The organism is Oceanobacillus alkalisoli, from assembly GCF_022213125.1.
Taxonomy (GTDB): Bacteria; Bacillota; Bacilli; order Bacillales; family Amphibacillaceae; genus Oceanobacillus; species Oceanobacillus alkalisoli.
This window is the reverse complement of the sequence record NZ_JAKNRA010000010.1, coordinates 53,782-111,452: the sequence shown is the minus strand read 5'-3', so window position 1 is coordinate 111,452 and position 57,671 is coordinate 53,782. Positions and strand designations below refer to the sequence as shown.

The 57,671-nt window shown below is 39.3% G+C and carries 61 protein-coding genes and 1 other RNA gene (2 of these 62 only partly in view); 10 read left to right on the top strand and 52 right to left on the bottom strand.

The window, feature by feature from the left end; translation table 11 throughout:
- Nucleotides 1–549 carry the end of a multicopper oxidase family protein gene (locus L3V42_RS13085; protein WP_238472180.1) on the top strand. It extends 939 nt beyond the left edge of the window, so the window shows 549 of its 1,488 coding nt (coding positions 940–1,488); its start codon lies off the left edge, out of view; it ends in the stop codon at nucleotides 547–549.
- A gap of 122 nt (nucleotides 550–671) precedes the next feature.
- Here L3V42_RS13085 and L3V42_RS13080 read toward each other — a convergent pair whose 3' ends face one another.
- From L3V42_RS13080 to L3V42_RS13055, 6 genes are all read right to left on the bottom strand, one after another.
- Nucleotides 672–962 carry a M23 family metallopeptidase gene (locus L3V42_RS13080; protein ID WP_310739773.1) on the bottom strand — a complete coding sequence of 97 codons (291 nt, stop codon included), beginning with the start codon at nucleotides 960–962 and terminating at the stop codon, nucleotides 672–674.
- Nucleotides 963–1,246: 284 nt separating this feature from the next.
- Entirely contained in the window at nucleotides 1,247–1,390 is a 144-nt protein-coding gene (locus L3V42_RS13075; protein ID WP_235761407.1) for a hypothetical protein, read from the bottom strand.
- 239 nt (nucleotides 1,391–1,629) lie between these two features.
- Entirely contained in the window at nucleotides 1,630–4,041 is a 2,412-nt protein-coding gene (locus L3V42_RS13070; RefSeq protein WP_235761406.1) for a heavy metal translocating P-type ATPase, read from the bottom strand.
- On the bottom strand, nucleotides 4,034–4,399 hold the full coding sequence (locus tag L3V42_RS13065) for an ArsR/SmtB family transcription factor (protein WP_235761405.1): 366 nt from the start codon (nucleotides 4,397–4,399) through the stop codon (nucleotides 4,034–4,036). Before L3V42_RS13065 ends, L3V42_RS13070 begins: the two co-directional genes overlap by 8 nt.
- A 133-nt stretch (nucleotides 4,400–4,532) precedes the next feature.
- Entirely contained in the window at nucleotides 4,533–4,949 is a 417-nt protein-coding gene (locus L3V42_RS13060; protein WP_235761404.1) for a cytochrome P450 family protein, read from the bottom strand.
- Between the two features lie 50 nt (nucleotides 4,950–4,999).
- Nucleotides 5,000–5,338, bottom strand: a complete 339-nt coding sequence (locus L3V42_RS13055; protein WP_235761403.1) for a cytochrome P450 family protein — start codon at nucleotides 5,336–5,338, stop codon at nucleotides 5,000–5,002.
- A 445-nt stretch (nucleotides 5,339–5,783) separates the two neighbouring features.
- On the opposite strand from L3V42_RS13055, the gene L3V42_RS13050 reads away from it, so the two are divergent.
- Nucleotides 5,784–6,035, top strand: coding sequence for an SHOCT domain-containing protein (locus tag L3V42_RS13050; protein WP_235761402.1), 252 nt, complete (start codon nucleotides 5,784–5,786; stop codon nucleotides 6,033–6,035).
- A 393-nt stretch (nucleotides 6,036–6,428) separates the two neighbouring features.
- Here the strand turns inward: L3V42_RS13050 and merA are convergent, their stop codons facing one another.
- The 8 genes from merA to L3V42_RS13005 all read right to left on the bottom strand — a co-directional run bounded on the left by merA (nucleotide 6,429) and on the right by L3V42_RS13005 (nucleotide 15,438).
- The gene (gene merA / locus L3V42_RS13040) at nucleotides 6,429–8,075 is read right to left on the bottom strand and encodes a mercury(II) reductase (RefSeq protein WP_235761401.1); all 1,647 of its coding nucleotides are present in this window, start codon (nucleotides 8,073–8,075) and stop codon (nucleotides 6,429–6,431) included.
- A gap of 36 nt (nucleotides 8,076–8,111) precedes the next feature.
- Nucleotides 8,112–8,510, bottom strand: coding sequence for a mercury resistance transcriptional regulator MerR (gene merR, locus L3V42_RS13035; RefSeq protein ID WP_238472179.1), 399 nt, complete (start codon nucleotides 8,508–8,510; stop codon nucleotides 8,112–8,114).
- 220 nt (nucleotides 8,511–8,730) lie between these two features.
- Nucleotides 8,731–9,951 (bottom strand): murein hydrolase activator EnvC family protein, encoded by a 1,221-nt coding sequence (locus L3V42_RS13030; protein ID WP_235761399.1) that lies wholly within the window; start codon nucleotides 9,949–9,951, stop codon nucleotides 8,731–8,733.
- A gap of 423 nt (nucleotides 9,952–10,374) precedes the next feature.
- Nucleotides 10,375–11,106: a twin-arginine translocase subunit TatC gene (tatC, locus tag L3V42_RS13025; RefSeq protein WP_235761398.1), complete on the bottom strand. Its 732-nt coding sequence runs from the start codon at nucleotides 11,104–11,106 to the stop codon at nucleotides 10,375–10,377.
- Between the two features lie 103 nt (nucleotides 11,107–11,209).
- A complete protein-coding gene (ccsB, locus tag L3V42_RS13020; RefSeq protein WP_235761397.1) occupies nucleotides 11,210–12,400 on the bottom strand; it encodes a c-type cytochrome biogenesis protein CcsB in 1,191 nt (396 codons plus the stop codon).
- A gap of 45 nt (nucleotides 12,401–12,445) precedes the next feature.
- The gene (gene resB, locus L3V42_RS13015; RefSeq protein ID WP_235761396.1) at nucleotides 12,446–14,086 is read right to left on the bottom strand and encodes a cytochrome c biogenesis protein ResB; all 1,641 of its coding nucleotides are present in this window, start codon (nucleotides 14,084–14,086) and stop codon (nucleotides 12,446–12,448) included.
- Nucleotides 14,087–14,117: 31 nt separating this feature from the next.
- Nucleotides 14,118–14,693, bottom strand: a complete 576-nt coding sequence (resA, locus tag L3V42_RS13010) for a thiol-disulfide oxidoreductase ResA (protein ID WP_235761395.1) — start codon at nucleotides 14,691–14,693, stop codon at nucleotides 14,118–14,120.
- A 37-nt stretch (nucleotides 14,694–14,730) separates the two neighbouring features.
- Nucleotides 14,731–15,438 (bottom strand): cytochrome c biogenesis CcdA family protein, encoded by a 708-nt coding sequence (locus tag L3V42_RS13005; RefSeq protein ID WP_235761394.1) that lies wholly within the window; start codon nucleotides 15,436–15,438, stop codon nucleotides 14,731–14,733.
- A 287-nt stretch (nucleotides 15,439–15,725) separates the two neighbouring features.
- Here L3V42_RS13005 and L3V42_RS13000 point away from each other — a divergent pair, with 287 nt between their 5' ends.
- Complete coding sequence (locus L3V42_RS13000) at nucleotides 15,726–16,040, top strand: AbrB/MazE/SpoVT family DNA-binding domain-containing protein (protein WP_235761393.1); 315 nt, start codon at nucleotides 15,726–15,728, stop codon at nucleotides 16,038–16,040.
- A 213-nt stretch (nucleotides 16,041–16,253) separates the two neighbouring features.
- On the opposite strand, the gene L3V42_RS18335 is transcribed toward L3V42_RS13000, so the two are convergent.
- From L3V42_RS18335 to secG, 8 genes are all read right to left on the bottom strand, one after another.
- Entirely contained in the window at nucleotides 16,254–16,379 is a 126-nt protein-coding gene (locus L3V42_RS18335; RefSeq protein WP_255770462.1) for a hypothetical protein, read from the bottom strand.
- A 177-nt stretch (nucleotides 16,380–16,556) separates the two neighbouring features.
- Nucleotides 16,557–17,585 carry a flavin-containing monooxygenase gene (locus L3V42_RS12995; RefSeq protein ID WP_235761392.1) on the bottom strand — a complete coding sequence of 343 codons (1,029 nt, stop codon included), beginning with the start codon at nucleotides 17,583–17,585 and terminating at the stop codon, nucleotides 16,557–16,559.
- 1,262 nt (nucleotides 17,586–18,847) lie between these two features.
- Nucleotides 18,848–19,184: a transfer-messenger RNA gene (gene ssrA, locus L3V42_RS12990) on the bottom strand.
- A gap of 103 nt (nucleotides 19,185–19,287) precedes the next feature.
- Nucleotides 19,288–19,752: an SsrA-binding protein SmpB gene (smpB, locus tag L3V42_RS12985; RefSeq protein ID WP_235761391.1), complete on the bottom strand. Its 465-nt coding sequence runs from the start codon at nucleotides 19,750–19,752 to the stop codon at nucleotides 19,288–19,290.
- Between the two features lie 74 nt (nucleotides 19,753–19,826).
- Nucleotides 19,827–20,633, bottom strand: coding sequence for a zinc transporter ZupT (gene zupT / locus L3V42_RS12980; protein ID WP_235761390.1), 807 nt, complete (start codon nucleotides 20,631–20,633; stop codon nucleotides 19,827–19,829).
- A gap of 173 nt (nucleotides 20,634–20,806) precedes the next feature.
- Nucleotides 20,807–23,038, bottom strand: a complete 2,232-nt coding sequence (rnr, locus tag L3V42_RS12975; protein ID WP_238472178.1) for a ribonuclease R — start codon at nucleotides 23,036–23,038, stop codon at nucleotides 20,807–20,809.
- A gap of 49 nt (nucleotides 23,039–23,087) precedes the next feature.
- Nucleotides 23,088–23,834 carry an alpha/beta hydrolase gene (locus tag L3V42_RS12970; RefSeq protein WP_238472177.1) on the bottom strand — a complete coding sequence of 249 codons (747 nt, stop codon included), beginning with the start codon at nucleotides 23,832–23,834 and terminating at the stop codon, nucleotides 23,088–23,090.
- Between the two features lie 74 nt (nucleotides 23,835–23,908).
- Nucleotides 23,909–24,139 (bottom strand): preprotein translocase subunit SecG, encoded by a 231-nt coding sequence (gene secG / locus L3V42_RS12965; protein ID WP_235761387.1) that lies wholly within the window; start codon nucleotides 24,137–24,139, stop codon nucleotides 23,909–23,911.
- A gap of 143 nt (nucleotides 24,140–24,282) precedes the next feature.
- On the opposite strand from secG, the gene L3V42_RS12960 reads away from it, so the two are divergent.
- Nucleotides 24,283–25,194: an alpha/beta hydrolase gene (locus L3V42_RS12960; RefSeq protein ID WP_235761386.1), complete on the top strand. Its 912-nt coding sequence runs from the start codon at nucleotides 24,283–24,285 to the stop codon at nucleotides 25,192–25,194.
- Between the two features lie 83 nt (nucleotides 25,195–25,277).
- Here the strand turns inward: L3V42_RS12960 and L3V42_RS12955 are convergent, their stop codons facing one another.
- The 14 genes from L3V42_RS12955 to L3V42_RS12890 all read right to left on the bottom strand — a co-directional run bounded on the left by L3V42_RS12955 (nucleotide 25,278) and on the right by L3V42_RS12890 (nucleotide 41,139).
- Nucleotides 25,278–25,853 carry a nitroreductase family protein gene (locus L3V42_RS12955; RefSeq protein ID WP_238472176.1) on the bottom strand — a complete coding sequence of 192 codons (576 nt, stop codon included), beginning with the start codon at nucleotides 25,851–25,853 and terminating at the stop codon, nucleotides 25,278–25,280.
- A gap of 105 nt (nucleotides 25,854–25,958) precedes the next feature.
- Nucleotides 25,959–27,245, bottom strand: coding sequence for a phosphopyruvate hydratase (eno, locus tag L3V42_RS12950; protein ID WP_235761384.1), 1,287 nt, complete (start codon nucleotides 27,243–27,245; stop codon nucleotides 25,959–25,961).
- Between the two features lie 36 nt (nucleotides 27,246–27,281).
- A complete protein-coding gene (gene gpmI, locus L3V42_RS12945) occupies nucleotides 27,282–28,820 on the bottom strand; it encodes a 2,3-bisphosphoglycerate-independent phosphoglycerate mutase (RefSeq protein ID WP_235761383.1) in 1,539 nt (512 codons plus the stop codon).
- Nucleotides 28,813–29,574, bottom strand: a complete 762-nt coding sequence (tpiA, locus tag L3V42_RS12940; protein ID WP_235761382.1) for a triose-phosphate isomerase — start codon at nucleotides 29,572–29,574, stop codon at nucleotides 28,813–28,815. The genes gpmI and tpiA overlap by 8 nt, the downstream gene beginning before the upstream one ends.
- A 17-nt stretch (nucleotides 29,575–29,591) precedes the next feature.
- On the bottom strand, nucleotides 29,592–30,758 hold the full coding sequence (locus L3V42_RS12935; protein ID WP_238472184.1) for a phosphoglycerate kinase: 1,167 nt from the start codon (nucleotides 30,756–30,758) through the stop codon (nucleotides 29,592–29,594).
- A 261-nt stretch (nucleotides 30,759–31,019) separates the two neighbouring features.
- Nucleotides 31,020–32,030, bottom strand: a complete 1,011-nt coding sequence (gene gap, locus L3V42_RS12930) for a type I glyceraldehyde-3-phosphate dehydrogenase (RefSeq protein WP_235761380.1) — start codon at nucleotides 32,028–32,030, stop codon at nucleotides 31,020–31,022.
- A gap of 61 nt (nucleotides 32,031–32,091) precedes the next feature.
- Entirely contained in the window at nucleotides 32,092–33,111 is a 1,020-nt protein-coding gene (locus L3V42_RS12925; protein ID WP_235761379.1) for a sugar-binding transcriptional regulator, read from the bottom strand.
- Between the two features lie 130 nt (nucleotides 33,112–33,241).
- Nucleotides 33,242–33,490 carry a glutaredoxin family protein gene (locus L3V42_RS12920; protein ID WP_235761378.1) on the bottom strand — a complete coding sequence of 83 codons (249 nt, stop codon included), beginning with the start codon at nucleotides 33,488–33,490 and terminating at the stop codon, nucleotides 33,242–33,244.
- Nucleotides 33,491–33,497: 7 nt separating this feature from the next.
- The gene (gene rpoN, locus L3V42_RS12915; protein WP_238472175.1) at nucleotides 33,498–34,775 is read right to left on the bottom strand and encodes an RNA polymerase factor sigma-54; all 1,278 of its coding nucleotides are present in this window, start codon (nucleotides 34,773–34,775) and stop codon (nucleotides 33,498–33,500) included.
- Nucleotides 34,776–35,414: 639 nt separating this feature from the next.
- Complete coding sequence (gene nikC, locus L3V42_RS12910) at nucleotides 35,415–36,293, bottom strand: nickel transporter permease (RefSeq protein WP_235761435.1); 879 nt, start codon at nucleotides 36,291–36,293, stop codon at nucleotides 35,415–35,417.
- 60 nt (nucleotides 36,294–36,353) lie between these two features.
- On the bottom strand, nucleotides 36,354–37,355 hold the full coding sequence (locus L3V42_RS12905) for an ABC transporter permease (RefSeq protein WP_235761376.1): 1,002 nt from the start codon (nucleotides 37,353–37,355) through the stop codon (nucleotides 36,354–36,356).
- Nucleotides 37,356–37,457: 102 nt separating this feature from the next.
- Nucleotides 37,458–39,140 carry an ABC transporter substrate-binding protein gene (locus tag L3V42_RS12900; protein ID WP_238472174.1) on the bottom strand — a complete coding sequence of 561 codons (1,683 nt, stop codon included), beginning with the start codon at nucleotides 39,138–39,140 and terminating at the stop codon, nucleotides 37,458–37,460.
- A gap of 30 nt (nucleotides 39,141–39,170) precedes the next feature.
- Entirely contained in the window at nucleotides 39,171–40,148 is a 978-nt protein-coding gene (locus L3V42_RS12895) for an ABC transporter ATP-binding protein (RefSeq protein WP_238472173.1), read from the bottom strand.
- Nucleotides 40,129–41,139, bottom strand: coding sequence for an ABC transporter ATP-binding protein (locus L3V42_RS12890; RefSeq protein WP_235761373.1), 1,011 nt, complete (start codon nucleotides 41,137–41,139; stop codon nucleotides 40,129–40,131). Before L3V42_RS12890 ends, L3V42_RS12895 begins: the two co-directional genes overlap by 20 nt.
- A 214-nt stretch (nucleotides 41,140–41,353) precedes the next feature.
- Between L3V42_RS12890 and L3V42_RS12885 the strand changes: the two genes are divergently transcribed.
- Together L3V42_RS12885 and L3V42_RS12880 are read left to right on the top strand one after the other, a co-directional pair.
- Nucleotides 41,354–41,746: a ribonuclease HI family protein gene (locus L3V42_RS12885; protein WP_235761372.1), complete on the top strand. Its 393-nt coding sequence runs from the start codon at nucleotides 41,354–41,356 to the stop codon at nucleotides 41,744–41,746.
- A 23-nt stretch (nucleotides 41,747–41,769) separates the two neighbouring features.
- Nucleotides 41,770–42,291, top strand: a complete 522-nt coding sequence (locus L3V42_RS12880) for a shikimate kinase (RefSeq protein ID WP_238472172.1) — start codon at nucleotides 41,770–41,772, stop codon at nucleotides 42,289–42,291.
- A 257-nt stretch (nucleotides 42,292–42,548) separates the two neighbouring features.
- Here L3V42_RS12880 and L3V42_RS12875 read toward each other — a convergent pair whose 3' ends face one another.
- Nucleotides 42,549–42,860, bottom strand: a complete 312-nt coding sequence (locus L3V42_RS12875) for a YolD-like family protein (RefSeq protein ID WP_238472171.1) — start codon at nucleotides 42,858–42,860, stop codon at nucleotides 42,549–42,551.
- Nucleotides 42,860–43,072: a hypothetical protein gene (locus tag L3V42_RS12870; protein WP_238472170.1), complete on the bottom strand. Its 213-nt coding sequence runs from the start codon at nucleotides 43,070–43,072 to the stop codon at nucleotides 42,860–42,862. Before L3V42_RS12870 ends, L3V42_RS12875 begins: the two co-directional genes overlap by 1 nt.
- A gap of 181 nt (nucleotides 43,073–43,253) precedes the next feature.
- Between L3V42_RS12870 and L3V42_RS12865 the strand changes: the two genes are divergently transcribed.
- The 4 genes from L3V42_RS12865 to L3V42_RS12850 all read left to right on the top strand — a co-directional run bounded on the left by L3V42_RS12865 (nucleotide 43,254) and on the right by L3V42_RS12850 (nucleotide 44,554).
- Nucleotides 43,254–43,589, top strand: a complete 336-nt coding sequence (locus L3V42_RS12865) for a hypothetical protein (RefSeq protein ID WP_238472169.1) — start codon at nucleotides 43,254–43,256, stop codon at nucleotides 43,587–43,589.
- The gene (locus L3V42_RS12860; RefSeq protein WP_238472168.1) at nucleotides 43,589–44,053 is read left to right on the top strand and encodes a hypothetical protein; all 465 of its coding nucleotides are present in this window, start codon (nucleotides 43,589–43,591) and stop codon (nucleotides 44,051–44,053) included. The genes L3V42_RS12865 and L3V42_RS12860 overlap by 1 nt, the downstream gene beginning before the upstream one ends.
- 4 nt (nucleotides 44,054–44,057) lie before the next feature.
- Complete coding sequence (locus tag L3V42_RS12855) at nucleotides 44,058–44,297, top strand: helix-turn-helix domain-containing protein (protein WP_238472167.1); 240 nt, start codon at nucleotides 44,058–44,060, stop codon at nucleotides 44,295–44,297.
- Between the two features lie 107 nt (nucleotides 44,298–44,404).
- Nucleotides 44,405–44,554 (top strand): hypothetical protein, encoded by a 150-nt coding sequence (locus L3V42_RS12850; protein ID WP_235761363.1) that lies wholly within the window; start codon nucleotides 44,405–44,407, stop codon nucleotides 44,552–44,554.
- 115 nt (nucleotides 44,555–44,669) lie between these two features.
- On the opposite strand, the gene L3V42_RS12845 is transcribed toward L3V42_RS12850, so the two are convergent.
- The 14 genes from L3V42_RS12845 to L3V42_RS12780 form a co-directional block, all read right to left on the bottom strand.
- Nucleotides 44,670–45,512, bottom strand: coding sequence for an N-acetylmuramoyl-L-alanine amidase family protein (locus L3V42_RS12845; protein ID WP_238472166.1), 843 nt, complete (start codon nucleotides 45,510–45,512; stop codon nucleotides 44,670–44,672).
- Between the two features lie 58 nt (nucleotides 45,513–45,570).
- Nucleotides 45,571–45,999, bottom strand: coding sequence for a phage holin family protein (locus tag L3V42_RS12840; protein ID WP_238472183.1), 429 nt, complete (start codon nucleotides 45,997–45,999; stop codon nucleotides 45,571–45,573).
- 291 nt (nucleotides 46,000–46,290) lie between these two features.
- The gene (gene gvpU, locus L3V42_RS12835; protein ID WP_238472165.1) at nucleotides 46,291–46,710 is read right to left on the bottom strand and encodes a gas vesicle accessory protein GvpU; all 420 of its coding nucleotides are present in this window, start codon (nucleotides 46,708–46,710) and stop codon (nucleotides 46,291–46,293) included.
- 57 nt (nucleotides 46,711–46,767) lie between these two features.
- Nucleotides 46,768–47,292 carry a hypothetical protein gene (locus L3V42_RS12830; RefSeq protein WP_238472164.1) on the bottom strand — a complete coding sequence of 175 codons (525 nt, stop codon included), beginning with the start codon at nucleotides 47,290–47,292 and terminating at the stop codon, nucleotides 46,768–46,770.
- A 33-nt stretch (nucleotides 47,293–47,325) separates the two neighbouring features.
- On the bottom strand, nucleotides 47,326–47,547 hold the full coding sequence (locus L3V42_RS12825; protein WP_238472163.1) for a hypothetical protein: 222 nt from the start codon (nucleotides 47,545–47,547) through the stop codon (nucleotides 47,326–47,328).
- Nucleotides 47,547–49,592, bottom strand: coding sequence for a phage tail spike protein (locus L3V42_RS12820; RefSeq protein ID WP_238472162.1), 2,046 nt, complete (start codon nucleotides 49,590–49,592; stop codon nucleotides 47,547–47,549). Before L3V42_RS12820 ends, L3V42_RS12825 begins: the two co-directional genes overlap by 1 nt.
- Nucleotides 49,561–50,067 (bottom strand): hypothetical protein, encoded by a 507-nt coding sequence (locus tag L3V42_RS12815; RefSeq protein ID WP_238472161.1) that lies wholly within the window; start codon nucleotides 50,065–50,067, stop codon nucleotides 49,561–49,563. The genes L3V42_RS12820 and L3V42_RS12815 overlap by 32 nt, the downstream gene beginning before the upstream one ends.
- A 49-nt stretch (nucleotides 50,068–50,116) precedes the next feature.
- Nucleotides 50,117–52,099, bottom strand: coding sequence for a M14 family zinc carboxypeptidase (locus L3V42_RS12810; protein WP_238472160.1), 1,983 nt, complete (start codon nucleotides 52,097–52,099; stop codon nucleotides 50,117–50,119).
- Between the two features lies 1 nt (nucleotide 52,100).
- Nucleotides 52,101–52,325: a hypothetical protein gene (locus L3V42_RS12805; protein WP_238472159.1), complete on the bottom strand. Its 225-nt coding sequence runs from the start codon at nucleotides 52,323–52,325 to the stop codon at nucleotides 52,101–52,103.
- A 9-nt stretch (nucleotides 52,326–52,334) separates the two neighbouring features.
- Nucleotides 52,335–53,144 carry a phage tail domain-containing protein gene (locus tag L3V42_RS12800; RefSeq protein WP_238472158.1) on the bottom strand — a complete coding sequence of 270 codons (810 nt, stop codon included), beginning with the start codon at nucleotides 53,142–53,144 and terminating at the stop codon, nucleotides 52,335–52,337.
- Nucleotides 53,141–56,515: a tape measure protein gene (locus L3V42_RS12795; RefSeq protein ID WP_238472157.1), complete on the bottom strand. Its 3,375-nt coding sequence runs from the start codon at nucleotides 56,513–56,515 to the stop codon at nucleotides 53,141–53,143. Before L3V42_RS12795 ends, L3V42_RS12800 begins: the two co-directional genes overlap by 4 nt.
- A gap of 1 nt (nucleotide 56,516) precedes the next feature.
- Nucleotides 56,517–57,077: a Gp15 family bacteriophage protein gene (locus L3V42_RS12790; protein WP_235761351.1), complete on the bottom strand. Its 561-nt coding sequence runs from the start codon at nucleotides 57,075–57,077 to the stop codon at nucleotides 56,517–56,519.
- Nucleotides 57,078–57,085: 8 nt separating this feature from the next.
- Entirely contained in the window at nucleotides 57,086–57,526 is a 441-nt protein-coding gene (locus tag L3V42_RS12785; RefSeq protein WP_238472156.1) for a hypothetical protein, read from the bottom strand.
- Nucleotides 57,527–57,571: 45 nt separating this feature from the next.
- Nucleotides 57,572–57,671: the 3' portion of a phage tail tube protein gene (locus tag L3V42_RS12780; protein WP_235761349.1), read on the bottom strand. It continues 440 nt past the right edge of the window; only the last 100 of its 540 coding nucleotides appear in the window; the start codon falls outside the window, past its right edge; the stop codon is at nucleotides 57,572–57,574.

Here is a 57,671-nt window from a genome sequence, read left to right as displayed (position 1 = left end):
CGGGCGGAAATCATTATTGATTTCTCACAGCTCGACACGGAGAATGACTTGACGTTAGTAAATGAAGATGGCTCTATCCTTCTTCCCTTTAATGTTTCTGAAGAAGGTGGAGAAGAAAGCAGTATTCCTGAGAAGATGAATGATGTTTCAGTATCAGAAGAAGAGCTAAGCATGCCAGTTACAAAGCAAGTGGAACTCTTCGGAATGATGGATCAGGTTACGATTAATGGGAAGAAATTTGATCCAGAACGAATTGATTTCACGCAAGAACAAGGTGTTACTGAAGTATGGGAAATTTACAATAAGCCAGACGAGATGGGTGGGATGATCCATCCATTCCACATACACGGGGCCCAATTTAAAATACTATCCAGAGATGGAGAAGAACCCCCGGAGAATGAGCGAGGATGGAAAGACAGTATTTCTGTTCAACCAGATGAAACGGTAAAAATAGCAATACAATTTAAGCACAAGGGTATATATATGTTCCATTGTCATATTCTTGAACATGAGGACAACGGCATGATGGGACAGGTAAAGGTAGAATAGGATCAGTAAAATAAAAAAATGGTTCCAACCCCCTATTTCAGATGGTTGGAACCATTTTTATGTCTAGTTGTCTAAGCCCTCTAAATTGATATCTAGCATATAATCTCGACAATAAACATCATTTAATTTAGGTAGTCCATCGGATTCTGCAAAGCACCATTCTTATATACTTCAAAATGTAAATGGATCCCTGTATAATTTCCAGTATTATCCATTATCCCGATTACCGTGCCTGTACTAACTTCTTGTCCAACCGTTACATTAATTGACGATAAATGCGCATAAAGCGTTTTTAAGCCATTACTATGTTCAATCTCTATTCTGTTCCCAAAGCCACCAGTATGACCCGCTTTCGTCACTACTCCATCTGCAGCAGCTAAAATATTATAATTGCTTGAGCGCGCGATATCAATTCCGTTATGCTGTCTTCCCCAGCGTGGTCCAACATAACTGGAATTATACCCACCTACCGCTGGCTAGGCAAGATAGCCACCGCTTGATTGGTTACTTAGCGTTGAAAGATCGCCATTTGAGCCAGCACTAGCGGATGCAATTTGAGTAGCCCGGGCTGGCTGAGTTAACGCTGTCATATTACCCTTAACTTTCTTCTCAAGTGCCGCCAGTTTACTGTCTTCAAGTTTTAACCCTTCCACCTTAGCAACAAGCTTTTCTTCTTTTTCCTTTAAACTAGCTTACTTTATCTTCGTTTCTTTTTTTGATCCTCGATTAATGCTTGCATTCCTTCTAGTTCTAGTCTCAAATCTTTTAATTCCGCAAGTTTAATAACGACCTCTTCCTGCTTCTCTTCCACTTTTACTTTATCTGCTTCAATTTGTTCCATCAAATCGCCATTATTTACCAGCTTAAAATCGATTTCTTAACTTTTTCCTTACCAAAAAAAAGATAGACCTTTTAGTAAATTGTCTATATTTCATTAGTATTATAAATTAACTTTATGTAGAAATTGTGAAGTTTGAATACGTCAAATAAAGCAAAAAATACTAGATTTCTTATTTCATCTTCTAAAAAATCCCAAGAGCTAGATGTAACGTTAGCTCTTGGGGAGTTTGGTAAAATCCATTATTCTTTTACTCTCATGAGTCGCAAACTATTCAATGCTACGAGAATAGTAGCTCCCATATCTGAAAGAATAGCAATCCAAAGGGTTAGCCAACCCGGAATAACTAATAGTAAGGCAATCAACTTAATTCCAATCGCAAAAGTAATATTCGCTTTAATAATATTCAATGTTTTTCGACTCAACCTCACTGCAAATGGCAGCTTTGTTAAGTCACCTCCCATTAAAGCAATATCTGCTGTTTCGATGGCCGTATCCGTCCCAGCCCCACCCATTGCTACTCCAACAGTAGATGCAGCTAAAGCCGGGGCATCATTGACGCCATCGCCGATCATGGCTACCTTGCCATAATCTGATTTCATTTTTTTGATGTATTCCAACTTATCCTGGGGCATTAACTCGGCTTGAATATCGGTTACGCCTACATGTGTACCTATGGCACTTGCAGTACCTTTATTATCACCTGTCAGCATCGTTGTTTGCTTAATCCCTAACTGGTGAATTTTTTGAACCACGTCTTTACTTGTTTCACGGACTTCATCCGCAACAGCTATCACGCCAAGGATCGTTTGTTCCGTCCCAATGATCATGGCCGTTTTACCTTCATTTTGTAAGGCTTTTACCTCGTTTTCAAACTCCAGACTCAAGTCGGATACATTCAATTCCTTGAAAAGCCTTGGGCTGCCAATATAATAGGTCGTTCCGTTTACAATCCCTTTAATCCCACGCCCCGTAATGGAAGTGAAATCCTCCACTTGAATATCTTTAAAAGCGATATTTTCTTGTTCTGCCTTCTTCGTAATTGCTGAAGCAAGTGGATGTTGTGAACGGTATTCTAATGCTGTAATGATGGAAAGTAGCTCTTTTTCTTTAATCTGTTCATTTCGTACTTTATAATCCGTTACTACCGGTACACCTTTTGTTAGTGTTCCGGTCTTATCAAAGGCAATTGCCTTGATCGTACCCAATTCTTCTAAATAAACACCACCTTTGATTAAGACACCTTTTTTGGCAGCATTTCCGATTGCGGAAACAATCGAGATTGGTGTGGAAATAACTAATGCACAAGGACAACCGACCACAAGTACCGCTAATCCCTGGTATACCCATGTTCCCCAGTTTCCTCCAAAGAATAGTGGTGGAACAATGGCAACTAGGGCTGCAATAATCATAATAATGGGCGTATAATATTTTGCGAATTTATCTACAAACGCTTGAGCTGGAGCACGTTCCCCTTGCGCTTCTTCAACTAAGTGAATAATCTTAGCAATTGTTGTATCTTCTACATATTTAGTGATTTTTACTTCAAGTAATCCCTCTTCGTTAAGTGTACCTGCAAATACTTCATCATTTACCGTTTTGGCAACAGGGACAGATTCTCCTGTTATAGCTGCCTGGTTGACAGCTGAGAAGCCATTCACAACTAGCCCATCCATGGCGATTTTTTCTCCTGGTTTGACAATCATAATATCACCTACAGCGATATCATCCACATGGATCATTATTTCCTGACCATTCCGTCTAACAAGGGCTTCTTTTGGAGCAATATCCATCAATGAACGAATGGATTGTCTTGCTCTATCCATAGAGAAACGTTCAAGTGCTTCACTGATTGCAAAGAGAATGACAACAATAGACGCCTCTGCCCATTCACCGATGATGGCGGCTCCAATAACGGCAACTGTCATCAGGGTTTTCATGTCGAAATCGAAGCGTATCAAATTTTGAAAACCAACTTTAAATAGTGAATATCCTCCAATTACAATTGAACCTATAAATAACATTGAAGTTACCAGGTTATCTTCTCCATTTACAAAGTGAGAAAGGTAACCAAAGGCAATTAGTAATGAGGCAAATAGTAATGTACTGTGTTTTTTATAAAATGGCATTTTCTCTTCTTTATAAGCCTTATTATCTTCTTTAACTTCTCGTATCGATTGATTCGCTAGTTTTTCAGGAAATACTTTAAGATTCTCGAAGGCACCTGCTTTTTCAAGTTCATCGATTGTTGTGCTTCCATACACATTAATTTTAGAAGCTCCAAAATTTACTTTTGCATCTTGAATTCCCGGTATTTCTTTTACATTCTTTTCAAATTTCCCGGCACAGTTTGCACAGGAAAAGCCTTCAACACGGTATACATTTTTTTCTTCAATTACGACCGGCTCGACCCGTCTTCTTGTTTTCTCTGGTGCCACTTTAAGATTCTCGAAAGCACCAGCCTTTTCTAGCTCTTCAAGGCTTGCATTACCGATTACATCAATTTTAGAAGCTCCAAAATTGACCTTAGCATCCTGTACTCCTGGTAGTTGTTTTACATTTTTTTCGAACTTCCCTGCACAACTTGCACATGAGAAACCCTCAACACGATAAACATTTTTATCTTCTGTTAAGGTTTTTGCTGTATTATCCAACTTTCATAGCCTCCCTCTGATGCACGAAGGCTTTTTCCACGAGCTGTTTAACATGCTCATCATCTAGTGAATAATAGACTAACTTTCCTTCTTTGCGATATGTTGCTATCCCTAAATTTTTCAATAATCTTAAATGATGGGATGCTGTAGCAGTTGAAGATTCAATAATGTTCGCCACATCACAAACACACAACTCCCCCTCTAGGGACAAAACATAAGCAATTTTAATTCTTGTATCATCTGACAGAGCCTTAAAAACCTTAGCTACTTCCATAGGATTTTGTTTAGCAAGGTCATTTTTAGCTCTGTTTACTTTATCCTCGTGAATACAGGTAACTTCACAAATATCTTTTGTCATAATATTCCCCCCACATTCAAATAGTTGTTTGGATATTAAATATACTTTTATTATATTCAATTATAAACTAATAGTCAAATGAACATTTGAATATATATCATTTTTAAAAAATGAGATTTTCCTTCTCAACTATTCAGTAATATGAATGGGCTGCCTTCCCATTTGGCAAACCGATCAGGACTGAACACATAGCGATAGCCACAATAGGTCTCAAGATATTGATCACTTCCACAGCAGCAGTCTTGGAATCCAGAAGATTCCCTTCCAAATCGCGATGCCAGGCAAATCTATGTAAGGTTGTATCTTCTTGAGGATTTATTCCCCCATTACGCACCTTATCAACCAACTCACCAATCCAATTTTCTACTTTATTCCGTGCATTTCTCCCTAGCCAATCGTTTGGACCAACTGCAGCTGGAGACTCGAACATCGCTGCCAAGTCTTTTGTCAATTCCTTAACATCGTCTTCTTCCAACGGGACGCCTGCCCACTGGCAGGCTGTTCTACACAGGACTTCTTTTACTTCTTCATAAAGAACAACTTCATCCATCTGTTCCCATTTATTTAGCGCTGTTTTCCACTGTTTTTTTGTAATATCTGTTAGTTTTTGAAGCCCTTGGGAGACATGATGGACATAAACATTTCCTTCCGATGTTTGTGATCTTGTCCATCCAACGCCTGAACACCATTCTTCCCGAACAATGTTTGAACCGCCCGGTTCGGTGCTGCATCTTTCCTTTTGAATTTCTCAGTGTTATAAAAAACTTCGGCAGCTTCCTTTCCTACCATGCAGATCGCTTTCTTCCCAAGCAATCTGGTCTCAAATATATTAGAATTAAAACTGTGACGTCTGTTCAAAATGTACATATAACCTTCTCTCATAAGACTCAAGCCATGATCTATTCCTTCTTCCCGAGGCATTTGATTTGTATCTGACATATCATTCACCTCCATTTTCATTAGTGATAATTTTATGTTACTTTTCCCTATTTCCTCTTCCTTTAGTCATTGTTATGACGTTTGTCTAAAAGAAGTATAAGAAGAAATTGAATTTAAAATACATTTTTCTTTGACTTAGGTAAATAATAGGACGGATTAGGTTATTCTAATAGATACCTTTCGGCCTTGATGTTTTAAGTATCGATAAATTGCTAAAGCAATCATTAAGTTTCTTGCTGAGACTTGTCTTCAATGTGCTACTGACTGAATGTCAAAATAGCAAGTTAATTATTTAAAGGTATATACGGATAAACAGGAGCCCGTTCAGGAAAACTCCAGTTTTCATTGATTATTTAATTCCATAACTTAAAAATATTCGTTATTGGCATAAACGGGTATATTGGGAAACAAAAATAAAAAAACTATGAAGTAAGAGGTAAAATGAATGATGAATTATATGATGACGGATAATATGATGAATGGTTCAATGATAATAATGTGCATCATTATGGTGATTGGGTTAATTATCTTTGTAATGATTATAGGAGCTACGATTTACGTTGTTGCACGGTTACTAATGAGGAAAAGCAAAATTGAAGATCGACCGTTAATGATGTTAAAAGAACGTTATGTTAAAGGCGAAATTAATGATGATGAATATAAGCAAAAGAGAAAATTAATCAATGAATTGATATAGGGGTAGTGACACAGGAAACCTGCTACTACCCTATAAATTGGCTTTCAAAAATATCGGGAAGCCAAAAGTTTATTTGCTCGTTGTTACTTTTGCAGTCTATGACACGAACCCTATCACTAGGTCCACTAGAATGAAAAAACGTAAATATTGTTTAATTTCCAAATGCGTGGTCTAACTCCACCGTCTTTAGACGGTATCCGCTTTTAGCCTTATCTTTTGATTTGCATACTAAAGACAAGAGGTGAAAAGTATGGACGGATATAAGAAGAATAGCCATGCAGTATATGATATCAAGTACCATGTAACCTGGGTAACAAAATATCGATATAAAGTATTACATGGTTGTTTTGATGATTAGATGCAACATTTTCACCTCACCGTAATTATTTTTCTTTACCCTGCACAACAAGATAATTTCGAAACATCTTTATCAAATGTAAGAGCAGCTAACCTTAGACCTTCAGCCATTGTTAAATATGGTGCAAGGCTATCTTTTAAATCGTCCACGGTTAAGTCATGCTTTACTACTAGCGAAGCTGCATAAATTACATCTCCTGCATTTTCAGATACAATATGAACCCCAAGAACTTTTAATGTTTTAGCATCAGCAACAATCTTAAATACACCAATCGTTTCATGATTTACTAATGCCCTTGGAACGGCGTCTAAAGATAATACCGATGTTTTTACTTCATAGCCTTTTTCATTTGCTTGTTCTTCAGTTAACCCAACTGTTGCAATCGATGGATTTATAAACGTGACAGCTGGTATAACCGATAAATTTAATCTTTTATTTAACCCACCTATCGCATTATCACCAACAATTCCACCTTCATAGGCTGCTACATAGACAATTTGAGGTCCCAAAGTTACATCTCCTGCTGCATAAATCTTCTCATTACTTGTTCTAGCATAATCATCTATCAGGATTTCGTTTCGTTTTCCAACTTCAACCCCTGCTGCACTTAAATTTAAAGAATCCGTATTTGGCTTTCTTCCTGTTGCAACAAGTAAATGCTCTGATTCCACGACTTTTTTCTTACCTTCTACCGTTATATAAACCTTTTTTAGCTCTCCAATTTGTTCTACACGCTCATAAGTTGCCTCTTTAATAAGGTTTATACCCTGTTCGATTAAGACTCTTTCTACAGCTTCTGAAATTTCTAGGTCATACTCTTTTAAAAGGCGATCACTTCTTTGAATGAGCGTGACTTCTGCACCTAAATTATGAAACAGTTGCCCCAGTTCCAATCCGATATAGCCTGTACCAATAACTGTTAATCGTCTAGGCACCTTTTTTAATGCAAGTAGTGTTGTACTTGTTAGATAATCCACTTCTTCAAGTCCTGAAATCGTTGGTATAGATGGCGAAGCACCTGTTGCAATTAAAAATCGTTTTGCAGAAAGTTTCTCCCCATTTACTTCAACTGTATTTTCATCAACAAACTTAGCTTTACCCTTTATTAAATCAATGCCATATTCATCTATTAAATCTATATATTTTTGGTTTCGAAGTTCGCTAACTAATTCATCCTTTTGATTCACCAAAGAGGCTAAATCGACTACCCCAGTGGATGTTTGTAAACCTGTGAACGGATTTGCTTTTGCTAAATGATTGATTTCTCCTGCTCTAAGAAGTGTTTTCGATGGAACACAGCCAATATTTACACAAGTGCCTCCCACTATCCCACGTTCAATCATTCCAACTTTTGCACCGTATTCAATTGATTTAATAGCTGCAGAAAAAGCTGCCCCTCCTGAACCAATGATGAGTAAATCGTAATCACTTTTATTATCTATTTCGATATTTTTCAGCTTCTGTACTGAAATTTCTTCTATGTCTTCTATTTGATAATTAGCTTGTTTAATTGCCTGCCCTAAATTTTCAGCATTAACATCCTCTGGTATTTCAAATACCGATTCACCACGTTGAAAACTGGTTTCGATATTTGTAGCACCTATACGAGTTAATGCAGCATCAATATGTTGTTCACACCCCGTACAGGTCATTCCGTTGATTTTAACACGATATTTTCTCATCATTTAATTCTCCTTCATTTGAAATGGATAATATATTTAATCAATTACTAACCATTCAATAATTGGACATTGATTTATTGCTTTTTGATCAGGACATCGTTTTTTTAAATCTTGTAGCATGGACTCTGTCCTTATTAAATCTGCAATTTGCTTCTGAATCTCTTTTTCCTTATTAGATACAAATTCATACATACCTTGGCAACGCACATTATCATTATCAACAACACCAAGTAATTTATAAATTTCACTCAATGAAAATCCCAGATCTTGCAATCTTTTTATAAATTTTACACGTTTAACATCATCATCCGAATATATCCTATAACCTGCATCCGTTCGATTAGGCTCTTTTAATAATGTTTTCTTTTCGTAGAACCTTATTGTTTCTTTATTTACACCACATTTTTCAGCAAATACGCTAATTTGATAGCTCAAATTAATTCACCTCTATAAACATAATAAACCATGTACCAAGGTACATGGTCAAGTATAATATTTAATACACAATAAAGTTTGAAGTCCTCTAACAATAAAAATGGTTCCAAGCATCGTATTTCTGATGTTCAAAACCATTTTTGATTTATTATGACCGATTATTTCAAGCCCTTTATATTCTAATTGATAATAAGTATACAATCGATAATAAATAATCTATTTAATTCAGATAGTACATAGGATCTTGTAAAGCTCCATTCTTATATACCTCAAAATGTAAATGGATCCCTGTAGAATTTCCAGTATTCCCCATTATCCCGATTACCGTGCCTGTACTAACTTCTTGTCCAACCGTTACATTAATTGACGATAAATGCGCATAAAGCGTTTTTAAGCCATTACTATGTTCAATCTCTATTCTGTTCCCAAAGCCACCAGTATGACCCGCTTTCGTCACTACTCCATCTGCAGCAGCTAAAATATTATAATTGCTTGGGCGCGCGATATCAATTCCGTTATGCTGTCTTCCCCAGCGTGGTCCAACATAACTGGAAATATACCCACCTACCGCTGGCCAGGCAAGATAGCCACCGCTTGATTGGTTACTTAGCGTTGAAAGATCGCCATTTGAGCCAGCACTAGCGGATGCAATTTGAGTAGCCGGGGCTGGCTGAGTTAACGCTGTCATATTACCCTTCACTTTCTTCTCAAGTGCCGCCAGTTTACTGTCTTCAAGTTTTAACTCTTCCACCTTAGCAACAAGCTTTTCTTCTTTTTCCTTTAAACTAGCTTGCTTTATCTTCGTTTCTTTTTTTTGATCCTCGATTAATGCTTGCATTCCTTCTAGTTCTAGTCTCAAATCTTTTAATTCCGCAAGTTTAATAACGACATCTTCCTGCTTCTCTTCCACTTTTACTTTATCTGCTTCAATTTGTTCCATCAATGCAGCATCAGAGTTTGTAATCTTATTTATTACACTAACACGGCTGATGAAATCCCCGAAGCTTTGAGATCCAAATAATACTTCTATGTAAGAGATATTTCCGCCACTTTTCTGATAAGCAACTGCTCGTTCTTTTAAGATTTCAAAGCGTTTTTCAATTGCTTCTTCAAGCTCAACAATTTCATCTTCTAGTAAGTCTATCTCCATTTGTCTATGAGATATATCTTCCTCATTCTTCTTCAACGATGCTTTGTTTTCTTCAAGTGCTTTCGTAATTCGGCTAATTTCAACATTAATTTCTTCTAACTCAATCAGAATATCAGCAATCTCTGACTCTGCATTAGAAAGGTTTGCCTTTACGTCTTTTCTATCCTGTTGAATTTGAGTCTCTTCGCTTTTTAGGTCCTCTAATGAATCTGCAGATGCTGGAGTATTGAACAATACGCTACCTAAACCAACCACTGCTACCATGGTAATTGTTATTATTTTTTTCCTCAATTTCTCGTTCCTCATTTCCATCACAATTATTGCTGCACAAACTATGTATTAAAATCCCTCTATGTAAAATGCAATATCGTGAAAATTTATATGTTTACTTTTTATAATACATGGGTATAATAGCACCCTTAATTTTCATCCACGTTATCGTAATATTACAGTAGTGTATCGAATTTCGACATTATATTTCTTTGTTTGTGAAAAACTTATCAGCCTCCTTTAAGAAAACCCTGTGTTAAGCTTTATCTTCCCAATTCAAGATATATTACTTAAGTAATTTTGTAATATTTCATTGAAAAAGATCACATTTTAAAAATTGACGATAAAGTGCCTGTTCCACTAGCATTGAATAATTATATCAACGGTTAAAAAGTTTTAAACGGTTATTTAGGCTTCAGAAGAAGGATTTTTCACCATATACTCCTAATGTTTCCGTAATTTCTTGCGATAAACGATTTTCGATAATTGAAGGCTAATCTCATATATGAGAAGAAGTGGAACTACTACGACGAGTTGTAAAATAAAGTCTGGTGGTGTAGTTAAGACCCCAACTATAACAAGACCAAAATACGCATATTTTCTATTTTTAATCATAAAACCAGGTGTAAGTACGCCGAGACTTGTTAAAAACATGACAATAATCGGCAATTCAAAAAGAAAAGCAATTGGTATGGTCACACGAAATAGAAATTTAAAATAATGGTCAACGGTAAACATAATATTAAACATGCCATCGTTTAAGGATAAAATAAATGGCATAATCAGTTTAACAAAAAGAAAATAGCCAAATACTAACCCTGCAATAAAAAGCAGAAAAACGCTAGGTATATATCCGATTGTTGCTCTTCTTTCATGTGGCAATAAACCAGGCTTTACAAAAGCCCATATTTGATAAGCTAGAATTGGAATAGTTCCGACTATCGCAACTAAGCCTGCCATCGAAAAATATATCCAAATAATTTCAGCAGGACTAATAGCCGTTAACTCAATAGCGATATCGTTAACGAAAAACCAATAAATATCTTTGATATACATAAAACCAACAATGAAGAAACCAATAAAGAAAAGAACAGTCACAACCAAACGGTTTCGTAGCTCAGTTAGATGGTCAACAAGATTCATCTTTTTTCTTTCACTTTGATTCTTTTCACTCATAAATGACGCTCCTCAACGTTAAAAACAAAAGAAGGAGATGTAAATTAAAAATAAAACTTACATCTCTTTCCACTCAAATTGTTTCAATGTTCATACATCAATTTTAAGCGTAAGAATGTAGTCCAGCAATAACTAAGTTAACCACGATTAGATTAAACAAAATAATACCAAAGCCAATGACGGCGAGCCAGCCAGACTTTTCCCCATGCCAGCCTCTTGATAAGCGTAAATGTAAGAAGGCAGCATAGAAGAACCAAGTAATCAGCGCCCATACTTCTTTCGGATCCCATCCCCAGAATCTACCCCAGGCTATTTGGGCCCAGATAGATGCGAATATCAATCCGCCTAGCGTAAAAATTGGGAAGCCGATCGTAACTGCCCGATACATAATTTCGTCTAAAAGTTCGGCTTTAACTCCGCGTAATAAGGGCTGTAAGGCTGCTCCCACTCGTTTTCGTAAAATGAGCACGGTTAGTCCATAAAGAATCGTGCCTGTGATCACAGACCATATTACTGTATTAAACTTTCTACCAGCATCGGCCCCCTGCATCCATCCTGGCGCTTCAAACCAAGGCTCCATTACATTCTCCGTAAGTAACACCCCATTATTCGGAGCTGCAATTGCAGGCAAACGATATTCCGTTTCAATAATTTGAGTTCCATCCTGATATTCAAAGGTTGCATCGTAATCCATGATACTGAATGTTGTGGTACTCACGATAAAACCAACGAACAGAAAAATCATGTACAGAATCAATTCAAGTCCAATATTCTTCTTCGTTCGCTTTTTTTGATCAATTTTCTTAATGAGATACATGAGCCCTGCAACAAAACTAATAAATAAAATCCCTTGTCCTACCGCTACGGTGGAAACATGGATATACAGCCAACTTGTATTTAATGTTGGAACAAGCGGTGCTAATTGAGTAGGGAACATACTTGCATAAGCGATGATTATCATGGCTAACGGTAAGGCAAATAGTCCTAAAAAACCGATTCGATACATAAAATAAATAATAATGAATCCTAGCACCATTGCCATTCCCAGGAATGTTACAAATTCAAACATATTTCCGAGTGGTGCATGTCCACTAGCCATCCATCTTGTAATGAAATAACCTAATTGTGCTAAAAATCCGAGTATTGTTATCGTAATTGCGATATTTCCTGAAATTCCTTTTTTACTCTTTGTACTGCGCTTGTCGCGAATCGTCGCTCCAAAAAAAAGCGTCGCAATTAAATATAAAATAAAAGCAGCATAGAGCAAATTACCGCTAAGATTAACTAAATCCAATCAAAACACCCTCCTAAGAAGTTAGTAGGCTAGACAATTAAAAGTCTACTTGTCTAGCTCTTGCCTAGCTTCCACCATCTTTATATTTGTTTTTTCAATCGCTTTCTCTATATCTCTTGCAAGGCCAAACCAGTTCTTATTTGTATGTGCTGCAAGCAACAATCCATTATTCTTCGGATGAATCCAGACTCTTCGGTGCTGCCAATACATTCCTTGGATGACACCGATCATAAAGATTGCTGCACCAAGTCCGAAGAAAATTAGTGTACGATCCACTCGTAACGTCATCCCACTGACAAAATGGGTTTCAAAGTCCTGGATTGCAACTTTATATTCATTTTCTCCTGTAGCATCAATATTTCTCCCAATTCCTATGAAACTAACTTCGGGTAAGGACGTTTCCGGTGGGTACACCGCGAGAACAAAGGCTGGGTTTCTTGGATAATTCGTTTCCGAAGCAGGAATACCATCATCATCCAAGTAATAATCAGGATAATACTGATCAATCACTGCCCGAAAACCGTTATCCAATATGTACTCTGATTCCGGTTCAAATAAATTAATCGTAAAAGAATCTATTGCCGTTGCATCTTCATCATCCGTTTCATGAATTTTAAAGGTCATGCTACTAAACTCATTCGGCTGATAACCAGATTGGTATAATGTATATCCGTTGAATTTAGCAGGTTTATTCATTTGAATCGACTCGGTTAAGATTGGCTCAAGTTCTGGTTTAGCACCTGGAACATCGTTATTCGTTGCTTTATAAATGACAACATCTGTTTGAAAATTACTCGCAACCGCTCCCGAAATTTCAAGTGCATCTTTAAATCGTTCATCTTCTGGATCATGTGTATCTAATATAAATTGCTTATTTTCAACATAATAATCTCCTTTTGTACCAGGAATGACGGTTGTTTCCCCATCTCTAACCCATACATATTCATCGGTAAACATAATTGGTGTTGATCGCAAAATCGCTGCTAAGAGGATAATAATCAGACCAATATGGTTAACGTATGGACCCCATCTGGAAAATCTTCCTTTTTCAGCAAGAATATGACCGTTTTGCTCTGTAACTTTATAGCGTTGTTTTCTTAATTTCTCTTTTACTTGTCCAATATCCGCTTTGGATACTTCTTCTGTTTCACTGAAGAAGCGCTGTCTGTTAAGAAATGTTTCATGTCTTCTAGGCTTTTGAATTTTTAACGCCTTATATAATGGGACAAAGCGATCAAGACTACAAATAACCAAGGAAACACCGATTAAGCCTAATAAGATTAAATACCACCAGGAGCTATACATTTCATGAAATCCAAGTTGATAGTAAATTTTCCCGACCATACCAAATTGGGCTTCATAATAAACTGCCGGATCCCTTGATTCAGCGTTCGGGGGTATAAATTGCTGTTGTGGGAAAAGTGTACCAATCATGGAAGCAACAAGCGCTAATACGATAAGCCAAACTCCTACCTTAACAGAAGAGAAAAAGCTCCAAACTTTGTCCACAAATGATTTCCGGTAGGTTTGCGAACGTCGCGCAGATCCTTCATATCGCATATTCAATAATAGTTTCTTATCATTTCCATCGATGTGCTGATTACCCTCAATCGGTTTCCCGCACGCCTCACAAAGGACTGTACCCTCCGGATTAATATGACCACATTCACATTTAATTTTATTCATACCATTACCTCACGATCAGACAAATTCTATTTCATTTCTGCGGCAAAATATCCCGCAAATATCCTTCAAGTCTTTCGAGTGACAATTCCCCACTCACATACTCCACAATCTCACCCTCAGGGCTTATAAAAAACGTGCTTGGAATAGGTCCAACTTTATATAAATCTCTCACCTCTCCCGATTTGTCGTGAGGTGTTGGAAATGTCAAATCATATTTATCTATAAAACGATCCACAACTAATTCCGTACTATCCAGACTAACTGCAACTATTTCTATACCTCTCTCTTTATACACGGGATATAATTCTTGCATATACGGCATCTCCCTTTCACATGGTTTACACCAAGTAGCCCAGAAGTTAAGCATAACTCCCTTTCCTCTCAAGTCACTTAGCTGTATCGTTTCGGATTCATTATTTTTATTAATCTGCGGTAACTGGAAATCAGGAGCCTGATCTCCTACCCTATAAACCGTATTATCCGCTTGTAAGTTTGTAACAATTGCGAATATAATTGCCCCCAACAGTACTAGCAAAACAGCTGTTCTGTAGATCAAACGATTTCTTTTTTTATTTCTTTTCTTCTGTTTTTTTTGTTCTAAACTCACGTATTACACCTCTCCATTTCCAGAAAAAAATTGACACCTAAAACCCAGTAAATCCACCAAACACAGGAATTAATAATTCAATAATCACGGTCATCCAGTCAAGATATAAAACAATACCCATGACAATCATTAAAACTCCACCAATTACCATGAATCGGTTTGCATACTTCTTAATAAAAGTCATCCTATCAAGGAACAATGTCATAACCAAAAACGGAATGGAAAAGCCCAAGATATAAAATGACATATATAGTAGACCCATCCCAGGATTTGCCACTCCCATTGCGATCACCCCTGCAAGAATTGGCCCAGTACAGGGAGTCCAACCAGCAGCAAAACCTAATCCAATTAAAACCGAACCTAGATACCCAGCAGGTCTTTTTCGAAATTGAACTTTTCTATCCTTCAGCAAAAAGTTAAATTTAAAAACACCTGTGAGAACTAAGCCGAAGAACACCAATATAATTGCGCCAAGCTGTCTTAACAAATCCTGATAGGCTAGAAAGAATTCACCTATAAAAGAGGTGGATAACCCAATCGCTAAAAAGATAATTGAAAAACCCAATAAAAAAAGAACGGTATGTATTAAAGCTTTCTTTCTCAATATTCCTCGCTCGTTTTTTAATTCGTCTACTGTCATTCCTGTAATATAGGAAAGAAATGCAGGATAAAGAGGTAGCGAACAAGGGGATATGAAAGAAAGTAATCCAGCCCCAAACGCTAGAAATAACGTTACTTCTCCCAATAATTTCACCTACTACTTATTTTTATATTTTGTCGTTATTATAGGAAAAATTTATGTAGAATGTGTCGAGATTTGGCTGACAAGTAAAACAGTAACAAAAGTGTCAAATTTACTTTAAAGCTAGAAGGTAACTGAAATTCTATAATCTTTTTGATTGAACCTTAGAAGCCTTTTATAAGATCTTACAACTTCATAAATTCTCCACAATTTCGTTTTACAATGGAAATAAATTTGTTAAAGATAGACAAGGAATACAAATATAATGATTTACTTATGGAGGATCAGTGATGAGAAAAAACTATTCTCTGAGAGGAACTTGTACTTTATCGAATGGATATACAATTACTATACCTAAATTAATTCGAGAATCATTAAATTTAACAAGTGGTGATGAAGTTACAATTAGCTTAAAATCTAAAGATTTAATTATACAAAAACTGTACAAAGATACGCTGGAAAATAACATGATTTTAAACGATAGAGGATCGGTGAAGATACCTCAAGAATTTATCAAGCTTCTATCTTTGGAAAGTGGCGATGTATTTAATCTTTACTTGACTAATAGTAATATTATTATCTTGAGGATAAACGCAAAGTTTTAAATGAGTTACCTATATAAACATCACAATCAACAGTCGATTTTGTCCATTTTAAAAAGGCGACCGATTTCAATGATCACCTTTTTAAATATTACCCTAGTTAGTATGCTTTAATTTCTGATTTTCCACTTACTTCTAAGTAAGTTCCTAATAGTTAGAATATGGTCTTAACTATTGAAACAAGCGTACTATTCTTTTACACTCATCAGTCGCAAACTATTCAACGCTACCAAAATAGTTGCTCCCATATCTGAAAGAATCGCAATCCAAAGGGTTAGCCAATCTATCCCTTGTTACCTTTTCTTCGTTAATACAGGTAACTTCACATGTATCTTTAGCCATCGTGGCCCTCCTTATATTCAAACAAATAATCAAAGGATTGTTTGATTATAAGGCAAAGTTTTTTTAATGTATTTGTAGAATTCCTCATTAAGCGACTTTGAACAAATCAGACGAATTATATTGATAGCTAATCATTTACAGAAAGCTAAAATAATTTTCCGCCATCTCCGGTATACGCTATATTTGACTGACGATGAATTCCGCGTCATAGCCTACCCCCTGAAGTAAGGCTGAACCACGGCGGTACTGCCAGGGTAAACCAATAAATGATAGTCCCTGAATATTGGATACACCTCGTTCATGTATTACTTTGCCTTCTCTATTGAACACCCCATCTATCTTTAACCAGGGAAAGTCCATTTTAAAACCCGTCGCCCATATGATATTGTTAGCCTCTAGAGTTGATGTATCCTTAAATATTACTTGACTTTCATTGGCTCCAGTAACTCTTTCTCTAGTAATCACTTTGTTATTATGTATTGCTTTTTTTAACTCATGACCAAAAATAGGATCTCCTCTTTGTTGAAGCAATTTTCCAAACAGCGATTTCTCATTTGCCTTTAAAATTCCTAATTTATCAAACCACCAAAAGATACTTTTACTTCCAACCGTCATAGGCAAAAATTTTAGTTTACCACTACAAGCCAAGTATGTATCTCTTTCTTCTGATACTTCGACAGCTATTTGAGCACCACTATTTCCACCGCCAATTACAAGTACATTGCCTTTTATCAACTGTTCAGGATTCTTATATTGTGATGAGTGAAGTTGTAGGATATTATCCGATAACCCCTGAGAGAATGAGGGAATGCTTGGTGTTTGAAAAGAACCCGTTGCAATCACAACATTTTTTGACTGGTATTCTTGTTTATTTGTTTCTATTAAAAAATAATCATTCACTTTTGTAACACTTACAACTGTTGTATTGAATTGTATAGGGATTTTAAATTTATTTACATATTTTTTTAGATAAGAAGCAATTTCATCTTTAACAGGAAAGCCTTGTTCCTCTCCCTCAAGAACCATACCAGGTAAAGAACTATAAATTCGAGGGGTAAATAAAACTAGAGAGTCATATCTTTCCTTCCAGCTTTCTCCTACCTCGCTGCATTTATCTAAAAGAATGAAACTTTGCTTAGTCTGTTTCAGATAGTATCCCGTTGCAAGACCCGCTTGGCCAGCACCTATAACAATTGTGTCGTACATTATTATCCCCCTCAAATTAAAAACTTCTTTTTCAAATGATTATAAATCTCTAAACTGATTGATGTACAAGTTGGTGTTTAATAAGCCCAAAGTCTTTTCAATTTCAAATAAAAATTTTGAAAGGCATGTTTTCATCTGTTCCACACCCGATTGTTTGATTAGTAAATGAACGGTGCCTTCTAAAATTAGCAAGTTTTATCAGCTTGCAACCGGTTATAAAAAGGCTCACTTAATTCGTATGGCATCATTGCATCGATTTCAGGATGGATGAGCAAAACGGACAAACATCGAAATATTCGGGTTCTATTACCGGTTTCATATTTAAAAGTGTCCTCAAAAATGAAATGAAACCTTAGTTCTGCCCGCACCAGGAATAAAAGTAACTTTAGCTTTCGAATCTAGATTAGACATTAATTCCGGATGGATATGATAGTTATTCCAATTCCATCATTCTTCAGTTGGTAGATTATTATCATTTATTCGCAGTTCTTTAGGAAAAAGTCTCTGATATTTCTCCCAATATACTTCATTTTCAATTAAGATATATTTCCAATGTTTGAATTCATTCTCTTTATTATAAAATTTGTTATCCTTTAGAACTAAGATAACATTAACAATTTGTCTGAGTCCATAGAAATCATATTTCATATATCTAATAATTTTTGCATTCATTGTATGATTCATTTTTTCTTCTTTTTTACCGAAATTTTACATCATACCAAATCAAGCATAAAATTTCCTGAAATCAAATAAAGCATAAAGTTTCCAAACGGAAATTTTATGCTTTACGTCACAAAACATAAAAAAACCACCAACATATGTATTGGTGGAGACGGTGGGACATGTCCTTCCATGCTTTCGTCACGGCACTGACTATATCTTGGTCCTTTTTATTTAAGGACCCTCGGCGTATTATACGAAATATATATTTGTCACAGGATGGCAGGATTTCGTATCCTAGTACTACCAAGTTGGCAGCCTATAAGTCGATACATGGCTGTTGGATTGCTCCACATACCACTCGGTATTGCCCTATTGCCTAATAAAAACTCCGGTAAAAATAACCTTCGCATTTCTTCGTTGGCTTGCTTTTCCGTTGCTCACGTATGAACTGTATACGTTCCGCTACTCAAAGCTACGCCGCCTCGAACTGCTCGGTCTTTTTTTATCCTCATTTTTGAAATCAAAATTATAGACAACTTAGGTTTCACCGATAAAGCCGAGTTTTCACTTTTGTATTGCTACAAAAGGCGACTATTTACTAATCGAACCCACGTCCAGAGATATTGCCACTCAGGCTTCTACACGTGTAGTTGGTATATTCGTATTTCACTATGCACTCGGCCTACCAACAGGCTTTGTGATAGCTAGTCTGATTCATCTCGACTGACGATCCTCAGACGGTGGAAGTCAGTCCAGCCTGCTTGAGTTTGAGACCCTTCTATCTACAACACAGGCGATTGTAGGAAGGATCCTTTAGGACTGCTTATGCAGCAGCTAAAGAGTAATTTTCGTTTTTGCCAGTTATAGGCGTTTACGTTTTACGAGCCGTAACCTCGACGCGCAACCTGAGCTCAACCTACCCCTGTCGAATCCGTAACGTCCCCATATAATGAGAACACTCGGGAGGGAGCCCTGAGCTCTGTATTTATTATAACACAACCTCACAAAAATGAAAAGGGGCGCTGACTGCGCACACCGTTTACTGATTGTATTCTTTTAACGCACGGTCCGCATCCCGTTTCATTTGTTTCCGTTTCAGGTCTTCCCGTTTATCGAACCTTTTCTTCCCTTTACCAAGACCGATCAACACTTTGGCATATCCATTTTTTATATAAATTTTAAGTGGAACAAGTGTGTATCCTTCTTGCTGCGTGAGACCAATTAATTTATCAATCTGATTGCGATGTAAGAGAAGCTTACGGGAACGAGTCGGATCATGGTTATACCGATTTCCTTGTTCATATTCCGCTATATGCAGATTCACAAGAAATACTTCACCATTGATAATCCTTGCGTGTGCATCTTTAATGCTCACGCGACCAAGTCGGAGAGATTTAATTTCCGTTCCTTGAAGAACAACCCCTGCTTCATATGTTTCTTCAATGAAAAAATCATGGCGCGCTTTCCTGTTTACTGCAATTGTTTTTCCTGCTCCTTTTGGCATTGGAACACCTCCCAATCACTTCCATAGAACTTTATTTTATCAAATTATCATATTTATTCCAATGAATATCCTGTTTATTGTAAATATATCAGGCTAATCGCCATTATTGCCATTCCAGCAATCACGCCATAAATTGATAAATGCGTCTGGTCATAACGCTTCGCAGCCGGCAGCAGTTCATCGAGTGAAATAAATACCATAATACCAGCAACCATGGCAAAGGTAACACCAAAGACAAATTCATTTAAAAATGGCATTAAAATTAGAAAGGCAAGGACCGCTCCAACCGGTTCCGCCAGACCAGAAAGAAATGAAAGCATAAATGCTTTTTTTCGATTGCCTGTCGCATAGTAGATCGGTACAGACACCGCAATCCCCTCAGGAATATTATGAATCGCCACCGCAACTGCTATTGCAAAGCCGACAGAAGGGTCTTGTAACGTAGAAATGAACGTTGCAATCCCTTCTGGAAAGTTATGAATGGCAATTGCTATTGCTGTAAATACTCCCATCTTCATTAATTCGGGATCTTGAATTGCTTTTCCCGGTTTCTCCATATCCTCGACTTTTTTAATTTCATGAGGATTGGAATACGATGGTATGATCTTATCAATAACACCTATTAATAACATACCGCTAAAGAAAGCAAGGACTGTCACCCAATAACCTTCTGTATACCCTAATGAAGATATAAGTGCATCTTTCGCTTTAAAAAAGATTTCAATCATTGAAACATAAATCATAACACCGGCTGATAAACCGAGTGCAAAAGAAAGGAATTTCGTATTTGTTGTCTTAGCAAAGAATGCAAGCAAGCTCCCAACACCGGTAGCAAGCCCTGCAAAAAGAGTAAACATTAATGCAAGGGTTACATTATCCAATACACCACCTCCAACATGCAGTCTATTCTATATATATACCCGATCTATAAATTTTGACATATAAATATTATAAATCAAGAATAACTTAGCAGTCAACAAAGGTTTTTCCCTCATCCAACTTCTATTGGCAATTTGCTTAAATGAAAAACAGTGGAGCCTTTCCCCACTGTTTTCTAGCTTTTTTTCTTTCGTTTCTTCTTTTTCCCTTTTGGATTTCCGTTTGCTTTATTCTTTCTTTTAGCTGGTATCGCTTGCTTGTTCCCTTCATTACGCCGTTTCTTTGTTTTAGCTTCCAGGAGCTCGAAGTCTACCGCTCGTTCATCCAAATTCACTTGGGCAACTCTTACTTTCACTTCATCACCCACACGATAAACTTTCGCTGTATGCTCGCCAATTAAAGCGTGCGCCCGGTCATTGTAATGGTAATAATCATCTGTCAAATAGCTGACATGAACGAGCCCTTCCACTGTGTTTTCCAGTTCAACAAACAATCCAAAGTTGGTTACCGAGCTGATTACTCCGGTAAATTCTTCACCAACCTTATCTTCCATATACTCCGCTTTTTTCAAATCATCCGTTTCCCGCTCCGTATCAACTGCTCTTCTTTCCATTTCAGACGTATGCCTTGCAATCTCGGGAAGTGCTTCCCTCCAGTGGGAAATTGTCTTTTTATCCATCCTCTTCTCAAATAGATACGTACGGATAAGACGGTGAACAATCAAATCGGGATACCGGCGAATTGGTGACGTGAAATGCGTATAAAACTCTGTAGCAAGTCCGAAGTGACCAACACTTTCCGGAGCGTACTTCGCCTGCTTCATCGAACGCAGCATCAGTTTGGACACAATCATTTCTTCTGGTTCATCTTTAATTTTGTCAAGCACTTTTTGTAATGCTTGCGGGTGGATTTCATTAGCGGTTCCTTTCACAGAAACACCAAGACCTGCAAGGAACTCAAAGAAACTCTCAAGCTTTCCTTCATCCGGTTCTTCATGAATCCGATGAATAAACGGTACATCTAACCAGTGGAAATGTTCTGCTACCGTTTCGTTTGCAGCAAGCATGAACTCTTCAATTAGCCGCTCTCCTACCGAACGTTCACGGAGTACGACATCTTGTGCCTTCCCTTCCTCATCGACAAGCACTTGCGCTTCTTTGAAATCAAAGTCAATTGCACCGCGGCCTTTTCTTTTGCCACGTAAAATCTCCGCAAGCTTCTCCATCCGTTCAAACATCGGAACGAGCTCCGCATATTTTTCCCGTAATTCCGCGTCTTCATCAACAAGAATTTTATTCACATCGGTGTAAGTCATTCGCTCTGTCGAGTTAATTACAGCAGGGAAAAATTCATGTTTTACAACTTCACCGCTCATCGTAATTTCCATTTCACAGCCGATTGTCAACCGGTCGACTTGCGGATTCAATGAACAGATTCCATTGGAAAGCCGGTGCGGAATCATAGGGATAACTCGGTCTACTAAATAGACACTTGTCCCTCTTTCATATGCTTCCTTATCCATTGGAGAATCTTTTTCAATATAATAACTGACATCTGCAATGTAAACGCCAAGCTGATAATTTCCATTGTCTAACTTTTTAACTGAAATCGCATCATCCAGATCTTTTGCATCTGCCCCGTCAATTGTCACGATTTGTTCATTTCTGCGATCGGCTCTTCCTTCCAGTTCCTCTGGGGAAATTGTATCACGGGTTTCCGCAGCTTGTTGCAAAACTTCTTCGGGAAAGTCAACTGTTATTCCATGCTTATAAATAATGGAAATAATATCAATACCTGGATCATTTTTATGACCAAGAATCTCGGTGATTTCAGCTTCTGCACTGCTCCAAGCCTCTGGATATTTCGTAATATGGGCGATTACTTTATGACCATCAATTGCTCCATTCGCTTTGCCTTTTGGAATGAAGATATCATGCGGTATCCGTTTATCATCCGGAATGAGGAAACCAAAGTTTTTGTTATCATCATATGTGCCGACAACCTGGGTGATGGCCCGCTCCAATATTCGGAGAACGACACCTTCCGCCCGGTCGCCTGAATAGGATTGTTTTTCTCGTCTTACAAGTACTTTATCTCCGTTCATCGCAGAATTGAGATCTGATGGGTTAATATAGATGTCCTCTAATCCTTCTTCTTCTGGGAGAAGGAAGGCAAACCCTTTATTATGCATCTGGATCCGGCCTAAAATAAGATTCATCTTCTCAGGTAAGCCGTACCGATTTTTTCTCGTGCGAACAAGTTCACCTGAATCTTCAAGAGCGTTCAACGTCTTGACTAGTTCCTTAAATTCTTCTGCATCTTCAATGCCCAGCTTCTCTTCCATTTCATCGACACTTAATGGCCGGGTTTCCGTTTCATTGAAGAATGTAAGCAATCTTTCTTTCATTCATCTCACCTACTTTCATTATATTTATTACCGCTCCGAATTTTTTTAATCATACATTCCAGTCGAGCTTCTCCAGGAATGCGTAAATATCTTCATGTAACTCATCTTTTTGCTTATCCAATGTGATGACGTGGCCAGACTCTTCATACCACTTAATTTCTTTTAAGTCGGCTTCTACATTCTCGTAAATATAGGTTGCACTTTCCGTATTAATCATCGCATCATTCCTCGCTTGGACAACAAATGTCGGCGTGTAAATTGTATCAATATTTCCGCGTACTTCATCAATTGCTTCCTTCAGTAAGGAGAAAACTTCATCAGAGCCCTCCATGACAGCTGTAACTTCTCGTTCAATCGTTTCAGGGTCTTTCTTTTCGAGTTGTTTATATTCTTTAGCAAAGAGTTCAAATCCTTGTGTTAATTGTGTCTCATTATCAAAATACATCGGAGCACACATGGAAATGATTCCTTTCAGCTGAGTGGAATAGGCTAGTTTTAATCCGAGTACTCCGCCAAGTGACAGACCGGCAACTGCAATCTCTTCATATCCTAGTTCTTTTAAATGGTTTAATGCTTTATTAACATCTTCCCACCACTGATCTGGGTTTGTTTCAATCAATTCTTCTGGTGGAACGCCGTGTCCCCGGTAAATTGGAGCATGGGATGTGTAGCCTTTCTTTTCCAGGAACCGCGCGAGCATTCTTACATCCGCCGTATGCCCTGTAAAACCGTGTAATAATAGAACAGCCCTCGGTCCTGCTTCGAATGTAAATGGTTGTGGCTGTTTAATTTTCATGTATATCTACTCCTTTAAAAATTCTACTCTTAAAAAAACCCTTACCACATTCGTGATAAGGGCAATTACCATTATTATATAACATATGCACTTAAGAAAGCTAAGAGAAAGAATAGGATTCCCGTTACAACGGTACCCCGGTGTAAGAACAAATCGATCCCTCTTGCTTTTTGTTTTCCAAATAATTGCTCAGCACCACCTGATATAGCTCCGGACAGCCCTGCGCTTTTCCCGGATTGCAGAAGAATAAGAACGATCATAATAAGTGCATCGATTACCAATAAAATATTAACTGCCATTTGCATGATACAATGACACCTCCCGTGACAACAATTGCTATTATATACTTTATCACAAGTACATTTTACATAGCAAGATAATACTTTAGTTTTATTGTTTTTCTTTTTAACAATAGCCAGTATAATAGACTCGAAAGGATGAGTTTAAGATGAATGATGGATTTTGGCTAATTGCGGAAGATGATTGTGAATTATATGTTCAATGTTGGGGAAAGGAAATGAGCGATACAAAGGCTGTTATGCTCATTTCCCACGGGATGACGGAGCATATCCGCCGCTATAATCAGCTTGCAGCCTATTTCAACACCCAAGGATTTATTGTCTACGGGGATGACCACCGCGGGCATGGAAAAACAGGAGAGAAACAAGGACAGCTCGGATTCATCGCTGAAACAAACGGATTCGACTCCTTGGTGCAAGATCTGTATCTACTTGTAAACCATGTGAAAAAGAAACATCCCGCTTTACCGGTTTTCATTTACGGTCATAGTATGGGTTCCTTTATAACGAGAAACTTTATTCAGAAGTATTCAGATGAGATCACTGGTGTCATTTTATCGGGTACTGGATTTTTCCCAGAGCGCAGCAGTAAGCTGGGTTTAGAAATTGCGTCTCTTCAGGCCCCCAAGAAAGAATCCACCTTTATGAATAATCTCGTATTCGGGCATTACAATAACAAAATCGCCCAAAGACTGACGAGCTTTGACTGGCTATCAAGGGATGAGCAAGTCGTAAAAGATTATATTGCTGATCCACTTTCTGGCTATGTGCCAACTGCCGGGTTTTTCGTTGATTTATTAACAGGTATTCTTCTTATGCAAGACGCGAAGCGCAACAAAGAGATTCGAAAAGACCTTCCGATGCTCTTTGTAAGCGGTGATGCTGATCCGGTAGGTAATTACAGTAAAGGTGTCTTTCGAGCTGCTGAAAGCTACACAGAACTTGGATTAGACAATGTGCTCGTCTCCCTCTTTCCAGAGGCAAGGCATGAATTACATCAGGAAACGAACAAAGAAGAAGTGTTCGACTTTTTAGAGCGTTGGATGATGAAACAATTATAGAAATGAAGCCTAAAGGTGGACCAGTCGATAATGGTCCACTTTTATAGACTGATCGTGAATTATAGCATTTCTGTTTTATGCCCCTATTCAATCACCTCCATCCACTTCTCAACAGAAGTTCTTCCTTTATCCCTCGTTGTTTTATCCGGATAGCCAATTTGCAGTACGGCCACTACTTTATGTTTATCACGTTCCAGTCCTATTTTCTCTATAAACTGTTCATCATGCATATAAGGTGTAATCGTCCAGAGCATACCGATACCATACTCCCAGGCAGCAAGTTGAGAGTTTTGAATAAACGCCGCAATCGATGAATAGTCTTCTTCATTGCGAATTGGGTCACCCGGGATTTCGTAATAAATTAAAGCGTGATGCGGGATGGTAAGCAGAAAATCAGCAATCGATGCCCTCGAACGCAGTGTCTTCTCAGAATTGCCGGTTGGAAGCATGCCTGAACGCTGATAACTTTCAATAATTGCTGGGATGAGATGTTCTTTCCCCTCTCCTTGATATAATTTCATTCTCCATGCTTCCGTCATGTAATGTGTCGGTGCGTAGGAACCATATGTAAAAATTTCCTTCAACGTGGAGAGTTCAATTTTTTCACTCTTAAAGCTTAAGGTAGAGCGTCGTTCTTTAATTGTACGTAAAAGATTCATTCCGATTCCCCTTTCCGATATTACTTATTATAGCGCTAAAACATAGCAGAAGACAAAAATATCCTAGACTCAGAACAAGTCCAGGATATTTTTCACATATCTTATTTACTTTTTCAAGTTATAGAAAGCGTTTCTGCCTGCATATTCAGCAATACCTGCAAGTTCGTCTTCGATACGCAGTAACTGGTTGTACTTCGCAACACGGTCGGTACGGGATGGTGCACCTGTCTTGATTTGACCAGCGTTTGTTGCAACTGCAATATCAGCAATTGTTGCGTCTTCTGTTTCACCAGAACGGTGGGAGATTACTGCTGTATACCCAGCGCGTTTTGCCATTTCAATTGCTTCAAATGTTTCAGTTAGTGTACCGATTTGGTTCACTTTAATTAGAATTGAGTTGGCAATGCCTTTCTCAATTCCTTCAGCAAGCTTGGATGTATTTGTAACGAATAAGTCGTCACCAACAAGCTGGACACGGTCACCGATACGGTCCGTTAATAGCTTAAAGCCATTCCAGTCATCTTCGTCAAAACCGTCTTCAATGGAAACAATCGGGTATTTGTCAACCATTTGCTCATACCATTCAACCATTTCTTCAGACGTACGGACGACACCTTCACCTTTCAGGTTGTATTTTCCTTCTTCAAACATTTCAGATGCTGCAACGTCCATTGCAAGCTGTACTTCTTCTCCTGGCTTGTAACCAGCAGCTTCAATCGCTTCGATGATTGTCTGCAGTGCTTCTTCGTTCGAACCAAGGTTAGGAGCGAATCCACCTTCATCTCCAACTGCTGTGTTCAAGCCTTTGTCAGCTAGAACTTTCTTCAAGGAATGGAAAATTTCTGCACCGACACGTAATGCTTCTTTGAATGTTGGAGCTGCAACAGGCATAATCATAAATTCTTGAATGTCTACGTTGTTATCTGCATGCTCTCCACCGTTTAGAATGTTCATCATTGGTGTTGGCAGTACATTAGCATTGAATCCGCCAAGGTAATTGTATAGTGGGATATCAAGGTAGCTGGATGCTGCATGAGCTGCTGCCATGGATACGCCAAGGATTGCATTCGCACCAAGTTTTCCTTTGTTTTCTGTTCCATCCAATTCAATCAATAATGCATCAATAATGTTTTGTCTTGTAACGTCAAGACCGATCAGTTCTGGAGCAATAACTTCATTAACGTTATTTACTGCTTTCTCGACACCTTTACCTAAATAACGGCTCTTGTCACCGTCACGTAATTCTACTGCTTCATATTCACCAGTTGATGCCCCGCTTGGAACAAGTGCGGAACCGAATCCACCTGATTCTGTCGTAATTTCAACCTCAACCGTCGGATTACCACGGGAGTCTAGTACTTCTCTTGCATAAACATCTGTAATGTATGGCATCTGTAATTCTCTCCTTTTATCTAGTGTTTTTTATAATTACTTTTTCAATAAGGAATTACCGGTCATTTCTTCTGGTTTAGACACATCCAATAAATCAAGCAAGGTTGGTGCTAAATCAGCTAAAATTCCACCATCTCGTAATTCGGCATCCTGCTCGGTCACGATGACCGGAACCGGATTTGTCGTATGTGCTGTCATTGGGTCTCCATCAAGCGTCATGACCTCATCGGAGTTACCATGGTCAGCTGTAATAATCGCTTTACCACCAAGCTCGAGAATTTTATCAACAATCTTACCTAAACATTCGTCCACTGCTTCAATTGCTTGAATGGTCGGCTCTAGCATTCCGGAATGCCCGACCATATCCGGGTTGGCGAAGTTCAAGATAATTGCTTGCTGGTTACCTTCTTCAAGTTCCTGCAGTAACGCGTCCGTTACTTCATAGGCACTCATTTCTGGTTGCAAATCGTAGGTAGCTACTTTTGGTGAATCAATCAATATTCGTTTTTCACCAGGGAATTCTTCGTGACGTCCCCCACTCATAAAGTACGTGACGTGCGGATATTTTTCTGTTTCGGCAATTCGGAGTTGGTTCAATCCATTATCGGATAGGACTTCTCCGACCGTATTCTTCAAATCAGTTGGACCAAATGCAACTGCACTATTTATATCATTACTATAATTCGTAAATGTGACGAAATCAATATCCTGAGGAACATTTTCACCACGTTCAAAGTCACGGAAATCTGCGTCCGTAAATGTTTTCGTGATTTGAATCGCCCGGTCTGGACGGAAATTGAAGAAAATGATTGAATCATTATCTTCAATTAAACCAACTGGGTCTTCATTTTCATCCATGATGACGGATGGCTCGACGAATTCGTCAAATACTCCATGCTCATAGGACTCACAGACGACATCGAGCGGATGCTGATAAGTCGGGCCTTTCCCGTGTACCATTGCGTCGTACGTTTTCTTCACGCGGTCCCAGCGATGATCCCGGTCCATCGAATAATAACGGCCGGAAACTGTTGCAAACTTCCCGACACCCAACTCCTGCATTTTCTCTTCCGTTTGACGAATATATTCAGCAGCTGTTTTCGGACCTACATCTCGTCCATCCAAGAAAGCATGTACATAGACATTTTCCAAATCATTCGCTTTGGCAAGTTCCAAAAGGGCGAATAAATGGCTAATATGACTATGAACGCCTCCAGCTGACAACAATCCGAATAGATGGAGTGCTTTTTGATCGGTCTTCGCTTTATGAATCGTCTGAAGGAAAGCTTCAATCTGGAAGAAGTCGCCTTCGCGAATTGCCAGATTCACCCGGGTCAGGCTTTGATAAACAATACGCCCAGCACCGATATTCAAGTGTCCGACTTCCGAGTTCCCCATTTGGCCTTCTGGCAGTCCGACTGCTTCTCCGCTTGCAGTCAATTGATTGTGGGGATATTCATTCCAATATCGATCAAAGTTTGGAGTTTTTGCTAGTTTTACCGCATTTCCTTTTACTTCATCCCGTATAGCAAAGCCATCCAGAATGATTAGAGCTGCTAATTTATCTTTATTCATTCATACCTGCCTCCACAAGGGATAAGAAAGAATCCGCTTCTAGGCTCGCACCGCCAACTAACGCACCGTCTACATCGGACTGGCTTAATAATTCATCAATCGTTGCCGGCTTCACACTGCCGCCGTACTGGATAATTACGTTATCCGCTGTTTCTTCTGATGTAAGTTCTTTAATGACATTACGAATTTCACGGCATACTTCATTCGCATCTTCACTTGATGCAGTCTTGCCTGTACCGATTGCCCAAATAGGCTCATAAGCAATGATCGTCTCCGCTATTTGTTCAGCTGATAAATCTTTCAATGCTGCTGTAACTTGGCTCTGAACAAGTTCTACCGTTTCATTCGCTTCTCTTTGCTCAAGGCTCTCCCCAACACAAACGATTGGTGTTAATCCGTGCGCATGAGCCGCTTTCGTTTTCTTATTAACTGTTTCATCCGTTTCTGCAAATAGTTCTCTGCGTTCGGAGTGTCCCAAGACAACATGGGTTACACCGATATCTTTCAGCATGACCGGGCTTACTTCTCCAGTGAACGCACCGCTATCTTCAAAATGCATATTTTGAGCAGATACTTTAATTTCTGTACCATTCGTTGCTTCTACTAATGCTGGCAAATAAGGAAACGGCGCACAAATGATAGCTTCAGCCTTGTCATTTGCCGGAACCTTTTCCCGGATTGCCTCGACAAATTCCTTTGTTTCACTAGCTGTTTTGTTCATTTTCCAATTTCCTGCAATTACATTTTTACGCATAGTTTCACACTCCCTACTTATTTTTCATCTAATGCTGCGATACCTGGCAGAACTTTCCCTTCCATAAATTCAAGAGATGCTCCTCCACCAGTTGACACATGATCCATCTGTCCAGCGAAACCAAATTGCTCAACTGCTGCAGCCGAGTCTCCACCACCGATAATCGAGAATCCTTCTGTTTCAGCAAGGGCCTTGGCAACTTCCCTCGTCCCGCCAGCAAAAGAATTCATTTCAAAGACACCCATCGGTCCATTCCATAAAACCAACGCAGACTCTTGAATCGTTTTGCGGTAGATTTCCCGGGTTTCCGATCCAATATCAAGCCCTTCCCAATCCGCTGGAATTTCATTTACAGGTACAATTTTTGTATCTGCTGTATCTGAGAAGTCATCAGCGACTACAATATCAACCGGCATAAGAAAGTTGACATTCTTCTCTTTGGCTTTTGCTATAAATTCATTGGCCAGGTCAATTTTATCTTCTTCAAGAAGCGATTTTCCAACCTCGTGACCTTGAGCTTTAACGAATGTATAAGCCAGTCCGCCACCGATAATCAGGTTGTCTACTTTGTCGAGCAGATTATCGATTACATTAATCTTATCCTTAACTTTTGCTCCACCAATAATTGCTGTGAACGGACGTTTCGGGTTTTCCAGTGCATTACCAAGTATTTCAATTTCTTTTTCCATTAAGAATCCCGCAGCTGCTGGCAGCTTCTCTGCAACACCTACTGTTGAAGCATGCGCTCTGTGAGAGGTTCCGAAAGCATCATTCACAAAGAGATCCGCGAACTTCGTGAATTCTTCGGCTAGTGCTGGATCGTTTTTCTCTTCACCTGCTTCAAAACGAACATTCTCAAGAAGAAGAATACCCCCTTCTTGCATTTCGGAAACGGCATTTTCCACTTCTTTTCCAAATACTTTATCTGCTTTTAATACTTCTTTACCAAGCAGGTTGCTTAAATGTTCTGCAACAGGATCTAATCTTAATTCTTCTACTACTTCCCCTTTTGGTCGGCCTAAATGACTTACCAAAATTACTTTGGCACCTTGCTCCGTCAAATATTCAATTGTCGGGATTACTGCTTTGATTCTCGTATCATCCGTCACCTTCCCGTCCTGCATCGGAACGTTCAAGTCAACGCGGCATAGTACGCTCTTCCCTTTTACATCGAAGTCTTTCATTGTCTTCTTCAAATCATCAACCTCCCAAATGGTTTTTGCAAAATTTTTGTTACATTGCTTTATATTTTGCTTTTCATCCATCATTATATACCAGGCGTAAATGAAACGCTTGTGATTCATTGAAATTCGTTGAATAATTGGATATTAAATATTTTTAATATGTACGTTGGATTTCCAGCCTGTTTTTTAAAAGGAAAAAAAGCGAAGGAGGATGACTTTTCCTCCTCCGCTTTTTGTGCATTTACAATTAGCCGATTGTAATTATAATCCTTTGCTGTTAAGAAGTTCTACAAGGTCGATACAACGAGCTGCATATGCATATTCGTTGTCATACCATGAAACAACTTTTACCATGTTGTCTTCCATAACCATTGTGGATAGACCATCAACGATAGAAGAGTGTGCGTTACCGACAATGTCAGAAGAAACGATTGGATCCTCCGTGTAATAAAGAACACCTTTCATTGGACCTTCCGCAGCTGCTTTGAACGCATTGTTTACTTCTTCTGCCGTTACATTTTTATCCAATTCAGCAACTAAGTCTGTTAATGAACCATCTGGAGTTGGAACACGTACTGCCATTCCGTTCAACTTACCGTTAAGTTCAGGTAATACTTTACCTACTGCTTTAGCAGCACCAGTTGTTGTTGGGATAATATTCTCAGCTGCTGCACGTGCACGACGATAGTCTTTGTGCGGTGAGTCAAGCGTATGCTGGTCGTTCGTGTAAGCGTGGATTGTCGTCATCATTCCACGTTTCAAACCAAATGTATCATTTAATACTTTCGCAAATGGTGCAAGACAGTTTGTTGTACATGAAGCATTTGAGATAACGTGGTGGTTTGCTGGATCATATTGATCATCGTTTACACCCATTACAATTGTTAAGTCTTCATCTGATGCAGGTGCAGAAATGATTACCTTCTTCGCGCCAGCATCAATATGTTTCTGTGCTTGATCACGTTGAGTGAACCGGCCTGTAGATTCGATTACTACATCTACACCAAGCTCGCCCCAAGGAAGATCCGCTGGGTCTCTTTCAGATAGTACTTTAATTTCTTTCGTACCGATGAAGAGGCTTGAACCTTCTGCTTTCACATCTTCTTTCAATACTCCGTGTACAGAGTCATATTTCAAAAGATGTGCAAGCATATCTGCATCTGTCAAGTCATTAACTGCTACTACTTCCATATTTTCACCATGTTCTAATGCATGACGCAATGCAATACGACCGATTCTACCAAATCCGTTAATACCAACTTTTACTGTCATGTTATTGCCTCCCTAAATTTATAAAAGATGTTTTGTTGATAAATTTATATTTAAAAGGTATTTAGCCTTTTAAAATCGCTTCTGCGCAGGCTTCATCCGTGATTAAAAGATCACTTTTCCCTGCTTCAAAATAAGACGCAATCGCTTTGGCCTTTGATTTTCCGCCTGCAATCGTCACGACATGACCAATTTCTTTTAAGTCATGCAAATGAAGTCCAACAGTACGGACCCTGTAAACAGTATTACCCTTTTGGTCAAAATAATATCCAAAAGCTTCACTAATTGCTTCATTCTCTTTTAGTTTATCGAGAACTCTTTGAGGTGTCTTACGGCGATTCGCCATTTTAAGGGCATCTCCGACACCATGCAGGACAATATCTGCTTGTTGAATTTTATCCACAATCGCCTGAATAGACGGCTCTTCCATTAAACTCAGATACGCTGCTTCACTTAGTGGGTCCGGGACATAGAGTAAGCTATAATTACCGCGGGATTTCTTAGCCATCTCTTCAGCAATTCTTGTCGCCTGATTCTCAACTTTTTCGCCAAGCGCACCTCGCGCAGGCACAAAAAGATAATCTTCCTCTTTATTAAGAGGGGTCATGACATCAGCAACTGCAGCAATCGTACTGCCACCTGTAACAGCAATCGTATTATTCGCAGTAATAATGGATTTCAAATAGGAAATACACGCCTTACCCATTTCCTGTTTTACCCATTCTTGTTCATCACTGTTCCCCGGGACGATGATTACCTTGTCTAGAGATAGTTTTTCCTTTAAACGTTCTCTTAAAACATGGATTCCTTTTAATTCACTCATAAATTCTGTCAGTTCCTCTAGAAGACGCTTGCCTTCCTTCGTGACATACATCCCTTTACTCGTAATCTCAAGCAATCCTTGTTCTTGGAGAAAGTCAACTTCACTGCGGACTTGACGTTCTGTTAATCCCACATTTTCACTGAGTGCCCGCCTTCCAATTGGATGGAAGAGACTGACACTTTGCAGAATCGCGAAACGTTCTTCTAATACGTGAAGCAAATCTGGTACAAGTTGTTTCTGAAGATTAACGATTGCTTTCATACCGCTACTCCTTCTACTGGACAACTTATGTCCATACTAGTCAATTTATGTCCCTCTTCATTTACGATTATATCATAGTGATTTATTTTTACAACTAAAAGGAACATAAAAAGAGAGAAATTAGTTTAACCTAATCTCTCTCCGAATGTTTTTTAAGGAAAGCTTCCATTATATTGTAGCTGATTTCTTCACAATTCATTTGTTCACCGTTAATTTCTAGTACTGGAATTTGAAGCTGGTATTCCGCAAGCCATTCATCCTTTGCGTGGATATCCCGTTTTTCCAATGTATGAGGATAGTCGATTTCAAAAGTAGATAGTAATGCTTCTGCTTCATCACATAATGAGCAGTTTTCCTTTGTGTAAAATATAATATGCACCTGTTCATTACTCCTTTCTTCGTTTAAATGAAGCGGGGATATTTAATTCCTGTCTATATTTCATCACTGTTCTTCTCGCAAGCTGGACCGAATATTTTTCCTGTAATTTATTCCTTATCTTCTCATCTGATAACGGCCGGGTTCTGTCTTCCCCATCAATTATTTGATGGATCAAATGTTTCAGAACAATTGTCGCTTTTTTTCCATCTTCCTGTTCAATTCCAGATTGAAAAAAGAACTTTAACGGATAAATTCCGTGTGGTGTTTCGACATACTTGTTGTTAATCGCTCGGCTGATTGTTGAAGGATGCAATTCAAGCTCGTCAGCAACATCATTTAATGTCATCGACCCCAAGTGAAGGATACCGTAATCAAAAAAGTCGATCTGCTTCTTTACAATCTCACGTATGACAAGTTCGATCGTAGCCGTTCGGTACTTCAGCGCCCCTTCAAGCCATTGCAGCTGCTCTCGTTTGGACTTTAAAAACTTTTCCACTTCTTTGTCCGCCATTTGCTTATAAGTTGAATCGATCACCAACTTCGGAACTGTCCAATGATGGAAAGTAATTTTCCACTTCGCTTGAACCTTCCATATCTTCGCTTCAGGAACAATATATTCCACCTGCGTCGTATCCAGCAGTTTGCCAGGCTTAGGATCGCAAGTTTGAATAAGCTTGACTAATTCATTGTATTCTTCCCTTGTAATTCCATACGTTTCCTCTATCACAGAAAAGTTAAAATCGGCAATCCAGTCTAAATGGTGGATGAGCAAATCTTCCATAAAAGAACGATAACCATCCATCTCATAAAGCTGAAGATAAATACATTCACCGAGATGTCTGGCACCAATACCTCGTGGTTCGAGTTGCTGAATAATATGTAAAGCCTCTTCCGTTATTGAAGTTGTCGTATTGCAAGCACTGGCCCAATCTTCAAGCGTTATTTCCAAATAGCCATTTTCATTCAGGGAATCGATCCCAAATTCAACAATTGGAATAAACTCTTTCGGGATATCGATATTCAGTAATTGCTCCTTTAACTGATCATATAGCGTTTTCTCACTCGAATTCATCGCTTCGAGGGAAAACGTATCAGATGCTTGATAAGTCGGCTGGCGTCCATCTGCGTCATAGATAACTTCTTCAATTAACGGATTATCTTTTGCTATTTCATTAATATATTCATATAATTCAGTTGAAGTAAACTGAAGCATTTGGATAGACTGGATGAGTGACTGGTTCAGTTTATGCTGGATTGTTTGCTGCTGGACCAAGTGTTGCTTCAAAACAGACAACCCCTTCTCCATAAAATATCCCTGATTCCACTATATAATGATAAATCATTTTGCACAAAGATTGATAACCCCTCCTTCATTTATCTCACACATTCATACAGCGTAAGTATTTTGCGCGTTCTTATAGTTTGCTCTCTAATCGCAGTTCAGTTGCCCGGGGGACGGATGCGCATCCTTAGGCACGGTCTCAGACTCCTCGGAAGAGAACCGCTTCCTGCTCAGGCCTGGACACGTGCTTTTACCGTAGGAGTCACCGTCCCTCGGGCAACTGAACTGGTGAAGATGATTATGATAAATTGATATTATTCCATCACTACATCAGTGTAAAGATTGCATTTACGGAATAATAAACAGTGATCTAAATTTGACCTTTCCTGGTAGCAGTCCAGACACCTCGAAACTCCTGCAGGAGGCCGGCTAAGAACGGTCACGTCCTGTGACCAACGCCGGCATTAGAACTTCCTGTTCGGAGGTAAGCCTGGCGAGACCCCGCAGCGCGTTAGCGCGAGGAGACTTGCCAGCCGCTCAGCAGGTGCGAGAGGTGTCTGGACTGCGGACCCCCAGAAGTGAGTTTCGAATACTTACGCTGAATGATAGTGTTGGTTTAGATTAGGAATTAATGAAGACTGCTTAATTTTTCATTTTTGGATCTAGGGCGTCTCGGAGGCCGTCGCCGATTAGGTTGAAGCCCAGGACGACGAGGACGATGGCGATTCCTGGGACGATGACAGTCCATGGTGCGAGTTGGATGAAGTCTCTGGAATCTGCAAGCATCTGCCCCCACTCAGGTGTCGGCGGCTGTGCGCCTAATCCAAGGAAACCTAATGCTGCCGCTTCTAATATCGCCGTACCAAAACCAAGTGTCGACTGGACGATAATTGGAGCTACGCTATTCGGCAAGATATGTTGAAATAGAATCCTGCCATGCTTCATCCCCTGAGCTTTCGCCGCCATAATATACTCTTCTTCCCGGAGACTGATTACGCGGGATCTGACAAGCCTGCCGAAGATCGGTACATTAATAATCGCAATTGCCAGTAAAGCATTCTGCAAAGATGGTCCTAGAATCGCAACAATTGCGATTGCTAATAGGATGCTTGGGAAAGCTAGTAAAATATCAAAAATTCGGGAAATGATCATATCAACCCAGCGGCCGAAATAACCAGCGACAATACCTAGAAATGTCCCGAACACTAGTGCACCTGTAACAGCGATAAAGCCTACCATCAAAGATACCCTTGCCCCGTAAACAAGCCTTGTGAAAATATCTCTCCCTAAATGATCGGTACCAAACCAATATTCCCCAGAGGGCGGATGTAACCGGTTTGCAAGATTTTGTTCATTATAGGTGTATGATGTGAACAAGGGCGCAAATATCGCAACCAAAATAAAAAATATAATGACCGAAAGCCCGATAACCGCTAATCTATTTTTCCGCAATTGACGAAATGAATCTTTCCATGGTGAGGCAGCTTCCATCTCATCATAACCGATTGACTGGCCATCCATTGCAGGATTCGGTACAAGTTGTTCTGTGTTTTTTTCATCTAGCTTCATTCACACCACCCCCTAATACTTAATCCTTGGGTCAAGTTTTTTGTATAAAATATCAACAAATAAATTAATTATAACGAAAATGAATGCTATAACTAATATCCCGGATTGGATTACCGGGTAATCCCGGTAATTAATCGCTTCATAAACATATCTGCCGATACCCGGCCAACTGAAGATTGTTTCCGTTAAAATTGCACCACCTAAGAGCACACCAGTTTGCAGCCCAATTACTGTAATGACGGGAATCATCGCGTTTTTCAAAGCATGCTTATAGATTACTAGAAATTGTCCAGACCCTTTCGCGCGAACCGTACGAATATAATCCGATTTCATTACTTCGAGCATGCTTGACCTGGTCATCCGCGCAATGATTGCCATCGGAATCGTTCCAAGTGCGATACTTGGCAAAATTAAATGTTTCAATATCGTACCTGTTCTGGCAAAGTCAAGGTGAATTAACGAATCCAATACATAGAGATGAGTAATTGCTGCAATCGGATCTCGGCTATCTTGTCTTCCGTAAGCAGGCAGCCAGCCAAGCTCTTGAGCAAATACCCACTGTTCCATAAGAGCTAACCAAAACACAGGCATAGATACTCCGATTAATGCAATGAGCATAGCCGCTAAATCAAACCATGAATTCTGTTTCCAAGCGCTAATAATTCCAGCATTAACCCCGACTATAATTGCAAAGACCATCGCAAACAGCGTAAGTTCGAAGGTCGCTGCTATGTACGGAATAATTTCGGTTGAGATTTCCGCCTTGGAACGAAGTGATGTGCCCAAATCACCTTGTAAAATATCTAATATATAATGCCAATATTGGACAAAATATGGTTCATTCAACCCCATCGTCTCTTCTAAATTTGCAATTGCATCTGCCGTTGCTGTTTCACCTAAGATAACCTGTGCAGGGTTACCTGGAATGAGATGAACGATTGAAAAGGTAATGAGCGTCATTCCAATTAATACAGGAATAAGCATCAGCATGCGGCGAATTATATAGGTTACCATTTTTCCACCCTCATTCTGTAAAACTTCTTATGTGTAGATAAAGATAGGGATAGCAGCAACGACTACTATCCCTTCATTTTTCCACTTTCATCTCTTTGTGAATTACTCACTCAGCTCTACTTCTGCAAGAGATTCACTTGTAGATGGATGTGGGACATAGTTTTGCACTTTACTTGTAGTTGCCATGACTGGTGTCGAGTGTACAAGTGTAACCATTGGTGAATCTTGAGAGATGAGCTCTTGCGCCTGTGCGTATAGGTCAGCTCGTTCATCTTGATCGATTGCCCGTTTTGCAGCATCCAGCAATTCATCGACCTCATCATTTTGATAAAATTCCCGGTTACTGCTTCCAACGTTAGAGCCATGAAGCAAGCTGCTCAAGAAATAATCCGGGTCGCCATTTGTTCCAGACCAGCCGAGCATATACAATTGATGCTCTCCTTGAGCTGTCTTCTCTAGATATGGTGCCCACTCTTCACGTACGATGTTGGCTGTTACCCCAACATCGGCCAGATTGCTCTGAATAATTTGAGCAACTGTTTCCGGGTCAGGCATATATGGACGAGCTACTGGCATGGTCCATAATTCAATTTCCATCCCATCTTCAAATCCAGCTTCAGCAAGCAATTCTTTCGCTCTGTCTGGATTATATTCATAAGCTTCAACATCATCGTTATAGCCAAGATATCCTGGTGGTAACGGATTCTTCGCTGTTGTTGCATACCCAGCATACAAAGCATCAGCAATGGCTTGTTTATCAATGGCATAATTAATCGCATGACGCACTTCTACGTCGTCAAGCGGTTCACTCTGTGTATTGAAACCAAGGTACCCAATATTGTTTTCAGACCTAGTCAATAATTCTAAACCGTCTTCTGCTTCTACACCTGCAGCATCATCTGGATTCAAGCCATCCATAATATCAATCTCACCAGAACGAAGCGCAATGAGGCGAGCGGCATTATCAGGTATTACTTCAAAGATAACTCGGTCAAGTTTCGGCAAGCCATCAACCCGGTAATCTTCAAATTTCTCTAGAACAATTGCATCATCCTTTGTCCAACTGACAAATTTAAACGGCCCTGTCCCTACCGGATTTTCATTAATCTCTGGACCATATTCCTCCAAAGCTGCTGGAGAAGTAAGTCCGAAATAACTCATTCCGAGGTTTTGTAAAAAGAATCCAAGCGGCTGATTTAGAATAAATTCAATCTCATGGTCGTTTACAACGTTAATTTCCTCGATGACATGCCCTTCTTCCCCTTTAAAACCACCGAACATCGTTCCGTACATAGAATAAACATAGCCGTCGTCGGAAAATGCATATTCGTGTTCCGGATCTGCCCATCTTTCAAAATTGACTTTTACAGCTTCCGCATTAAAGTCTGTTCCATCGTGGAATGTTACTCCTTCTTCCAAATAAAAAGTATAAGAAAGACCATCATCAGAAACTTCCCAATCATGAGCGAGACCTGGAAGTAAATCAAAGGAATCCTCTTCAAAGGTTAATAGGCCTTCCAACACTTGCTTCGTGACTCTTGAAGATTCCCCGTCCGTTGTACTTCCCGGGTCAAGACTTTCCGAATCTCCTCCTCTAGCAAAAACGAGTACCTGATCACCAGATGTGGCCGCCTCTTCTGCTTCAGCATCTTCCTCACCCGCTTCCGTTTCTTCCGCGTCTGTATCCGGCGCGTCATTCGTATTCGCGCCACCATCACCGCTACACGCCGCAAGTGCCAACAAAAATATAAGTAATGCGGCAAGCAAAGACATTCGTAACTTCATTTTTTATCCCCCTTTTAATAAATATATATTTCATTGCTCGTCATTATATAAATGGCAGGCAACAAAATGCTGATCATCAACCGGTCTGAATTCCGGCCTTACTTGCGAACAAATATCCATCGCAAATGGACACCTCGTATGGAATGCGCACCCGGTTGGCGGATTCGCTGGACTTGGTACATCCCCTTCCAAAATGACCCGTTCTTTTTTAATATCCGGATCCGGTTCTGGCACTGCAGATAATAATGCCTGCGTGTATGGATGTTTCGGTTCCGCATAAAGTGCATCTTTTTCCGCAAGCTCTACCATTCTCCCTAAATACATCACACCGACCCGGTCACTAATATGTTTTACAACGCTCAAATCATGCGCAATAAAAATATACGTCAGTTGAAACGCATCACGAAGCTCTTCCATTAAATTCAATATTTGTGATTGCACGGACACGTCAAGAGCGGACACTGGCTCATCGCAAATAATTAGTTTCGGATTATTTGCAAGTGCTCGAGCAATTCCAATGCGCTGCCGTTGTCCCCCACTGAATTGATGGGGGTATCTGGAAGCATGGTAGCTGCTTAAACCAACCACTTCCAGCAGCTCTTTTACACGTTTGTTCCGGTTTTCTTTGGACTTCATTCCATGGACAAGCAGCGGCTCACTGATAATCTTCTCCACTGTATGTCGTGGATTTAAAGATGCATAAGGGTCTTGGAATATAATTTGCATATCTCTTCTTAATTTCCGCATTTCTTCTGAACGGAGATTCGTTATATCTTTTCCTTCGAATTTCACTTCACCCTCTGTCGGCTCAATCAGACGAAAAATCGATTTCCCTGTCGTTGATTTCCCGCAACCTGACTCACCGACAATTCCTAAAATCTCTCCTTCCCTCACATGAAAGGTAACATCATCAACTGCTTTCACTTCTCCAATGGTTTTTCCAAAAATACCACCTTGAATTGGAAAATACTTCTTTAGTCCATTCACTTCAAGTATTGGTTGTGACATCTTTCAATCGCTCTCCTTCCTGTTCAGAATGTAAGAAGCAGCGACTTTCACGACCCTCTCCAATGTTGTAAAGCTTCGGGTTCTCTTTAAAACAGCGCTCAAAAGCAAATTCACAACGGGGAGCAAAACGACAGCCAACATGGTCCTTCCTCGGTCTTGCTACGGTCCCCGGGATGGAATAAAGCTTCTCTTCCCTTCCATGAAGTTTTGGCAAGGAACGAATGAGTCCCTGGGTGTATGGGTGTTTCGGAACTTTCAAAATTTCTCTCGTCGTCCCCTGCTCCACAACTTGCCCAGAATACATAACGACGACACGGTCACAAATATCCGCCACTACTCCTAAGTCGTGCGTGATAAGTAAAATGCTCGTCTCTTTTTCTTCATTGATTTTCTTCATGAGATCAAGAATCTGCGCTTGAATCGTTACGTCAAGAGCAGTCGTTGGCTCATCGGCAATAAGTAAACTGGGGTCACTTGACATGGCCATTGCGATCATTACCCGCTGCCGCATCCCTCCAGACAATTGATGCGGATATTCATTGACAATATTTTCCGCCCGGGGAATACCAACAATCTTCAGCATTTGTACTGCTTTTTCAGTAGCTGTCCGCTTACTTACTTTCTGGTGCAGCCGGATTGCCTCTCGCATCTGGTTGCCAATTGTAAATACAGGGTTAAGCGAAGTCATCGGCTCTTGAAAGATCATGGAGATTTCGTTTCCGCGAATTTTTTTCATCCGTTTTTCATTCGCCGCTGCCAGATTTTCACTCTTATACCTAATGGAACCGCTTACAATTTTACCAGGAGGTTGAGGGATAAGTTGTAAAATGGACAAGGAGGTAACACTCTTCCCACTGCCTGACTCCCCTACGACACCTACTACTTCACCTTTATGTACGGTAAAACTTACCTTATCCACTGCAGGTATCTCTCCACTGTCCGTGAAGAAATGGGTGCTTAATTCTGTCAGTTCTAAGATTGCTTCTTCCATTTTCTCCCTCCTTCACATTTTTATAGGGTTACTCTCCTCATTAATATACAGAAAATTGTTGAATATATCAAGATTAAATTTTGTTTTTACTGATAAATTTCTATATACATGAAAATGTAGACAATTCATCTGCATTTGTTGTTTCTATTAAGAAGATTATTTTTACAGTTTAGAAAAAATAGCTTATACTCTTAACAAAGGAGCGTGAAAAAGATTGATTGAAGTCTATACGGACGCTGCTTCAAAAGGTAATCCCGGTGAGAGTGGAATCGGGATTGTGATAAAGAACGGAAAGGATTATGAAGAATATTCTTATTCAATCGGTATATATTCAAACCATGAAGCAGAATTTCACGCGGTAATTAAGGCAATGGAATTATGTATGTCGCACCATCCAGAAGAAATACTTTCATTTCGAACCGATTCCAAAGTTGTCGTTGATACCGTGGAAAAGAATCATACAAAAAATAAGAACTTTCTTCCCCTGCTGGAAAAGATACAGGAATTAAGTAAGCAATTCCCGTTATTTTTCATTAAATGGATTCCTGAAAAACAAAATCAACGGGCAGATCGACTAGCAAGGGAAAGTATTCATAAATTAAAATAATGAGAATATAGGGTGAATAGAAATTGAACAAAAGTATTATTTTAATCGGTTTTATGGGAGTCGGGAAAACAACGCTTGGTAAAGAGCTTGCCCGCAAGATGCAATATCCATTTTTGGATATCGATGCGGAAATTGAATCGAAGTATGGGATGGAAGCTGTAGATATTTTTAAGATACACGGGGAAAAAGAATTCAGGAAGACGGAAAAAGAAATGATTGTAGATGCCTGTCAGTTGGAAGGTAAAGTCATTTCTATTGGTGGTGGAGCATTCATGCAAGAGGAAATTCGTAACGCTTGTATGGAGCATGCTGTCGTTATTTTTCTAGAGATGTCATGGGATTATTGGAAAGAGCGAATTAGTCTTTTACTTCCGACCCGACCAGTCCTTCAAGGTAAAAGCTTGGAAGAAATTAAAAAGCTCTTTGATGAACGCCAGGCCATCTATCAGAAACATCATATTCGCTTGCCAATTGATAACCTCGGTGTCAATAGTGCAGTAGACGCTATTTACGATGAGCTGAAATTAATAGGCGGATTACAATAAAAAAGACAAGGGAATGAATTTCATTCACTCCCTTGTCCTTCGACTCATCAGCGCGCCCAGGAGGATTCGAACCCCCGACAAACCTGGTACCGGAAACCAGCAAAGCACATTTCAAGGTATTTCAAAGCCTATTAAACTATCTATTCGAAGCTGTTTCTTCTATTAAATATGATAGATTGTTTGAACTGTGTTAGATGGTTCGTTAGAGAATAAGTTAGAATTGGATAACCAAAAAAGCAGGAGCCTTAATCTCCTGCTTAATCTATCCATGAACCTGTAATACTGTCTAAAGGTATTTCTACATCATCCATCCTTACATAATTAAGCAACGGATTCACACCAAGAAGTTTTCCTTTTACCTTGTGGTAATCGTGATTTTGGAAGTATTCAATTTCAATCGTTAAATCATCTTTAAGAGCCAGCTGAAGCTTTAAATTAATCTCTTCCATTAAATGCTCATCGATAAACGGCTTCTCTTTCCACTCTTGCTGCGCCCACATATCCTCCAGCATCCGTTGATGCTCCGGCAGCATGATTGACGTCCATTTCTTTGTACCTCTATCCTGCATTATATAGCCACCCCTCTTACGGAACCACATGAAAGGATATTATCAAACTTAAGTGTTCGTACCTTTTTGCGGTAATAACAGTAAACCAAGATATGACTATCATTCATTTTTAGGACACGCACATACCTTTCAGTGACTTCATTATTACTATCCATATAAAAGATAACGATTTTTTCTTTATGCTGCATTGATTTGATAAATAATCCTTTCATGCTATCCCTCCACAAGAACGATTGTTCGTTTATTTTATTATAAACGAATGTTTGTTCTGTTTCAAGTGGGAAAATATTCTTTTAAAAACTTCTGAATAAGCATTGACTTACACCTAATTAGGTGTTATACTATATTTAGAGGTTGAGGGAACGACATAAAAAACAAAAGGAGATGGATAAAATGAACGTTATGAAAAGAGCTTGGGAGATCGCAAGAGAAGGACAAAGCAAATTCGGTGGTAAAGTTAGTGAATACATTTCCGAATCACTTAAGCAAGCATGGTTTGAGTATCACATTTTCCAAGAGAGAGTTAATGACGCTAGACAGTTGCTTAATGAGTTTAGATCATTAGCACTTGAAGCTAAAAAATACAACCCCGAAACTCAAGTGATCGATGTTGAAGAGGTATTGGCGGTTGCTACGCCGGAAAACGCATATAAGCTCTATGTGCACTCGTCTAGAAAAGTTAATCAAGCTAAAAAGTACTTAAAACAACTGAAAGCGAAAGCTGCATAATGGCTAAAACAAAGGATTTAACAGGCAAGCGCTTTGGAAAATTAATGGTTATGCACCAATTAAAAGAAAAGATTGATAATCGGATTGCTTGGCATTGCTTGTGCGATTGCGGTAACGAGGTAGATGTTAAAAGTGTGTATCTTACCACGGGACAAACTAAATCTTGTGGGTGCCTTAAAAAGGATATGAACAATAAAAATCTGCGGGAGCAATACGACAGCAAACGCGTCGATGGCGTGGTCACCCCACTTTTCAAAGGAAAAACGCCACGCAAAGATAGCTCTACGGGTTTTAGAGGAGTAGAAAAATACTATACCCGTAAATCAAAAGAATTGCGATACAGAGCGTGGATAACGGTAAAGGGTGAACGTTACTATAAGTCTGGATTTGAAACGCCAGAAGACGCTTATTACAAAGGAAGACTGGAATTAGAAAGAAAACACTTGCCAGGAAGGAAGGATTGATAAAATGAAAGAAATAGATAAATATATGACACCAGCAGAGGCAGCGTACCGTTGGGGCATTAAAATTGAGAGGTTAAAGGAAAGGTTAAAACCCTCTCGCAATAATGAGGAAATTGAACAAATGGTGAAGGATGGCCAAATTAAATATTTTATAGAACCGGGAAAGAAAAATAGATCATGGATAATATCAACGGATGCCATGGAGAAATGGTACCCAAAAGAAAGTAAAAACGTTCCACTTTAACTGTTGAATTACACCTAATTAGGTGTTATAATATAATTAGAAGGTAAGGGAACAGCACGAAACACACCAAATAACGGGTAGCGACCAACGCTAAAGGAGAATAAAAAATGGGAAGAACAGTACAGTACGAAACAGAAAATTACGTGGTGGTAGAGGTTAACCAAATGTACATGACCATCAACAAGCACACGGAAGACGAAAGCGAACTATTTGAAACGGTAGAAGAAGCTATAGAATCATTACCAGAAAGAAATTAATATCTGAGGGGCATTGTCCCCTCTCTCAAACAAAAAAATAGACCGGAGTTTTCCAGGTTCCGGTCTTAGTGTGTTTCCTACATATATAACAGCATCGTAACTACATTATATCAAATTAATCAAACGTCCACCAGAATCCTTGACTATCTAACCAGCCACCGAATTTCTTCTGGAACTCTTCATTGAGACCACCTGTAACAATATATGGGTTATTGCCATTTGATGCATAAGCTTTCCAATAATTTACTTTGTTATCTCTGAGCCATTGCGCTGTCTTAGCGAGGTTTTCGGGATTAAGTCCGCCTGTACGTATTTTAGGATTTGCTTTAGGCTTGGATGCAGTTGGCTTGGACTTGGATGGTTTATCACTCTTAAAATTTTGCCCAAAGTATTTTTGAATCCCTTTAACGTCAGCAATTGCCATATCCTCGATATACTGTGCTTGCTTGCTACCAAAGATCAATTCAAAGTCTTTGTTGTTCGTCATAAAGCCATGCTCGATTAAAACAGCCGGCATATTGGTTTCTCTGGTAATGTGTAAATTTGTCCACGTCCCTAGCACTCCTGCATGTAGTCCGTTTCCGTGTGTAGAATAACCAGCCTTTTTAATCTCGTCACGTATGTGAGTGGCTAACCTTCTACCCTCGGAAGATGTCCCCCAATAAAACACGCAACGACCCTCCACGCTTGAAGCCCCCGCATTGGCGTGCAGTGATACAACGATATCGACTTTTTCACGGTTGTAGAGATTTGTCCTAGTGGTTAAAGGAACGTCTTTTTTATTGGGCTGCTGCCCCATAATTACCGTGTGCCCGTTTGCTTCCAATAATTCTTTTATACGCTTGCCTAGTTGAGCGTTAAAACTATGCTCTGCGTAGCCTTTACCGCCACGATAAACACCTTTATTAGGCGGGAACGTATTTACTCCATGACCTATATCTAAACCGATTTTAGCCATTAATAATTCCTCCTTAATATTTTATGCAAAAGAAAAGACACCTCGTAGTTGAGATGTCTTACTGATCTTCTTTTTTCGTACTAAATTCTTTTCTAATTTCTTCCGGTAATGTATCGCCACTATTATCGATTGTCTTTAGTTTTTTAGCTAGACTAGTTGGAACCAATACGCCTAAGTGAGCCATATTTTCCACAATGGATAATCCTTCATTAGCAATATAAAATAGGACCGTCGCATAAGTGACCGCCCCTTGTAAACCTAAAATTTGATCAACCACATTGGCCAAGATAATAACTACCAGTACAAGAACTTTTCTTGCATATCCAAACAGTGATTTACGGCTCCATAAGTTTTGGTTCTTCCATGCTTTAAAAATTCCTGTGACAATATCCAATGCCATTAGTAGTAACAGCAAATGCAGAAACTTAACGTCTCCAAACAAATAAAATCTTGCAGCTTCTAAATACTCCAAGTTAACACCTTCCATCATTTAAATTTTCATCTCCTTGTCCTATTTTGTAGGACTTCTCGTATTTCCCCAAAAGAAAGAGCACCCCACCCGGGATGCTCATCAACTATTACATATTTATTTCTCTGCTTGTACGGCGCACAAATCGCAAATCGGTTCTGCGCCATCTTCTTTTATCATAAAAACCTCAAACTCACTGAATTCAGTTCCGCATTTAAGGCACTTCATGATAAATCCCTCCTTTTATCTTAATATTCGACATCGGGAGGGATTATCCTTCTTTTTACCTAGATGATTTGTAAGGAGAAATCATCCTCTGTTAGTACGCTCACTTAGTGACCCGATTGTAAATCCATCTACCTCCTCAATTTTCCCCCTCCATAACATACTGTCTTGGGGGAAATTCCCATTAGGGGTATAGTATTTTGCATCATTCAAGTGAATGTAACCAACTTGAATTTCATCAAGATCCTTATTTTTATCTTGCCTAAACTCGTCCACATACTTATCAGCTGCTCCAGATAAACTTTTTCCTAATTCATTACCGAGAGCATTGAACTGTTCGGACAAAATCTCAAAGTAACGATAATTAGGTATTAGTGTTCCGCTCACGATTGTTCCTTTAATGCTTAACGTGATACCTATTTCGACACCCGCATTGGCTACATAAACCAGATTTTCTAAATACCAGTCTTGTTTCAAGTTAATTTCTTGTTCTTCATTACTCATAATATATCCCCTCCTATCTACCTATTCGACAAAAGGGGACAAAATCCTTCTTTCAAATTATTCTTCACTTTCTCTGATTTCTTTCGCTTTCTCAACTAACTCCACAACTTCATCAAACTCACCATCAATTAACTTGCTATTAGCTTCATTCATAACATCGTGGTATTCAGACCCTCCGTCTGGTTCAGTCTGTTGGATAAAGGTTATTAGATAGGCTGAGAACAGAGTGTCTTGGTCGCCTGTTGTCACTTCTTCAATCGTTCTATTCTCAATATTTTCGGCATCAGACATATCGAAGAAGACTTTATTGTCAATTTCAGCCCTGAAATCATTCACGTCATCATAATAATCCCAAGGGTCCATTCCATTCAGCTCTTCTTTTGTAGACATAGCCTCAACTTGTTCCTCTTCGGTCTCCTTATCTTCGATTTCTTGAAGTACTTCCTCTTCAACTTCCTCTCTCAGTTCTTCTTTTAATTGCTCTTCATCTACAATTACCTGTTCCTCTGAATCTTCGCCAGAACAAGCAGACAGTAGAGCAATTACCGAAATGAAAATGATTAATTTTTTAATGGTAATCATATCCTTCCTTTTTGGATAATCATACCATAAACTTTATTTTGGTTTAATATTTTTAATGTCAATACGGCTATATACATTATCTCCAATAGCAATAGCTTGTATCTCATGGTTATTCAGTTCTGTTGCCATTTCTTCTGCATTATAAGAATTTACTTCTACAGTATCGACATCACCGGAATGGGTGGATATTTCTAATTTTATCATTTCTTGTGTTTCTTGACTCGTGGTTTTCGCTGTACCTCCCGAACTAATCATCAAAACACCTCCCCCAATTGACTTTGTATAAATACGCGAAGAATCAAGTCAGCTTCAATTCGAGCCAATCCATCTGGCAGTATTTCCACTTCATGTCTGCCCCTTGTAATACGTCCATTACTGTCTTTTGACATGTAATCTACCAAATCAATACGATCGCCGCTTATAGATTCATGGGGAACTACATTCCCGTCCACTTTTATTAACACACTTGATGGGATTTCATTCAATTCGTATATACCATGACGTACCTCATGCGTATGATTTGGTAGTTCAATTTCATGTGTGTGCTCAGGAATCGTTACTTCGTGGCTGTGAGCTGGTATTGTCAGGTCATGGGTATGCGCTGGAATATTAACACTATGAGTATGATTAGGCGTGCTGAATTCGTGACTATGAGCCGGAATCGTTACAGAGTGTTGGTGGTTACCGCTCGAACCTTGAGTTCGATATGACCCAGACCCGGTATCTCCCGGCAGTCTAAGTCGAGAACCTTGATCATTAACCGCTCCCGCTATTGCCACCTGATCACCATTGGAAACACCCTCGTACCCAACTACACTAAACATAACGTGCGTATGGTCACCTCCAGCCGCGCTCGTTTGCGAACTCCCGCCACCACTGTTTGTGCTTCTACTTGTACCTCCACCACTAGATGATGTTTGTTGGGAACCACCTCCACTGGATGACGTTGCTGTTGTGCCACCGCCTTCTGTTGTACTTCTAGTCGTACCTCCCCCACCTTTCGTAGTCCCTACGATAGCCCCCCCACCTTCCGTGGCTTGTGAATAGGCTCGAAATGGTCTTGTTCGATAAGTTAATTCAACCGTATTAATATTCACCACATCATTATCAAGATAGAATGGAATCGTAGCCGCCATTTCCGCGTCCGCGTTGTCCTGATAGGTAAAATTCAGTATGTTTGTAGCGCCTTGGGAATACAACTCATTCACTTGTTGCCTGCGCTCCAAATCAGCATTTGTCGATGCTAAATCTTCCTGCACGTTATCAATTTCTAGCTGAGCATTTCCTGGATCACCTTTTATATCCGATTTGCTCTCTCTCATAATTCTTAAGTCAGTTGTCGGGAAGTCATCCAGCTGCATTCTTACAACTGCACCAGCTTTAAATTTGTCCACTGATAGACCTGTGATTTTTGATACTTCTGCAGCACCTATCTTCCAGGTTACTATTGGCTTTTTCCATTTATCGAGCAATGCTTGAGCGCTTGCCTTTAATGATTCAACGTCTGTAAAACGTTGGTCCACCCATACAACCTCTTTAATTTCCTCGCCCGGCTGAATGTCTTCCAGATAAGGAACACCGTTATTGATCGATTCAATTGTTAACTGATTGACACCTTCCCCGGCTCCCAATGGATAGATGCGGTTATACAAGGACATAGGGTTTTCTTCAATTTCCAGTGTTCTAAGATTATACCCCTCTTTAATACGGCATGTAGGCTCCATTTCCGGTCTTACTAGGTTTAATGTCCACGGATAACTTTGCGTGTCCCACGTCCATATATATTGCTCGTTAAACGGTAGAGGCACACTGAATAGTGCGGTTATCACATTTTCATTTTCCCAGGAATAATGGAAATAACGGGTGAAATCTACTTGTCCTAGGTTCCAATGCTTGTGATTCTGTTGATTCAACAGGTACTCCAGTACATAATCAGTCGTGTAATTCGTTAATTGATGGTATTTAAAAAGCGAGCTGTCCATTAATGTTGCCAGAACGTGCTCGCAGTGGAATTGTACGTAATTTGCTTCGCTGTTTTTTCTTGTTTGTTTAGGGATGATGCGGAACAGTCCGATATACTCGTCTTCATCTGTTATCTCCACATACTTTAAAAGCTCCACCTTTTCAACCTTTGGATCGTTTAAAGGTAAAGAAAAAGAAGCCTGCCAGATGGCGTTGACTTCTTTTTCGTAGCCGATATTATATGCATTTTCTAGGATTGCTGTTGTTTGGCGGTTCAGGTTTAATGTTTTTATTATGGTGATCACCTCATTTGATGATGTATTTTTCTCCAAATTCAATAAGATAATCATTTCTTTTATTGTTACACATATTAAGAAGTGAATAACCATCTTCCATTACATGATTTAACAATGCTTTGATAGTGGATTCAAATTCCTTTGCATGCTTCGTAGGCTCACTTAATTTTTTAAATTGGTCAATGAGTACCTCAGTAAAGTCTACAGTTTCATTGTATATGGATTCATCAATATAAATCGCGTGAAAGACTGCATCAACACTATAGTCAAGTAATGTTTCAGATGTAAATGTTCTAGCTCTCTTAACACTTTCCAGGGAAGGGTTGGCTTCAAATTCAAATAGTACATTACTCGCCTCATTACAAAGATTATTGGTTAATTTCATTAACTGATTTAAATTATTTAAACGGTTTACTCTTTTCTTTTTAGTTTCAGATATTTTAAAAATACCAATCGTTATTCCACTACCAATTAAAACCCCTAAAATTGGTAGAACTAATTCAGTTATAAACTGCACGTTATCCCCTCCTACCTACAATATACGACATAGGAGGTCAAAAGTCCTTTTATTTATTAAACTGATTAATCAAAGCAGCTAAGAAAATACCAATATAATCTGTGCTGGAACGAATGGCATTGTAAGAAGGTGTGAAGCTTCCCTCTTCTGTCGGTAAATTGAAAAATGTCTCAATAACAGTTGATGGTATGCCCAGACTTGACCCATAACGCTGGGCCATTCCTCCAGCACCTGCAACTGTCATGTGACCAAAGTGACCAACGTTGTTTGGAAAACCATAACGTTCTATAGTTGCTCTGGTCATTTTTTCTAGTGTGTACTTCCCAGCAGCCATGATATTATTATCAATCCCATATCCTGAGTTCATTAACACCCAAAACATTTGGGAATAATCACTATAATTCCTTGTGTTCCCATTGGTGTGGTGATCTAAATAAGCTAAAGCGTCTAAATGTCTTTGTAATGTGTTCATAACATATTGTGTCTCAACTTCTGAGGCTGGGCTTGGCCCACCATAGGTGGATTCGCCAACCGTTGAAGACACCCAACCATCTGGGAAATTGCGGTTAATGTCTACACTATTCCCATTTACCCGGTTAGTTGTATTGTACCCATATGGGTTTACAATAGGGTTGAATATAATATCCACATTCCATCTGAAATACTCAAGCACTGGGTCATTTTGCCAGTTCTCACATATGTCTTTTATAAAGTAATATAGTGCGATTGGGGAAGTTCTTTCATAACCATGTACCCCAGCTGTGATTATTATTTTAGGTCTTGGTTTTAATGTACCTGGTGGTTCAATTTCGTCAGCCCCAGCGTGATATTCAAAAATATCATACTGTCCTGTCCCATCTTTACCTTGTAAGTTTCTACTTAAAAAGTCTGGGTGATCGCTTATTAATTGTGCAAAGTTAGTGTGATATTCATCTGAATTAATAATAGCTGGGTATTTCCCATCTGTTGACTGATAGTCCGTTGACAATACCGTTGGGGCAAAGGTGAACTTTGATTCTTTTAGATCTCCAATCTTTTCATCAATTGCTTCTTCGACCTTTGCTTCAATCGGATTTTTTCCATTGATAGTATAGTCACAAGTTGTCCATATATAAGTTATAGTGTTTCGATTATTATCCAACCACTCAATTGCCCAAATAAGAATTTCATTTTCGGTAGTTTGAGTAGTATGCAGACCTCTTCTGACAATAAAATTACCATTTGCGATATTATAGTAAACGTGTTGGCGCAAAGAAGCTGAGCCACTTAAGAATTGTATAGTGGTATCTTCGGAAACAGTATATCTGCCATCACGGTAATAAATTGCCGCCCCGCTCGGTATGAATAATGTCTTATTATTATTATCTATATCTGCTCGAGGGCTGTTTGGGCGTAACCCTATCTGACCTAACCCACCTACTGACGACAATTTAAGGATCTCATCCTCATCTGGATTTCTACCGTCAATTGTAAAGGGGAAATTTGCCACTACATATTTTAATTTCCCATCCCAAGTTTTTAATAAAGACATTACAAACAGTTCATCTTCGGTAATTGACAATAGTTCATCCGAAGCAACAACTCTAATCGTGTTGGTTTCGGTATTATAATATAAATTAGGGATTGTGTTTCCATCATTCCAAACATCCGAATAATCTACTATATAATCACCTGACACAAAATTACGCCGTTTATTCCAATAAAAAAATGTGCCGCTATAAAATGTAACTGTATTATTGTTTTTATCAACATTTGGATGCGATACTGCGGTATTAACTACGACATTCAAGGTATTACCTAAAACTGTTCGTTTGTCAGATGTAGCCGCTTTATCATCTAATCCATCACCACTTGCGATGAACCGTATACGATCACCTAAAGAATCTTCATCTTCTCGAGCATCAGCGATTTCTTCAGCAGACACTCCTTCAACTGGAGTAGTAATTATTCTACTCATTCTGCTATCCAAATAACTCAAATTATCATTAATTTCCTGTGATTCAATCTTTCCGCTAACCGGTTTAATCGCCATATCACATCACTCCTCTGGTTCGTTCCTTAGTTTTGATATGGTCATTTAGTTCCTTAGCTACTTGTCCAACATCTACTCGATTTAATTCAATTGTTTTGTGCATTCTGTTTTCTACTTTTACTATTTCTTTTACAGCTATTTCTGTCGTCTTTCTCATAATGATTACATTGATTATCGTTGAAAGAACGACTGAAATAGCTATTATTAATAATGCTTTGATTAACATTTCCTCACCTCACATAAACTTGTGTAACCATCCATAGTTGACTGTTGCAGAAGGATTTTCTCCTTCAAATAAAAAACCAACCGCACCGGGTTGGATATGGAAAAAATTATAGTTGCTGCCATCTAAAATTTCTTGGCCATCCTTAATAACAACAAATCGTTTACCGTCAATGACTAATCTTCCATTATTAATAGACGGCAAAGTCAATGTTTGATTCGTGTTTAAATTCGTCACAGACGGATCGGTTACAGTGCCTGCAATTTCAATCATGAAATCGGCCACTAGCGATGAGTAATTATTAATACCACTGTAGTGCCGTTCGTATTGCCACTGAAAGGACTGAGGATTATCGTAATAATCTCCGTCTTGAACATGACCATAATAAATATCTCTGTCCGGATCGTATTGATTTGCACTAGCATATTTCATTGGATCACTTGCCACCAGAGGTAAACCAAAGTTTTTAAAATGATAAATAGCTGTGTTTGGTGTTACTACACTTGATAGTTCAACCGTGTAATGCTTATCTGGCTCATAATCAAAAGACATCTTAATTGGTCTTGGCTTTCCGAATGCATCAAACAAAAAAGTAATAAATGCACTCTGCAAATATTGCATGCTTACTTGATCCTCTCCCGATAGTTTTAATGGAATATTAAAGTGTCGCTCACCGATTTCAGAACCAAAATTCCAAGAACCAGCCATACCTGGAATTGGCATTGTTTTACGTCTAATTTCTGGGGTAGCCTGATGTTCATGGTCCAAGTAAGCTTTAAATCCGAATTCCTCTAATCTATAGTTGTCATCCATTGTTATCATGGCAATTTCACCGTCCCGTACTTTCTTGCACCACGTGTCATATAATCGTTTAATTCTTTCGCTAATTTAGGAATATCATCATCATTTCTAACATGGAAATTAGCACCCTCAAACATTCCTTGCATGTTAGTGGTGTTGTATTTGTTTTCAGTGGTCGATCTGTTCATAACATTCGAAGTGCTGCCACCGCTATAAGCCATGCTTGGCATTCCTAGCGCCATTTCAGGCGTACCCATTCGCATAACTCTGCTCGATAACCTATTTAACTCCCGGAAAACTGAATTAGCATTATCCTTAATGCCCACAGCGAGACCTTCAGGCACCCATCGACCTACATCATCTCTCATAACAAGTGATGGAGAATTTATCTTCAATGCTTTCTGCATCGTATAAGCAACCCTATTAGCAATACTCCTAGCCGTAGCCATCACCCGGCCACTACCAGCGTTTAATCCAATCCTTAAACCAGACATTGCATGTAGACCAATAGAGCGATACTGCGAATGCATTGTGGTTCTCAATCTGCTGGTTTGTCGTTGATAATCGCTATTAATCGTATTAAACTGCCGTAACGAATCAGTTCTTACTCTGTTAAACATCATCCTAACAGCAATTAACACGCGCGCTGTACCTCTTTGGACACCGTTAGCCAATCCATCTGTTAGGTCGCCACCAATCCCCTCATAAACCTTGGATGGACTTCGTGTTTCAAAGGCATCTTTTGTTGCTTGCGTCGTCTTTTCAGCCATTTCCTTGCCTGCGTTTTCCGCATCAGGTGTACCAGATTCAATTCCTTCCACAAGTCCTTCGGGAACCATACTCCCGATTTCATCAAATCCGGCAATTTTAATCTGCTCTCTCATAGAAGTTGATCCTTCATCAATGAAATCAACCATTACATCAACAGCATCGTCGAACTCATCGCCTAAGGATGTTTTAAAACTATCTCCAGCTACTGAAGCACCGCTGTCCATCAACTCAGCAAACTCAGCTAATTTTGTATCGGACATTCCGTTAATTACCTCTATCTCTGCTGCTGAATCAGGACCTAATTGTTCTAACCAGTGTAAGAAACCTTCGTGACCGTTTTTAGATGCATATTCGTACAATTCAGCAATGTTTTCTCCCCATTCTTCTGTCATTTGCTGATTGTGCTTGAGGTTAGCAATCATTTCATCGGAAGACACCTTTGATTCATCGTTCATTTTTTCAAATGCATTCGTTGCATTTTCTACTAATTCGTCATAACTAGCTTTCATGTTGTCAAAGACTTCTTTTTGTACGTCCGATAAATCCTCATACGAAGTGACTTGCCTTAGGTTACCTTCTTCAATGGCTGTGGCTGCGTTCTCGGCTGCTGTGGTTACTTGCTCCTCCGTTAATCCGTATTGTTCCCCGAGTTCCACTAATGTCGCTTTCAATAGATTCTCTTGCTCGTCTAAGTCAGCTACGGCTTCTTTATGCTCTTTTGATTTAACTGTGCCATCTTCGAGTTTTTGATTCCATTCTTCACGCAGGGCATTCACTTCATTCATTTGTAGCTGCGTATCAATTTGCTCTGCCTGAATCTCTGCTAATCTTTCCTGTGCAGCAATTCCACTTTCCTCCGCCTTCATCAAGTCAACTCTAGCCTGCAACTCTTCATTCGACACGTTCATTGCGTTTGCCTGTTCATCATAAGCTAGACCCAAACCTTGTACGGAACCATTCAAGGAATCAATGTAGGTTTGTAATAAGGCTTTATCAGCTGCTGATTTCTCTTCCACCTCAGATAGTTCTTTAATTTTCCTGATAAGATCATCATTGGCGGCAGATGTTGACGTGATGTCACTAACATTATCTTCATAAGCCTTCGAAGAATTATTTACACTATCCGCAAGTTCGTCTGTTGTACTAGCCAAATCCTCCGTTTCAGCGTTTAGCCTTTCCGCTTCTGCAGTAGTTTGATTTAACCACTTTACGACTGCAACAGCTCCGGTTACCAACGCACCAATACCAGCAGTCACCCATCCAACGGGTCCTGTCAGTGCAGTTAATGCTGTTCTTAATGCAGTAGTTGCAGCAGTTTTGGCTATCATTGCAGCAGTAGATAGTTTCATTCTTCCAGTCAAGACTCCGACTGCTATGGTCTGCAAGCCGATTGCCCCAGTTTGCGCAGCAGTCGCAGCTGTGTCAGCAGCTTTTGCTGTCGTTGATGCCGCTTGTGCCGTCAATTGAGCCCTAGTCGCCAGAGTTAAAGCTTTTTGTGAAGTTTCTGCAATGGCAAGGATTTTATTAGATGATTCAATAGCAGCGCCCGCTTTTGTAATAACTTGATAAGCTGCATAGGCTGTCATTAAACCAATGATTGCAGGTGTCAATGCTTTTACAACTGGAATTGTTGCTTTCACTCCATCAGCAAAAAACACCACAACTGGGGTTGCGCTATCGATGGTGCTGACAATAACAGAAAAAGCGGCATTAACAACATTCTTCATGCCGTCTATGTTTTCGGCAATTGAATTTCCAGTAACTTCTTTTGATAATCGGTCAAAAGATTCAACCACATTCGCTAAGTTTCTGGATACAGCCGTTTTAAGGTTCTGCATGGAAGTCCCTACACCCAGACTGTTTTCTTTTGCAAGCTTGGCCATAATTCCCGTTCCGGTTCCAACTTCAATAAGTCTATCGTTAAACTCATCCATGGTGATTGCTCCGTCTTTCAGTGCAGCGTACAGTTCTGTTTTTGCCGTTCGGCCGGTGTACCCAAATGATTCAGCTATCTTGATTAAACCAACATCCATTGTCTCTTGGAGTGTAGTCCAGGTATCCATTTCCATTTTTCCGGTTTGTAGATATTTGATGTACTGCTCCGTACCTCGTTGTGCATCTGCTGCGCTAGACCCGGACCCTAGTAAAGCGTTGTTTAGTGCGATGGCAGAATCTGTTGCCTTGTCCATATCGTCGAATGTGGAGTACATACGTTGTGCATTAGATGCAATTTCATCTAGCTTGGTGGGTAGACCGTCGATACCATCAGATAAGTTGCTCATGGCTCGTTCGGAGTCCTCAGCTGATACACCTAATTCTTGTAATACTTTCGGAAATGTATTCAAGGTATCAAAACGAGAAATAGCCGCATCCATCGAATCTTTTAATACTTTAAAGGCTGCTGAAGCAATCGCTACTAACCCAAGTGCTCCGGCAAGTTTTTTAATGTTGCCACTCGCTTTACCGGATTCGTTACCGACTCCTTTAACAGCATCTTCCGTATCTTTTACGCCATCCCCAGTGGCCCTTCCGGTGCTCTCCAAATCTTTCAGGCTATCAGCTGCTATATTAATCTGCTTACCATCAACTTCGATTGCAATTTTAATAGAACCATCTGCCAATCTACTCCACCTCCTTCAGCGCATGAATTCTTTTCAGTTTTTCCATTTCTTTTTTTGTTTCCGGAGTATCGTGTTTTGATGGCTCCCATGCTCTAATCTGCATAATTTGTCTAAAAACTGTATTGTTAGGAAGCCCGTGAAGCAAAGCCTTGAATTCACTCCACTGCATTTTTCCTTGTTCTTGAAAAAGATTAATTCCATATGCTTGCCGGAATGAAGCATAAATATATTCGGCATCTTGTTCGATGTCGGAATACTCTTCTTCGTCCTCGTCTTCTTCCGTCGGCATTGGATTCCCTTTCAAGTCATATTGAATAGGTTTCTTTTCTTCAAATTCAATAAAGGTTTCAAAAATAAAATTCCAAAGTTCTATAATTGTTTCCGTCTCTAATGTTTCATCAACCAACAAATATTCAAGGCACTTTTTAGCCTTTTCAAATGGGTGCAAATAAGGTATTTTGATTACATCGAAAACATCAAGCACGTTGTCAAATGCAAGATTGATTTCGTATTCTGTTCCTTCATATTCAAAAGAGGTGATCAGAGGGTCGTTTAAACGCATCTAATCACCTACTTTTTCTTTGCTCTTTTTTTATCAATCTCACTTAGTTCAGATTCGGCTCTCTTCATCCGTTTGTTTTCTCTTTCTAGAACTGTGTCCATTATTGCTTTTCCAATTGGAACAACGATATTTTCAAGTTCTATTACATCCGGGTACTTTTCATAAATCTTGTTAAAGCTTCCCTCACCAAAAGCCTCTTCATAAAATGCGGAAATACTTTCTTTTTTCAACTCAACAATCTTATTCGCTGTCGCTGAGTCCATGGATTCCTCATCAATATTGTTGTATTTCTTCATTTTTTCAGCTATCTTCAAGTCATTTTCTTGTAATTTCTTTTCAGCATCCAAAAAGTTAGCTAGCTTTTCCATAGAATCATCAAACCACAGTTCGATTTCTCCTACTTTCACGGGAAATCCAGTTTTCTTTATGTCAATTTGAATTCCAGACATCTTTCATCCTCCTAAAAACAGATAAAGAGAGGCACAAAGCCCCTCTTATTTTTTATCGCTGGTTGTGACAGCTTTATTATCTTCATCCGCAGAAAGCACTTTGCTTACACCTACAGTCTGAGCACTACCACCGCCACCGCTATCC

Bases quoted from the DNA above. Each gene is read 5' to 3' on its own strand.
- L3V42_RS12825 (WP_238472163.1), bottom strand. From the start codon at position 47,547: ATGATTAGTTCGGGAGGTACAGCGAAAACCACGAGTCAAGAAACACAA.
- L3V42_RS12785 (WP_238472156.1), bottom strand. From the start codon at position 57,526: ATGTCTGGAATTCAAATTGACATAAAGAAAACTGGATTTCCCGTGAAA.
- L3V42_RS12900 (WP_238472174.1), bottom strand. From the start codon at position 39,140: ATGAAGTTACGAATGTCTTTGCTTGCCGCATTACTTATATTTTTGTTG.
- L3V42_RS13065 (WP_235761405.1), bottom strand. From the start codon at position 4,399: ATGACAAAAGATATTTGTGAAGTTACCTGTATTCACGAGGATAAAGTA.
- L3V42_RS12925 (WP_235761379.1), bottom strand. From the start codon at position 33,111: ATGAAAGCAATCGTTAATCTTCAGAAACAACTTGTACCAGATTTGCTT.
- L3V42_RS12805 (WP_238472159.1), bottom strand. From the start codon at position 52,325: ATGTTAATCAAAGCATTATTAATAATAGCTATTTCAGTCGTTCTTTCA.
- L3V42_RS12890 (WP_235761373.1), bottom strand. From the start codon at position 41,139: ATGGAAGAAGCAATCTTAGAACTGACAGAATTAAGCACCCATTTCTTC.
- L3V42_RS12790 (WP_235761351.1), bottom strand. From the start codon at position 57,077: ATGCGTTTAAACGACCCTCTGATCACCTCTTTTGAATATGAAGGAACA.
- L3V42_RS12960 (WP_235761386.1), top strand. From the start codon at position 24,283: ATGAATGATGGATTTTGGCTAATTGCGGAAGATGATTGTGAATTATAT.
- L3V42_RS12970 (WP_238472177.1), bottom strand. From the start codon at position 23,834: ATGAAAATTAAACAGCCACAACCATTTACATTCGAAGCAGGACCGAGG.
- L3V42_RS13000 (WP_235761393.1), top strand. From the start codon at position 15,726: ATGAGAAAAAACTATTCTCTGAGAGGAACTTGTACTTTATCGAATGGA.
- smpB (WP_235761391.1), bottom strand. From the start codon at position 19,752: ATGCCAAAAGGAGCAGGAAAAACAATTGCAGTAAACAGGAAAGCGCGC.
- L3V42_RS12860 (WP_238472168.1), top strand. From the start codon at position 43,589: ATGGCTAAAACAAAGGATTTAACAGGCAAGCGCTTTGGAAAATTAATG.
- L3V42_RS18335 (WP_255770462.1), bottom strand. From the start codon at position 16,379: ATGGCTAAAGATACATGTGAAGTTACCTGTATTAACGAAGAAAAGGTA.
- resB (WP_235761396.1), bottom strand. From the start codon at position 14,086: ATGAATAAAATTAAATGTGAATGTGGTCATATTAATCCGGAGGGTACA.
- eno (WP_235761384.1), bottom strand. From the start codon at position 27,245: ATGCCATACATTACAGATGTTTATGCAAGAGAAGTACTAGACTCCCGT.
- L3V42_RS13055 (WP_235761403.1), bottom strand. From the start codon at position 5,338: ATGTCAGATACAAATCAAATGCCTCGGGAAGAAGGAATAGATCATGGC.
- L3V42_RS12810 (WP_238472160.1), bottom strand. From the start codon at position 52,099: ATGGCGATTAAACCGGTTAGCGGAAAGATTGAATCACAGGAAATTAAT.
- secG (WP_235761387.1), bottom strand. From the start codon at position 24,139: ATGCAAATGGCAGTTAATATTTTATTGGTAATCGATGCACTTATTATG.
- gvpU (WP_238472165.1), bottom strand. From the start codon at position 46,710: ATGAGTAATGAAGAACAAGAAATTAACTTGAAACAAGACTGGTATTTA.
- L3V42_RS12895 (WP_238472173.1), bottom strand. From the start codon at position 40,148: ATGTCACAACCAATACTTGAAGTGAATGGACTAAAGAAGTATTTTCCA.
- L3V42_RS12935 (WP_238472184.1), bottom strand. From the start codon at position 30,758: ATGAAAGACTTCGATGTAAAAGGGAAGAGCGTACTATGCCGCGTTGAC.
- gpmI (WP_235761383.1), bottom strand. From the start codon at position 28,820: ATGAATAAAGATAAATTAGCAGCTCTAATCATTCTGGATGGCTTTGCT.
- L3V42_RS12995 (WP_235761392.1), bottom strand. From the start codon at position 17,585: ATGTACGACACAATTGTTATAGGTGCTGGCCAAGCGGGTCTTGCAACG.
- L3V42_RS12855 (WP_238472167.1), top strand. From the start codon at position 44,058: ATGAAAGAAATAGATAAATATATGACACCAGCAGAGGCAGCGTACCGT.
- L3V42_RS12800 (WP_238472158.1), bottom strand. From the start codon at position 53,144: ATGATAACAATGGATGACAACTATAGATTAGAGGAATTCGGATTTAAA.
- L3V42_RS13075 (WP_235761407.1), bottom strand. From the start codon at position 1,390: ATGGAACAAATTGAAGCAGATAAAGTAAAAGTGGAAGAGAAGCAGGAA.
- nikC (WP_235761435.1), bottom strand. From the start codon at position 36,293: ATGGATGGCCAGTCAATCGGTTATGATGAGATGGAAGCTGCCTCACCA.
- L3V42_RS12870 (WP_238472170.1), bottom strand. From the start codon at position 43,072: ATGAAAGGATTATTTATCAAATCAATGCAGCATAAAGAAAAAATCGTT.
- L3V42_RS12850 (WP_235761363.1), top strand. From the start codon at position 44,405: ATGGGAAGAACAGTACAGTACGAAACAGAAAATTACGTGGTGGTAGAG.
- rnr (WP_238472178.1), bottom strand. From the start codon at position 23,038: ATGAAAGAAAGATTGCTTACATTCTTCAATGAAACGGAAACCCGGCCA.
- merA (WP_235761401.1), bottom strand. From the start codon at position 8,075: ATGAGAAAATATCGTGTTAAAATCAACGGAATGACCTGTACGGGGTGT.
- L3V42_RS12905 (WP_235761376.1), bottom strand. From the start codon at position 37,355: ATGGTAACCTATATAATTCGCCGCATGCTGATGCTTATTCCTGTATTA.
- L3V42_RS13060 (WP_235761404.1), bottom strand. From the start codon at position 4,949: ATGGATGAAGTTGTTCTTTATGAAGAAGTAAAAGAAGTCCTGTGTAGA.
- tatC (WP_235761398.1), bottom strand. From the start codon at position 11,106: ATGAGTGAAAAGAATCAAAGTGAAAGAAAAAAGATGAATCTTGTTGAC.
- L3V42_RS12830 (WP_238472164.1), bottom strand. From the start codon at position 47,292: ATGATTACCATTAAAAAATTAATCATTTTCATTTCGGTAATTGCTCTA.
- L3V42_RS12845 (WP_238472166.1), bottom strand. From the start codon at position 45,512: ATGGCTAAAATCGGTTTAGATATAGGTCATGGAGTAAATACGTTCCCG.
- L3V42_RS12875 (WP_238472171.1), bottom strand. From the start codon at position 42,860: ATGCAGGATAGAGGTACAAAGAAATGGACGTCAATCATGCTGCCGGAG.
- L3V42_RS12865 (WP_238472169.1), top strand. From the start codon at position 43,254: ATGAACGTTATGAAAAGAGCTTGGGAGATCGCAAGAGAAGGACAAAGC.
- L3V42_RS12840 (WP_238472183.1), bottom strand. From the start codon at position 45,999: ATGGAAGGTGTTAACTTGGAGTATTTAGAAGCTGCAAGATTTTATTTG.
- tpiA (WP_235761382.1), bottom strand. From the start codon at position 29,574: ATGCGTAAAAATGTAATTGCAGGAAATTGGAAAATGAACAAAACAGCT.
- gap (WP_235761380.1), bottom strand. From the start codon at position 32,030: ATGACAGTAAAAGTTGGTATTAACGGATTTGGTAGAATCGGTCGTATT.
- L3V42_RS13050 (WP_235761402.1), top strand. From the start codon at position 5,784: ATGATGAATTATATGATGACGGATAATATGATGAATGGTTCAATGATA.
- L3V42_RS12955 (WP_238472176.1), bottom strand. From the start codon at position 25,853: ATGAATCTTTTACGTACAATTAAAGAACGACGCTCTACCTTAAGCTTT.